The sequence below is a fragment of the Rossellomorea sp. FS2 genome, assembly GCF_047915635.1.
GTDB lineage: Bacteria > Bacillota > Bacilli > Bacillales > Bacillaceae_B > Rossellomorea > Rossellomorea marisflavi_A.
Genome location: NZ_JBLRVS010000004.1, coordinates 55717 through 113387 on the forward strand (window position 1 = coordinate 55717; position 57671 = coordinate 113387).

A 57671-nucleotide genomic window follows, 5' to 3' on the forward strand; every position below is an offset into this window, starting at 1 on the left:
ATGGGCCTTCCTTTCTTCTTATTCATCGTTCGGAAAGGCGGGAAACTATGATCCATCCGAAGCTACTCAAAAAACAGCGGGCGATCTTGATTGCTCTTCTGGTTTTCATCGTGTCTACCGTTTTGATCGGAATCAGCCTGGGGTATTCCTCGGTCTCCATTGACAGGCTGATCCCCACCATCATGGGAAATGGTTCCTTTAAGGATGAATTCATCCTCTTCTCCATCAGGCTTCCGAGGATCGTGATCACCGTGCTTGCCGGTATGGCCCTTGCCCTCTCTGGCTCCATCCTGCAGACGATGACGAAGAATGACCTTGCAGATCCCGGGATCATCGGGATCAACTCCGGTGCCGGAGTCGCCATCACGGTCTTTTTCCTGTTCTTCCCCATCGATGCAGGATCATTCGCCTTTATGCTTCCCCTCGTGGCCTTTGCCGGAGCGATTCTGACTGCGGGTCTCATCTATTTCTTCTCGTCCACACGGGGTAGCGGACTTCAACCCGTCAAGATGATCCTTGTAGGGGTCGGATTCTCCACGGCATTCTCCGGATTGATGATCATCATGATCTCCAGCGCGGAACGGGCAAAAGTCGACTTCATCGCCAACTGGCTTGCCGGTAACATATGGGGAGCTGATTGGCCATTCGTATGGGCGATCCTTCCCTGGCTTGTGGTTTTGATTCCGTTCACTCTCTATAAAGCACGTACACTGAATCTCCTGGCCCTGAGCGACTCTGCTACCATCGGCGTCGGGGTGGCGCTGAAGCGGGAGAGGATCATCCTTCTGTTCACAGCCGTGGCCCTGGCCGCATCGGCCGTCTCCGTGACGGGAGGGATCGCCTTCATCGGTCTGATGGCTCCCCATCTTGCCAAATCCCTTGTGGGACCGCGCCATCAGCTGTACCTTCCGGTAGCCTTGCTGCTCGGGGGATGGCTGCTCCTCGCAGCCGATACGGTCGGCAGAAATGTCCTCGAGCCGGATGGTCTTCCTGCCGGAATCATGGCCGCTTTGATCGGAGCTCCTTATTTCGTTTATCTACTTCTGAAAAAATAGAAGGGCACAAAGCCGGATCTTCCAAGATCCGGCTTTTTTGTGCTCATGAACCTGGACAAATCCCAATATACTGTAGTCAATCATCGAAAGGAGTTGTTCATCATGTTAGCTTCCATTGCCGACAGGTTATCAAGACTTGTCCAGCGATACTTGCCAGATGCTTTCGTCATTGCTGTCCTGCTTACGCTCCTCGTCTTCGGTATCGGGATTTCCCTGAAGCCTGCAGAGCCCCTCAGCCTTGTTAAATCATTCGGGGACGGTTTCTGGGTATATTTGACGTTTACCATGCAAATGGTCCTTTTGCTTTTGACCGGCATGGTCCTTGCATCCGTTCCTTTTGTCAAAAAGGGGCTACAGCAACTGGCCGAATGGGCCGACACCCCGACAAAGGCCTATGTGTATACCTTTTGCCTATCGGGCGCCGCCTATTACATCAACTGGGGGCTTGCCGTGGTGGTCGGTGCCATCCTGGTGAGGGAAATCGGCAGGCGCAATCCAAACGTTCACTTCCCTCTGCTTGTAGCAGCTGCTTATTCCCCCACTGCCCTTTATACAGCAGGCTTATCAAGCTCGATCGGACTTACCGTCGCAACCAACGATCATTTCCTTGTCGATCTCATGGGCGTCATCCCAACTTCTGAAACGATTTTCAGCCCTTCCACCATCATCATATTTCTCGTTCTCTTCGTAACGATGCCCGTCGTCATCTGCCTGATGGCACCAAAGGGGGAGGTGACCCCTTATGAAGAAAAGATCACCCAAAAGAAGGTCAATGTCCAGACCGGCGTGGAAGCGACTCCTGCATCAAGGCTTGAGACGACTCCTATACTCGGGGTCGTGACAGGATTGATCGGTATGATCTATGTGATCCATGAATTCATATTGGGCCGGGACCTTGACCTGAACATCATCAATCTTTTATTTCTTTCCCTCGGCTTGATCTTCCATGGATCCCTGCGTTCATTTGGCGAAGCGTTCAAGGAAGCTGCGGGATCCACCTCCCCCATCATCCTGCAGTTTCCATTTTATGCAGGGATCATCGCTGTTCTGACCAGTTCGGGGTTAGGAGAAAGCATCATTCAGGGGATGACATCGATCGCCAATAAAGAAACCTTCGATATCTTCACGTACTGGACAGCGGGAATCGTCAATCTCCTGGCGCCGTCCGGTGGCGGTCAATGGGCTTTGCAGGGGCCACTCCAAGTACCTGCAGGGATGAATCTGGGAGTGGAGCCTTCCACCATCGCCATGGCCGTCGGATGGGGCGATGCATGGACCAATCTCATCCAGCCTTTCTGGGCCCTCCCGATCCTCAGCATCGTCGGACTGCATATCCGCCACATCATGGGCTACTGTTTCATCCTGGCCGTATGGGTCGGGGTCGTGACCACCGTCCTCATGTTGTTCCTTTATTAATCGAAAAATGGCTGATGGGGATACATCCCCTTCAGCCATTTTTGATTATCCAGCTTTCACCTTCTCTTCCGTTTCATCGACTTTAGCAGGTTTCTTACTCCAATAGGTTGCCAGGATCGGACCTGAAATATTATGCCAGACTGCACCGATCACGCTTGGAAGTGCAGCAAGTGGACCAAAATGGGCGGTGGCAAGTGCCACACCGAGTCCTGAGTTCTGCATGCCGACCTCTATGGAAATCGCCCTTCTATCCCCTTCCTTCAGTTTCATGATGATGGCGGCCACATACCCCAAGGTCAGACCGAGCAGATTATGAAGCATCACGGCAACAAAGATGATTGTTCCGGAAGTACGGATGCTCGGGGCGTTGGCAGAAACGACGGCCGTTACGATCGTCATGATGGCGAGTACCGAGATCAGCGGGATGATATCGAGACTCTTCTCAACCAGTGCAGGCAGAAGCTTTTGGACGATGATACCAAGCGTGATCGGCACAATGATCACCTGGAAGATCGACAGGAACATGGCCACGGGATCCACCGGCATCCACTGTCCAGCCAGTCCAAGCAGGATCAACGGAGTAGCGATAGGGGCAATAAGGGTTGATAGCGACGTCATAGCGACCGACAAGGCAAGGTTCCCACGGGCAAGATAGACCATTACGTTTGAAGCTGTCCCGCCCGGTACCGAGCCTAGAAGGACAAGTCCCGCAGCCAATTGATCTGAGAGGCCGAGAAGGTTGGCAATCAGAAGCGCACCGAGGGGCATGATCAAGAACTGTGCCAGGATCCCGACGATGACCGGAAGCGGCTTCTTCACAACCAACTGAAAATCAACCGGTTTTAGCGTCAGCCCCATCCCGAACATGACCACACCGAGGAGGATCGTAATATACCCGCCAAGGGGAAGGAACGGTGCCGGGATGAAATAGGCCACGACCGCTACAAGGATGACCCAGAAGGCAAAGTACTTACCTGCAGCCTTGCTGATGGTCTCAAGGATCTTCATTGTCCCGCCTCCTTCTGTTTGATCAGCTTGTTGGGATTGAAGATCCCCTTGGGGTCGAGGGCTTCCTTGATCCGCTCCATCACCCGCAGTGAATCACCGTGCTCCATTTCCTGATACTTTTGCTTCCCTACCCCGACGCCGTGCTCACCCGTACAGGTACCCCTGCGCTCGAGGGCATATTCAACGATCTCTTCGTTGAACTGTGCGGCTTTCTCCACTTCCTGAGGATCCTCCATATCGATCATGAGGAGCACATGGTAGTTTCCATCGCCTACATGACCGAGTATGCCACCTGTGAGTCCGAAGGTATCAAGCCTCTGCCTGGCGTCCCTGATGGCCCCGGAAAGCTCGGATATCGGCACGCAGACATCGGTCACCATCATCTTTTTGCCTTTGTTTCCATGAATATAGGCGTATGCAAGATTATGACGGGCATCCCATAATCGATTCCTTGCCCCTTGGTCCGTTTCAAAGTCAATAGACTCACACCCATGATCAGCGACGATTTCCTTTGTGAATTCCACATCCTGTGCGAGACCTGCTTCGTTCCCGTGAAACTCAAGGAAGAGCGTCGGCTTTTCACGATAATCCGTCTCACTGAATAGATTTGCCTGAACCATGGATGTTTCATCGAGAAGCTCGACCCTGGCAATCGGAACACCCGCCTGCAGGATCGATACAACGGCTTCCACTGCATCATCGAGCTCCTGGAATGCGGCTCTTGCCGCCACGATATGCTCTGGTATCCCGTATACTCTCAAGGTCAGTTCCGTTATGCATCCGAGCGTTCCTTCAGACCCTACAAACAAACTGTTGAGATGGTAACCCGAGGAAGATTTCTGTGCAAGGTTCCCGGTATGTATGATACTGCCGTCGGGAGTCACCACCTCCAGATCACGGACCTGGTCACGCATGACCCCATATTTTACTGAAGTTGTCCCGCTGGCATTGGTAGCCGCCATCCCACCAAGGGTTGCATCGGCCCCGGGGTCGACGGAAAAGAACAATCCATGTTTCTTGAGTTCCTTATTGAGCTGGGAGCGTGTCACACCCGGCTGCACGGTAACCAAAAAATCCTTCTCCCTTACTTCCACTATCTCATTCATTCCGGAGAAATCGATCGTGATTCCCCGGTCATACGGAATGACATGTCCTTCCAGACTTGTTCCAAGTCCAAATGGGATCACCGGTACTTCGTGAGCAGCCGCTGTCTTCACGATGGCCCTTACGTCTTCTGCACAAGAGGGGAAGACCACGAAATCAGGATTACTCGGTTCGTGATAGGACTCATCTCTCCCGTGCTGCTCCCTCACTGTTATATTGGTTGATATCTGGTCTTTCCTCAATACATTCTGAAGTTCTTCGTATAATGTTTCTGTACCCATTTCCATATGCTTCTCCTCCTGATGATGGTTATTGTCGAATTATACCTAATAATCAGAATTTTACAATGACCTGAGAGGAACTTTTTTCAAAAACTTCTCACTTAGCGATTATCATACAAAAAAACCGCCCCCAGACTACCTTAGGGGACGGAGCATCCTCAATTATTTTCTTCCTGTTCCATCATCGCTTCATTGACAAAGTCAATGACTTTCGTACCATATTCTGTTTCATTAACAAGGAATCCTTCCGTATGACCTGCTTCCGGGACGATCCACATGTCCTTTTTTCCTCCGGCTGCCTTATAGATTTCCGTTGCCATCTCCGTTGGGACCAGTTCATCTTCAGCTCCGTGAATGATCAGGAGGGGGAGATCATTCTTCTTTACCTGCTCGACAGCAGATGCCTCTTTGAAAGAGTACCCCGCCCGGATCTTGGTGACGATGGAAGTGGCGTCAACAAGGGGGAAGGCTGGCAGATCATAGAGGTATTTCAGCTGATGGGCAAGCTCGTCCTCCAGATTCGTATACGCACTATCGGAAATGATCCCCTTCACTTCCGGCGGCAGATCTTCTCCACTCGTCATCAGGACAGTGGATGCCCCCATGGAGAACCCGTGAAGGAAGATTGCTTCCTCCCCCTTCTCCTTGACGAGGAAATCGATCCATTTCACATAATCGAGCCGGTCTGGCCAGCCATACCCGATATAGTCGCCTTCACTATCCCCGTGTCCCCTCGCATCGGGCTTAAGGATGTTATAGCCTTGGCGATAATAAAACCGTGTCACCTCCGGAAGCTGGTCACTGTTTCCCTTGTATCCGTGGGCAAGAACGACCGTCTTTCCGTTCGGATACTTATTCTTGAGGTACAGGCCTTTCAAGGTCAGACCGTCGTCTGATTGGATGGATACCTGTTCGAATTTTTGCCTGCTCGTCCAACTGCGCAGTTCTTCCAGCCTTTTTTGTTCTTCTTCCAATGCGCTCACAGCTTCCACCGCCTCATCCGTTCCTCCGTAGAGCTGGACAACACCGCTGTTGCGGCTGATGGCAAGATCATATATATAGTTACCCGCAAGCCCCAGGACGATGACAACGAGGGCCAACAATGAACCGATCAACCAAATGATTCGTCTTTTCATCACTCGTTCTCCTTCGATCGTCAGTCATCTCATGGAAGCCTGTCAATGGTAAGTAGGATCACCCGTCAGTTGTGGAAAGGGTATCTTCCGAAGATTTCTGAACTAGATTGTCTCTACCCCTTTTTCCCTTATTCCCTACGCAGTTAAACCCTATTATGTGTTGAAGATGAAGGCACGGGAGAGATGATCATTCCACAAATGGAACATGCCTCCATACCTGTAAGGATTCACTATCACCTGAAAAAAAGCATCCGGTTCACCCGGATGCTTTTTCATCTGTGACGAGCTCTGTATAAACGACCAGGCGCTCGACATAATTATGAATATCGTGGTCAAAATATCCTGTGCATGTAATGATATTAAGACCGATATGATCTCCCGGCCCGAAAATCTTCCGAAGGGGGGCATCATCTTTCAGATAGGCTTGTTTATCCTTCACCTCAAAGACGAGTTCTTCATCATCCTTTCCCTTCAGGATGATCCTGTCCCCCTTCTTGATATTTTTCAGGTCGAAAAAGACCGCAGGCTGCTTTTCGTCATCGACATGCCCTGCCAGGACGGCATTTCCCCGTTCCCCGGGACGTATCCCAGGTGAGAACCAGGCGACATCCTTCCCGTTTTTGGGAAGCTCCATATTCCCTTCCTTATCCAGACCGAATGCTTTCACAGGGGCATCGATATTAAGTGAAGGGATCGTAATCGATTCCGGAGTGATCGATTGTTCATCATCCTGCACGTTGGCTGTTTGAACAGCAGGCTTCACCGCTTGTACCTTTTGGACGGGTTCATCCGCTTCCGGTGCAGTGGAAGGGTCATTGGAGCATGCGGCCAGAAGCAGTGGGATGAACAGGACAACCGCGATCCGCTTCATTAAGAAGAGAATAATTTTTTACGGTTGATGAATAGTAGTGCTCCTCCACCAAGCACTGCAACAGCTGCTACGATCGGAAGCATCGTGTTTTGATCAGCCGCTCCTCCCATACCGGTTTCAGGCATTCCACCTGGCATGAGCGTGTAATCTTTCAATACAAGTACTTCAAGTTTGTCTGCTGTATTGATGGCAAACACACTGTATACGGTATTTTCAGCTAGTTCTGTTCCGGAAAGATCCAATACTTGCTCTCCTTCAGGTGTGCGGATTTCAAGATCATACGTTCCAGGATCCAATTCCTGATAATCCGTGATGGCTTTGAATTCTGCTCCTTCGAACAACGCATCTCCATCCTTCAGTCCAACATCGACTGTTGGTGCATCAGGGGATAAATGGCCGACCCTTACTTTTGTCTTGCCTTCGGTTACGTCCATGGAATCATTGGCTACGACAAGTTCAAGATTCTCAAGGGTATTGGCGGCTGCGACCGTGTAAGCCATACCAGCTTCAACAGTAAGATCTTGTGAAATCACCGGATCTTCCTTTGTTCCAGCTGCAAAGATCTCCACTTTGTGGTCACCTGCAGGAAGCTCCATATAGTCAGTGGCGGCTTTGAATTCTGCTCCCTCAACCACTGCATTACCATCTACATAAACATCGACAGCCGGTGCGTCAGGGGATGCGTGCACGATTCGCACCATGGCATCTCCATCTGCCGCAAAGGCAGCTCCCGATACACCAAACGTCATCAACACTGCGACCAACATTGCAAAAAGCTTTTTCATTCACTCCACTCCTTGTATATGTTTTATGCAAGGTTTGTTCGAACCTTGTACATCTAATGTATAACGGTTACATTTTTCCTGCAACTCTAAACCTGCCGATTGAGCACATTGGATGTGCTGATCCATTCGGAACCCTGAATCCGCCCTTTTCCGGTCCGTTCTTTCCATTTTTCATTGACATTTCTAAAGAGCAGGATATACAATGTTCCTTAAACATTTTAATAGCAGCATGAGTGTTCTCGTATAATATTGGAAATATGGTCCAAAAGTTTCTACCAAACTACCGTAAATGGTTTGACTACGAGGAGACAGGGGCCGTATGCCCTGTCCTTCTCCAACGTCGAACCCTGGGTGAACCCCGGGGCTTTTTGTTTATAAAGGAGAGAAAACGTTGATGAAAAAGACTGATTTGACAAGACGGATACAGGCAGCCGCCGGTACTGCCACGGCTGATATCGTGATAAAGAATGCCCGAATCATAGATGTATTCAACAGGGAGATCGCAGAAGGTGATGTCGCGATCACAGATGGCATCATCGTGGGAATCGGAAACTACCAAGGAAAGGAAACGATTGATGCAGAAGGGAAGTGGCTCTGCCCTTCGTTCATCGATGGTCACGTGCATATCGAATCATCCATGGTACCGCCATCGGAATTTGCAAAAGTGGTCCTCCCCCATGGTGTGACAACGGTCATCACCGACCCGCATGAGATCGGGAATGTCTCAGGAGTCGAAGGCATACAGTTCATGCTCGATGATTCAGAAAACCTTCCCCTTGATGCGTTGACCATGCTGCCATCCTGTGTACCTGCAACACCATTTGAGAATTCGGGAGCGGAACTTGGCGCTGATGACCTTGGCCCACTCTTCGAGCATGATCGCGTCATCGGGCTTGCCGAAGTGATGGATTATCCTTCCCTGCGATCAGCCTCCCCCGGCCTTATAGACAAGATTGCCTTGACCTCTGAGTACAGCCGTCTTGTCGACGGCCATCTGGCCGGTCTTCCCCAGGAAGCCATCAATGTGTACCGTGCAGCAGGCGTATCAACCGACCATGAGTGCAATACAGTGGAAGACGCAAAGGCCAGGCTCCGACGGGGAATGTACCTTCTCATCCGTGAAGGGTCCGTGGCGAAGGATCTGAAAAAATTGCTACCTGTAGTGAATGAGCGGAATGTACGCCGCTGTCTGTTCTGCACGGACGACAAGCATCTTGATGATCTCGTCGAAGAAGGAAGCATCGATCACAATATCCGCCTGGCCATCGGTGAAGGGATGGACCCTCTCATGGCCATTCAAATGGCCACGCTGAATGCAGCGGAATGTTATGGTCTCTACACCAAGGGGGCCATCGCACCTGGATTCGATGCCGATTTCCTCCTTCTTGACGATCTAAATACCTTGCACATCGCTTCTGTCTATAAAGGAGGGCGCCTGGTTGCCCGGGACGGGGAGACCCTTTCCATCAATGGTGCGAATATAACCCCGCCCATGTCATTGGCCGATACCCTCCACTTTCCTGATGTAGCGGCAGAAGACCTTTCAATCCGAATGGATGGCGGCAGCACAGCAAACGTCATTCAGATCATCCCGAATCAGCTTCAAACCATTAAACGGGTCGAGACCGTGGACACAGCCGGAGGTATCTTCTCCGTTTCGATTGAACATGATCAATTGAAGATGGCCGTGGTGGAGAGGCATCACGCAACAGGCAATATCGGGCTCGGCATCGTCAAGGGCTTCGGACTGAAGGCAGGGGCCATTGCTACGACGGTTGCCCATGATTCACATAATCTTGTTGCCGTCGGTACCAATGATTCCGACCTGCTTGCAGCGGTCAGGTCTCTGCGCGACATGAAGGGCGGACTTGTAATGGTGAAGGACGGATCGGTGATTGCATCCCTCTCACTTGAGATTGCGGGATTGATGTCCAGTGCCGGTCATGAAGAAGTACTCAAGGGGCTGGAGGAGCTTAATACGTCCTTGAAGGATATCGGATTCACTGGAGATTTCAATCCTTTCCTCACCCTGTCCTTCCTGACCTTGCCCGTCATCCCGAGCATCAAGCTCACCGACCTCGGCCTATTCGATGTCGATGAGATGAAGCATATCCCGGTCCGTGCAGAAGGTTGAACGTGAGGATGTTCTGAAGCCGTCCGTTCCTTTCCGCTGCAGGCACTTGCTTTCCGCGGGGAGGAAGTCGAGCCTCCTCGGCTGAAGAGCGCCTCCGGGGTCTCGATCATTCCTCCATTTCCGCAGGAGTCAAGCGCCTTCCGCTCCAATCCACTCAGTAATGGCAGGAACATCTGCACGATCCTTCAAGCTTTTCGACCACCAACTTGAAGCCATCCGACACAAAAAATCCGAACGCATTCGATATCTTGGAGACTATCGAATGATCGTTCGGATTTTTTTTGGACAATAGTTGTATGAGATTATTCTTTCGGTTCTTGACTCTCTTCCGTTTCGTCGCTTTCTTTCGCAGCCGCTGCTTCCGCGTGATTCGGCTGGGATGCGACCGGCTGGTTGACTTCGATTTTCTGTGTACGATTGGCGTAGGATTTCAAGAGGTCTCCCACGTCAATCCCCGTCATTTCCTTCAACGGCTCCTGCATGTCAAGCATGGTGCGGGTGATGCTTTTCCCGAAAGACGGGACACCCTGGCCGTTGCCTGAGTCAATGATCTTCACAGAGTCGATATTATTAAGCGGCTGTGCAATCTTCTCGGCGAAGACCGGTAGCATCTCGATGAGTTTCTCGGTGATGATGACATCTCCGTGTTTCTCCATCGCTTCTGCCAATAGCTTACGTGATTCCGCTTCGGCCTTACCGCGCTCCCTGATGACATCTGCTTCTGCGGATCCTTCTTCCCTGCGGATCTTCGCTTTTGCTTCTCCGTCGATTTCAGCTTTGCGTGCTTCGGCTTCCGCTTTACGGGTCGTTTCATAGTACTCGGCATCGGCTTTGGTTTTTCTCACTTTGGATTCTTCGGCCTCGAGTTTTACGGCACGTTCCCTTTCGAGGAATTGAAGAGTCAATTCTTCTTCTTTTACTTCCTTGGCAAGTTTTGCTCTTTCCAGTTCATAGGACTGCTCTGATTTCGCCCGTGCACGTTCTGTTTCTTCCTTGAAGGAGGCATCCTTGATGTCCTTTTCCTTCTTGGATTCTGCAATCGTGATCTGGCGTTTGTATTCTTCCTCTTTTGCCTCTTGATCCGTCTGGGCACGGTGAATCCGTGTTTCACGTTCCGTGTTGGCCTCGGCGATTTCAGCCAGCTTGCGCACTTCGGCAATCCTTGGACGACCCAGATTTTTTAAGTATCCATTTTCCTCATCCGCATCGCGGATGTCTGTCAACCCGAGAGATGTGATTTTGAAGCCCATGAGATCAAGCTGTTGCTGTGCGATTTCCTGCACATCGGCATTGAATTTCTCACGGTTGCTGTTAATGTCTTCAACCGTCATTTTTGATAGGATGGCACGCAGATTGCTTCCCAATACTTCAATGATCTCATCTTCGATTTCCTTTTGATCTTTTCCGAGGAACTGCTCGGCGTAGTTGGCGATCCCGTTCAGTGAATCGGCCACCTTCACCATGGCCACGGCATCTGCCACGATCGGGACGCCTCCGTTCGTATACACACGTGGCGTCGATAGTTTGAGCTGGAATGACGTAAGGTTTACCGGAGTGGACGTCTGGAATCGACGGAGCCTGTATCCTCCACCTCTGATGATTTTCATCGATCGTCCTTCACTATCGGTGAATATATTCGTTTCTTTCTCCGGATCACCCAATCTCGGTCCAGTGATGATAAGTGCCTGATTCGACTTCGCCGTACGATAGCGGAAACGGATCCAGAAATAATAGCCGACCCCTGCGATTGCGGCGATGACCAATAGAGGGATGAGAATGACGAACACCCCTGCCAATGTTAATCCTGCCATGATAAAACCCCTTTCTGTTGATGGTTGATAAATAGATTGGAATATTCCTACACCACTATCTACGGAAGGACCTGCCAAAAAGTTTCAAGATTTGACGAAATGAATTATTTTCCACTATCCATTGTAAAGGATTCACTTGTGATTTCTACTCTCTCTGCCTTTTGATCTCGTACTCTTTTTTTCTTCATGGAAGGAACAATCCCGTCCACCAGACCCCTCTTCAAGGTTGTACTGATGGAATTGACACACAGGATGCTGACGGCGAAGAACAGAAGTGGAATGAGCACGATATGGACCCTGTTGAAGACTTCCTTGATATTGATGGCGATCGTCGCCCCCCACTCATTCGTCTCGGAAAAATAAACGAGGTCCTGGGTCATGACTCCGACGTCCGCTATCTTCAATCCTCCGAGACACATGAGCATGACACCGAGCTGGATGATCAACGCCAGGGCTGCTGCAATCTGTTCTGAGAATAGCACCACGGAATGCCTCATGAACTGCGGGAACAGATGACGTCGCAGCAGATGGAAGCGATTAGCCCCCATGGTTTTTGATGCATCGATAAAGTCATTCTTCAAGAACAACTTCATTTCTTCCCCGAGATAGATTCCAAGAGAAGGAATCGTTACCAGGGCGATGACGGCAATCTGGATGGCAAAGTATTTACTTGATGACAAGACCTCCCCAGAGAAGGCGATTTCTAGGGGAATCAGGAGGATGAAGACGATGATCACGAGTGGAATATACTGAAACGCTTCGGTCACACCCTTCAGGATCCGATTGATCAAGGACGGAAGGAAGGCATATATGCACGCAAAAAGGAAGCCGAAGACCATTCTCAGAAGCGCAATGGCTACAGCAGCCAACAGGGTATACTTCGCTCCTGCCACTAATAGATAAAATAGATTCCTCCCAAGCACGTCCCCTCCGAACGGAGGCATCTCACTGATCGAGTAAGGAGGAGCTGCAATCACCCTGCCCTCATCATTCTGCATATACTTCATCTTTTCATCAAAGTCCGGGTACACATAAGGGAGTAAAAAGCTTGCCAGCACGAGTCCCACCAGGAACAATACAGGCAGTGCGAGTCGTTTCATCATCCATGGCTTCATGCGTGTTCACCCCCAAGCCAACGGTTCAAAATCCATGAACCGAGTTGAAATACAACGAAGAACGGAATGAATATCAGAAGCAGCCCGATAAAAAAGCCTGCAGGTACGGCGATTGCAGCGGTTGAGAGTGTCATCATGAATCCGTTGATGTTGAATAAGATCTCAATAATCAAAAGATTCGATAGCATCAATAGGAAGATCGGCTTCAAATGAAGGAAGAAGTGAATCCATACATTCCTGAAAATATGCCTCCATACCGTATACGACTTCCTGAACCCCTTGGCAAACGAAAATTCGACGTACGGCTTGTTTTCTTCTTCCTTCAGTTGAAAGATGAATTGCTTCACCAGGAAGACGACAGGGAGGAGCGACAGACAGAGAATCGGAAGGAAGTAGATCTTCTCCTCTCCGAATGCGTAAATCTCAAAGACCAGGAGACCCGTCTGCTTGAATAACCAGATGATGAAAAGCTGGAAACCGACGACGATGAATACATCGGGAAGGGCATCAACGGCATTCACAATTTTCATGGTGAAACGATAGCCTCTGCCCGGCAGCATCATGATGGAATAGCTGATGACGATGGCAAACGCCACGGCCACGAAAAACGCGGCAATCAGGATGGAAACTGAATATCCGTATGTTTTCCCGAATACGGTCGTGATGGGATAAACCTTATTGCCCTCTCCCCAAGGCATGGCGATCTGGGAAGGGTGGAGGATCTGATTGAAAATCTCCTTCAATCTTACACCGTAGTCTCCGAAATTGATGACAAGCTCGGTGTCATAGGATAACAGTGCTCCCAGACCGCTCAATAAAAATAAACCGATGATAACTAAAATAAAGTGTAGAGGAGTATATAGTACTCTCTTCATCTCTTCTCCCCTTTTCGTTTCCATATTTATGTAGAATCAAACTAAAAACAATGTTACAATACTGAAATGGAATTGTAAATATTATTCTGAATATACGAATAAGGGTGACACATATGAAATACGTAACGTTGATTTTAGCTGCCACGGCCGCGATGCTCCTTTCAGGCTGCAGGGTTTCATTTACCCCAACAGAGCAAGAAGCGTCCGCAGGGAATGGAATGGCGGCTGCACCGGAAGACACTCAGGTTCCCGAGCGTTCCGAGTTGATTGCGGCCACCATGCAGGTGGATAACCCCAAGGTGATCTTGAGGGCTCAAACCTCTCTTCCGCCGGGAACCGTCCTGAATGTAGAGATGAAGCCGTATGCGAAGGAAGATGCATTCGAGCAGATTGAAGCGGGTCAGGTGGAACCGGATCCCAAACCGGTCCTGACCTCAGAAGCCGTCATCGGTGACAATGGGGAGATGGAGCTTACAGTGCTGAGAAGACCCGATAATGAGAGCAGCTATCGTGTTGATCTCATGCTCATACCGGACAACCAGCCTGAGGAAGTACAAGCGGATGTGGAAGAGGCAATTGCAGAAGAATCGGTTCCCGTCTATTCCAACGGAGAGGAAAGCAGTGGATTGCGATTCTCGGCCATCATTTCGGAAGAGGAAGAATGGTACGGAAATCATTTCACGTCCGATATGCAACCTCCCGCCAACTAAAAAAGAGCCCAAGGGGCTCTTTTTTGATTCGTCTTCAATAATGGCCTTCGGCCCCGTCCTCTTCCGGCATCTGATACTTTGTGAAATAGGCACCGATGAGGAGGAAGGCAACAGACAGACCCCAACTGATCAGACCGATGAAATCAAACAGCAGGGCAAAGATATTCAAGACCCCGACGGATAAAAAACAGATCGGGGTAAGGGCCGATTTGATCCCGGTCATGCCATACGCCTTCCTTTTCCTTATGACGACCCTGATTGTCCAGAAGAAAATCGGGATGAAGAAGATCGCCAGCAGTATGTCGAACATGATAAATGACCTCCTTGCTCCCAGTCTATCACACATGGAAGTGACGGGGGATCATCCATTGAACCATTTCTTTCGGTAAACCTTGAAGGACTCCTCATCCACGTTCCTCTTTTCCATGTTCCCGTCCTTCCATTCCGTCAACGACCCCTCTGTAAGGGTGATGCTGCCCGATTCCGTCCGCTTTGTTAAGAGCGGTGACCGGTTGAAGGGTGATTCCGGATGAACAGACACTGTCTTTTGAACTTCTGCCAGTTCACGCAGATCGGTTACGGGTCTTGTTGTGTCGAATGCATACCCGTTCTGCCACTCGTCGGATTTGTGCGACAGCTTCATTTGGAGGATATAATCACCATGGGGCGTGTGTTCTTTTGCCACCCTGAATCCTCCATTTGCAGACGTTACTACTTCACCTGTGAGGGGGACCGGTTTCAGCGGGATATTCCCCCCGAACCCGCCGTCCACTACCCAACTTTCTCCTCCATGCTCAAGAAGGATCAGGACATGGGTCCGTCCGATATCATGGAAATCCCCTTTCCCCTGATGATAGACGACTCCCCTTACAAGCGTGACACTGAAGTCCGCCTCCTCGAGATAGAGGTATAACAGACCGTTCAAGTCGTAACACAGTCCGCCCTCACCTCGCACCAGGATCTTCTCCTTCAAGGTTTGTTCCGAGAATGGTGTGAGCCGACCTTCTATGATGGCCATATTCTCAAAGGGAACCGCCTTGGCAAATGCCTCTAGAAGGACTGGCATATCTGCAAAAGCGGGTGACCAACTCTCTTCCATACCGATTCTACGATTTACGTATTGCTGTAAATTCTCCATGTTCTTTCCTCCTGCCATAATCGTTCCTATTAGTATGGCAGGATTCCATTCATTTAGCAGTACATATGCTTATCCATACTTTGTCAGGTAGCGGCTGATGGTTACCATCGGCCAGATCCACTGGTAGCTGTGATAATGGATATAGAGATTTCCCGGTAAGCCCGCACCGGTAGGGTAATCATCCTTTTCCTCCAACAGTTCAAGCAGGGTCTGCATGCCTGTATCAATGGCAGGTGTCGGTCCTTCCTCCAATGAGATGAGGGCGTCCAGTGCCCACGCCGTCTGGGAAATGGTTGCTTTATATAGGGGGATATAATGCTTCACTTGGTCGCTGAGACATGATTCTCCCCATCCGCCGTCACGGCGCTGGATTTTTTCAAGCCACTGTTTGGCAAGCGCAAGATGACGGTCATCCCCCGGCACACCGACGGCCCTCATGCCTGTCACGGCCGCCCAGGTCCCATATATATAGCAGACTCCCCATCTCCCGTACCAGGAGCCATCGATCTCCTGTGCTTTCTTCAGCCAACTGATTCCTTTCTTGATTCCCCTGCGGTTCCTCTTCAGTCCCGCATAGTTACCTAGGAACTCAAGCGCCCTTCCTGTAAGATCGGGCGTGGAGGGGTCGATGGCCGCTGCTTCTGCCCCGTTGATGGGAAAGAGCGTGAGGAGCTCATTCGTCTTGTTCGGTTCAAAAGCCGGCCATCCGCCATCGGAATTTTGCATCCCTACCATAAAGTCCACTCCCCGCTGCCAGGAGTCCCGCATGTCAGGCCGGCCGGCTGCTGCTGATGTCAGGGCCCTCAAAGCAGCAGACGTATCATCCACATCAGGGTGCATGGTATTCCCCGCAGTGAATCCCCAGCCCCCCGGGGCTACCGGAGACTCCATTCCCCAATCCCCATATCGGAACTGCTGATGCTTCTGCAAGAATCGTATGGACCGCTCAATGGATTTATCGGCGGCTGACCTTCCTGCAGACTGAAGGGCATAGGACAATAATGCCGTATCCCATATGGAGGAAGGGGAATTCTGCTGATGATAGCCCCTTTCCGTTTTCAGGATCATCGCCTTCAACCCCTCAACGCATTTCTGGATCAACGGATCATCTTGGCGATAACCGACGGACAGGAGAGCATAGATCATGAAGAAGCTTGAGCTGAAGTATTTCATATAGGTCCCATCAGGCTCGATCCTTTCGAGCATATAGTCCCTCGTGAAACGTTCAGCACGCTCCTTGAGGGAAGACGATAGCCCTCCCATGTTCCCAAGAGCCGTGGCAATCTTGTCTAGGAAGTGTCGCTCCCCGTCAGGTATGCGCTCCTCCCCTTCGCGGTACATCGCCTTTAATTCCCCAATGATTCCCTGCGACTCATGTGTGTACCCTCGGCTTTTCAACAGCAGGATCGGAGCCATATGGGCCCTGGCATAGCTTGAGAAGTCCCAGAATCCGACTGGTGAGGATGGAGGAATGAGGACGAACTCAATGGGGACGGGAAGCACTCTTTTCCACTTCACTCCACCGAGTATCGCCAGCATGAAGCGTGTGAGGGAGTGAGCTTTTCCCACACCACCTTCTTCCTGGATGAAACGCTTGGCGCGGGCAATCCGTTCATCACCTTCTTTTATTCCGCTCATTCGCAGTGCGACATACGCTTCGATTGTAGAGGAAAGATTGCCTGTCTCTTCATCCTTGAACAGTTTCCAGGTCCCTTCCCTTGTTTGAAGGAGGAAAAGACGTTCCACCAGTTTATCCACCCACATGTCTTCCCTTTGCCCCAGGCTGCAGAGAAGAATGATCATGAACGCATCGGTCATCGGGCTGTTTTCAAAGCAGAACGTCCAGCTTCCGTCAGGATTTTGACGCTGTTCAAGTTGTTCTGCCATCCGGTCCAACTTGGACCTCATCCGCTTTTCCACAGTGCCAACTCCCTTCACTCGGTCTCATCACATATATATGTCGGGGCAGGGCGGGGTAGAAATAATCAAAAAAGGCCCCCGGCCATCAATCCGGGGACCCTTCATCGGGGGTATACGTTTTAAGAAGATCAGGGTAGTCGAGCATTTCCCTTTTCCCTTTATCCGTAAGCTCATATACGCCTCTTTTGACCCTGTCATACCATCCATAGTAATTCTTCTGGAGGATCAGCGGGGTTTTCTCCCCAGTCCCGAGTTCTTTGAGGGATTTCGGCGAAAGGGGGCCATGGCGATCCAGCAGGATGGCAATGTGAATACAGCTTTCTTTATAAGCTGTCATGATCTTCAGCTTATTGCTTCCCCCCACATTGTAATCGGCGCTCCTTCCTTCGATTTCCCTCACAAGCTGCGCACGCTTTTTCTTTCCATATGTAAGGCTCGCCTTCCGGTCAAACGGTGCCGGATGATGCACGAACTCGATTTTATCCCCCTTGGCATGGGGCGCCACGGTGATCAACCCAAGCTCCAGCCTCCTCACCAGATGACAAGCATCCCTCCACCTTTTGGAACGCGTCCGTTTTGGCCTCGGGACCGCTATGTACACCATATCCGTCAGTCTGAGCCTCTTGGCCGCCTGTACGAGAAGGTCCACTGTAAGGGAAAGCTTCATCTCCACGATGATCAGCTCTTCTCCTTTCATGGCCGTTACATCACAATCCTTGACCTCTCCGTTGACACGGTAACCCAGTGAGTGGAAATGATCGCGTATAGGTGGATACAGATCGGACTCTTTCATATTGATCCTCCTATCAGGCACTGCCTGTTGATTGCAGATTCCTCTATGAATCTAGTGTTAGTGAAAAGTATAGACCATTTTCAGCAAATGAAAAACCTCTTATCACTAAAAACCCCCCGGATCCTGAACGATCCGGAGGGCAGCCAATCATTTTCTTATTTTGTGGATTTCATCCGCGACGAATTGTACGGATGTACCGACGATTACCTGAATGCTATGTTCTCCTACAACATGTATGCCGGGCACACCAGTGCGCCTGATCCTGTTCTGATCCACGACGTCCATATTATCCACTTCGATTCGCAGACGGGTCACACAGTTATCAACGGATGTCACATTTTCGTCTCCACCAAGACCAGCATAGATCTCAGAGGCCATGGCTGAGAACTTATCTTCCTTTGATGTCTCAGGCTGAGCCGTCTCTTGTACGGCCTCTTCCAAGTCATCTTCTCCCCTTCCAGGTGTCTTCAGATTGAACTTCACAATCAAGAAGCGGAATAGGAAGTAGTAAATCAGAGCGAAGACGATTCCCTGCACGAGGAGCATGTAGGGCGCATTGGCGATCGGCAGTCTTGAGCTCAGTAAAAAGTCGATAAGTCCTGCCGAGAAACCGAATCCGGCCGTCCAATGGAAGAACGCTGCTACAGCCAGTGATAAGCCCATAAGCACCGCATGCACAAAGAATAGCGCAGGTGCCGCAAACATGAAGGCAAACTCAAGGGGCTCTGTCACACCAGTGAAGAAAGATGCAAAACCAGCCGCAAGCATGAGGGACCCGATTTGCTTCTTCTTGCCCGGCTTTGCCGTATGGTAGATGGCAAGTGCCGCAGCCGGAAGTCCGAACATCATGATCGGGAAGAATCCGGCCATGTACATGCCCGTAATGCCTTTATCCCCTTTTCCGGACCAGAAGTTCCCGATATCATTGATTCCCGCGACGTCGAACCAGAATACAGCGTTCAACGCGTGATGAAGTCCTGTCGGAATCAGCAGGCGGTTAAAGAACCCATAGAGTCCTGCACCGACATAGCTGAGGGAACTGATGGCCTCCCCGAAGGCGATCAATCCTGAGAATATCAACGGCCACAAGAAAAGCATGATGACGGAAACCACAAGCATGGATACGGCCGTCATAATCGGTACAAGCCGTTTGCCACTGAAGAAGGCGAAGGCATCAGGAAGCTTCACTTCACTGAAGCGGTTGAAGTTCCAAGCCGCTATGATCCCGCAAAGGATCCCGATAAACTGGTTGTTGATCTTTTCAAATGCAATATTGACAGAGCCAACGTCGACACCCTGAAGCATGGCCACGCTATCCGGGGACAAAAGGGTCGTAATGATCAGGAAGGCCACCAGACCGCTGAGTGCCGCCGATCCATCTTTTACTTTTGTCATCCCGAGTGCAATCCCGATGGCAAACAGGAAGCCCATATTGCTAATCAGCGATTCGCCTCCCTTAATCAAGAAGGCAGCAAAGGGATTATTGCCTCCCCAACCGTCAGAATCGATCCCATATCCGATCCCCATGAGAATGGCAGCCGCTGGAAGGACTGCAACCGGCAGCATAAGAGATTTACCGATTCGCTGCAAATAGTTCATCATACACATTTCCCCCTTTTTTCTTTAAGATGCTCAACACATTATAATTTCATAAACCGGGGCAATTCTATAGGAAAATGAACATAATGATAAATTGCCCATGCATCCACCTCTGACGAAGAGACGAACAGGACATAAAATCCTATAGTAGACGATATTCGCAAATTGTGCAATTTAGAAGAAAGGGGAATGGGTGTTTTTTAGGCTCCCATCACAAAAAAAGACCCTCCGGATTCCATCTTCCGAAGAGTCTTTCCATCTCATTAAGGCAGCTGCGTCGTTCCCATCAGGTAGCGGTCACATTCCCTCGCCGCTTCCCTGCCTTCATTGATCGCCCATACGATCAGGCTTTGGCCGCGTCGCATGTCACCGGCGGCAAATACGCCTTCCACGTTGGTCCTGTAGTCGCCATATTCCGCCTTCACGGTTGAATTTTGGTTCGTTTCAAGTTCCATGGCCTTGATGAGATCCTGTTCAGGACCACTGAATCCGATCGCGAGAAGAACAAGGTCAGCAGGCCATGCCTTTTCACTACCTGGGATTTCCTCACGGATTTTGTTGCCTTCTTCATCATAACGAAGCTTCACGTTGACCGTATGGACTTCCTTGATATGCCCGTTCTCGTCACCGACGAATCTTTTCGTCATGACGGCATAAGCCCGGGGGTCGGTACCGAATGTTTCCTCCGCTTCCTTCTGGCCGTATTCGACCCGGTGGATGACAGGATATTGCGGCCAGGGATTGCCCACTTCATCACGCATGGCACCTTTTTTATCGTAAATGTCGAACTGGGTGAGACTCTTGCAGTTGTGCCGAACGGAAGTAGCGAGACAGTCTGTTCCCGTATCCCCGCCTCCGATCACAATGACATTCTTGCCGGCGGCAGAGATATACTCCCCATCACCGTGGTTCGAATCCAACAGGCTCTTCGTATTGGAGTGCAGGAATTCCATGGCATAGTGGACGCCCTTCAGTGCACGCCCTTCCACCTGTACATCGCGATGGACTGCAGCTCCTCCGCACAGGATGACGGCATCGAAGTTTTCACGCAGCTGTTCGACGGTGTAGTCCTTCCCGACTTCTGTATTGGTCACAAAGTCGATCCCTTCTTCCTCAAGGATCTTGACCCTTCGCTCCACAACAGAATAGGGGAGCTTCATTTCAGGGATTCCGTAAGTAAGGAGACCACCCACGCGATCATGCTTCTCAAATACGGTTACAAGATGACCCGCTTTGTTCAGCTGGGCAGCAGACGCAAGCCCGGCAGGACCGGAACCGACGACGGCTACCCGCTTGCCCGTACGGTGCTCCGGCGGCTCAGGGATTACCCACCCTTCCTGGAATCCCTTCTCGATGATGGAACGTTCTACCGTACGGATGGCAACGGGCGGCTCGTTGATGCCTAGCACGCATGCCCCTTCACACGGTGCAGGGCATGCAAATCCCGTGAACTCGGGAAAGTTATTCATTTGGTGCTCTCTCTTCAGTGCTTCCTTCCATTGCCCCTGGTATACCAGATCATTCCATTCAGGGATCAAGTGATACACAGGACAACCCGTAGTGGAGCCATTGATCTCCATTCCCGATTGACAGGTGGGGACGCCGCAGTCCATGCAGCGCGCTCCCTGATTCCTGACTTCCTGTTCCGATAGGGGGAGTGTGTAGTCGTCCCAGTCCTTCGTCCTTTCCCCAGGATGCCTTTCCTTCAATGTTTGTCTACTATATTCCATAAAGCCAGTCGCTTTTCCCATGAGTCCCCCTCCTTTTCTACTTCGCCGTTTCTAGCACTTTCTTTTTCTCTTCCTTCGTTCCTTCTTCAAATGCCGCCATCTCAGCATCGAACTTCTCAAGGCCCTTGCTTTCAAACTCACTGATCCGTTCTTTCATTTTCAGATAGGATTTCGGGATCACCCGTACGAATTTCGATAGATAAGACTCCCAGTTCGCAAGGATCTTCCGTCCGTTATCACTATTGGTATACGAGACATATCGCTCGATCATTTCATATAATTCTTTCGATTCTTCGGGATCAAACAGCGGCTGTACATGGACAAGTTCCTGATTGCAGCGGCTTCGGAACGTTCCGTCGTCATCCAGTACATACGCGACGCCTCCGGACATTCCTGCAGCAAAGTTCCGTCCCGTCATACCCAGGACGACCACCTTTCCACCCGTCATGTATTCACATCCATGATCTCCGACTCCTTCGACCACCACGTCGGCACCGCTGTTACGGACACAGAAACGTTCTCCAGCGATACCATAAATGTAAGCCTCCCCTGAAGAAGCACCATAGAAGGATACGTTCCCGACGATGGTATTGCGCTCGGGGATGAACGTGGCCGTTGGATCAGGATGAACGATGATTTTGCCTCCTGACAGTCCTTTCCCGACAAAGTCATTGGAGTCTCCCACAAGCCTTAACGTAAGGCCTTTCGGTATGAAAGCCCCGAAGCTTTGACCGGCCGACCCCTTGAAGGTCAGGCGGATGGTATCTTCCGGAAGTCCTTCCGCACCGTAGCGCTTCGTGATTTCACTTCCGAGCATCGTGCCCGTAACACGGTGGATATTCCGGATGGCTGTGGTCCATTCCACCTTTTCACCTTTATCGATTGCGTTCCGGCAGCGTGGGATGAGCTCCTGATAATCGAGGGTCTTCGTCAATTCATGATCTTGCTTGCGCGTTGCATACCGAGTCACTTTAGCAGGCACATCAGGCTGATAAAGAAGGGCTGATAGATCGATCCCCTTTCCTTTCCAGTGGTCGATGGCTTCATTCGCTTCAAGGACATCGGTCCTTCCGATCATCTCATTGATCGTCCTGAATCCAAGCTGGGCCATGATCTCCCTTGCTTCCTGAGCCACAAAGCGCATGAAATTCTCAACATGCTCAGGGTCACCCATATATTTCTTCCTCAGTTCAGGATCTTGTGTGGCAATCCCGACCGGACATGTATTCATATGGCACACCCTCATCATTACGCATCCAAGGACCACAAGGGGTGCCGTTGAGAATCCATATTCTTCTGCTCCGAGCAGGGAGGCGATGACCACATCTCTTCCGGTCATCATCTTTCCGTCCGTCTCCACGACGATCCGGTCCCTGAGATGATTGAGGAGCAAAGTCTGGTGGGCTTCTGCGAGACCGATCTCCCACGGGAGGCCCGTGTGCTTCAAGCTCGTTCTCGGAGCGGCACCGGTCCCTCCATCATAACCCGAGATGAGGACCACATCGGCCCTTCCTTTGGCTACCCCTGCGGCAATCGTCCCGACACCGACAGCAGACACGAGCTTTACGCTGATGCGTGCGCGTGGATTGGCATTCTTCAGATTGTAGATGAGCTCTGCAAGGTCTTCAATGGAATAGATATCATGATGGGGCGGAGGTGAGATAAGTTCCACTCCAGGGGTGGACCCCCTTACTTCCGCTACCCAAGGATAGACTTTCTTACCCGGAAGGTGACCGCCTTCTCCCGGCTTCGCCCCTTGGGCAACCTTGATCTGGATCTCATCGGAATTGACCAGATAATGACTGGTGACACCGAATCTCCCTGAAGCTACCTGCTTGATGGAGCTTCTTCGGGAGTCTCCATTTTCATCAACTTGGAAGCGTTCCGGATGTTCTCCGCCTTCTCCCGAGTTGCTTCGACCCCCGATCCGGTTCATGGCGATGGCCAAAGCTTCATGGGCTTCCTGACTGATGGAACCGAATGACATCGCCCCGGTCTTGAAGCGTCGGCAGATACTTTCCACTGATTCCACTTCTTCGATCGGGATGGATTTGGCGTCCTTGAAGGATAGCAGCCCCCTTAACGATTGCAGATGCTGCTTCTCGTCGGTGAGCATGCGCGAATACTTCTTGAAAAGCTCATAATCATTCGTGCGGCAGGCGTGCTGCAGCGTATGGATCGTACTTGGATTGTAAGCGTGGTCCTCCCCCTTGTTCCGGTACTGGAACTCGTCACCTGATTCAAGGGTCCGGTTCGGGTCTTTCCGGTCGGCGTAAGCTTTGTTATGGCGCAGAAGGACTTCCTTCTCGATCAGGTCGATCCCGATTCCCCCGAGCCTCGACGGGGTACGGGTGAAATAGCGATCGATAACATCGTTTTGGATCCCCACGGCTTCAAAGATCTGTGCACCCCTGTAGCTCTGGATGGTCGAAATCCCCATCTTAGAGAGAACCTTGACCACTCCGTCCGTTGCAGCCTTTACGTACTTATCGACGGCTTCGTCGAAGGTCTTGCCGGTGATTTCACCGTTTCCGATCATGCTATGCAGGCTTTCATACGCTAGGTATGGGTAGATCGCTTCGGCACCATAGCCGAGCAGTGTGGCAAAATGGTGCACTTCCCTCGGCTCCCCTGATTCCAGGAGAAGACTTACCCTCGTACGTGTCCCCTTCCGGATCAAATGGTGATGCAGAGCGGATACGGCAAGGAGGGCAGGAATCGCAGCCCGCTTCTCTTCCACTCCGCGATCGGATAGGATCAGGAGAGTTGTTCCATCCTCTACCGCTTGATCTGCTTGTTCGAATAGGCGATCCAGGGTAGGGGTCAGTTGATCTCCTTCTTCAGTCACCTCGAAAAGGATGGACAGCGTGACGGCTTTGAAGCCCTCTTCACGTTGCTGACGCAGTTTTTCAAACTCTGTACCCGTAAGGACCGGTGTCTCGAGGTAGATATGGCGACAGCTAGCGGGTGTCGGTGCAACAAGATTCCCTTCGGCACCGATTGTCGTTCCGACAGAGGTGATGATCTGTTCCCTGATGGCATCGATCGGCGGATTCGTCACCTGGGCAAATAGCTGTTTAAAGTAGTTATAGAGAAGCTGTGGTTTCTTCGAAAGGACGGCGAGCGGTGAATCATACCCCATGGACCCGACGGGATCCTTCCCTTCAAGTACCATCGGTTTGATGAGCTTATTGAGTTCCTCGGTGGTATAACCGAAAGCCTGTTGCTGCACCATTACCTCTTCTTCTGGTATCGTATCCGGCTCCCTTACAGGATCGGGTAGATCTCTCAAATTGAATTTATTCTGATCCAGCCAGTGGCGATAAGGCTGTTCGGACGCAACACGCAGCTTGATTTCCTCATCAGGGATGATCCTTCCCTTTTCAAGGTCCACCAATAGCATTTTCCCAGGCTGCAGGCGGTCTTTATAAACAATATCATCAGCGAAGATATCCAATGCCCCTACCTCGGAGCCAAGAACGATCATGCCGTTCTTCGTCACATAGTATCTGGCAGGGCGCAGGCCGTTCCTGTCAAGACATGCACCGATTTCCTTGCCGTCGGTGAATACAAGGGCAGCAGGTCCATCCCACGGTTCCATGAGACAGCTATGATATTCATAAAAGTCTTTTTTCTTAGGATGAATGGTTTCATCATTTTCCCAAGGCTCCGGTACCATCATCATGGCCGTATGGGCAAGGGATCGTCCCGATAGATGCAGGAACTCGAAACAGTTATCGAACATGGAGGAATCACTGCCTGTCTCATCGATGACAGGAAGGATCTTCTTAAGGTCTTCGTCATTGAATGCGGTGGATTCGCACAGTTTCTCCCTCGCTCTCATCCAATTGACATTTCCGCGCAGGGTATTGAATTCACCGTTGTGGATCGTATAGCGGTTCGGATGCGAACGCTGCCAGCTAGGGAAGGTATTCGTGCTGAAACGGGAATGCACAAGAGCGAGTGCAGACCGGAATTCAGGATGATTGAGGTCAATGTAGAAGGAGTCCAGCTGCTCAGGCACCAGCATCCCTTTATAGACGATAGTGGTCGAAGAAAGACTGCAGATATACACATCTTCCTGTCCAACTGCCTTGGCTGCCTCATTTTCGATCCGTTTCCGGATTACATACAGCTTGCGTTCAAAGTCCATGCGCGTTTTCATATCATCAGACGCACCGATGAAAACCTGGCGTATGAACGGTTTGGACTTCGATGCCACTTTCCCCACGAAGGAATCATTTAACGGCACAGGCCTCCAGCCAAGGACTTCCTGGCCTTCTTCGACGATGATGCGTTCAAAGATCTCTTTGCTTTTCATCCTCTTCTCATATTGTTCAGGGAGGAAGACCATCCCGACCCCGTATTCTCCTTTACGCGGAAGGAAGATGTCCTCTTTCTCGCACTGCTTTTTGAAGAAATGATGGGGGATTTGAGTAAGAATACCAGCACCATCACCGGTACTGGTATCAGCGGACTGTCCTCCGCGGTGCTCTAGGTTACAGAGAATATTGATCGCATTCTGTACGATACTATGTGATTTGCTTCCATCAATGTTGGCAATCATCCCGATCCCGCATGCTTCATGCTCATGAAGGGGGTTATATAATCCTTGTGCCGCCGGAAGATTCGTTTTCATTCAATGTCCTCCTCTACTCACGTGTATAAAAATTGAATAAATACCACCTGATGCATTTAGTTGATTTTCGTTAGTATATCATGAAATTTAGAAAAAACGAAAAATTTAGTCATTAAAAAACCTCCCGCACTTACCATTATAGTTGGAAAAACAGGAAAGTCCGACAGGGTAAAACATATAGATTTCCTTTAATTTTCAGAATCTTTAAAACCTTGATTTGACAACAAAGTAATCGTTTTCATTTTCATCCGGAAAATGCAGGTCCACAGATGAATTTTCATACAAAAAAATCTTTAAAAAAATTTTTTTGTCAGACAGTTTTACAAAGTGATTTCAGGTCCATCCACAAGGATGTTTTGGGGAAAACGGTGACAGATCGGATTTCAGGGAAGGAGATGGTCATTCTTGGATAACCGGATATCCAAATCTATTACCCCTTCTTCAACAAGATAAAACCATAGTGCAAAACAACTAGTATTCACTAGAAGCCATTCACTCTAATGGAACTATATACCACGGAACTACCCACCTCTATAATGTAGGTAGAAATAATATTTCACAGAATTATCAGATATAAGTGAAGTGTTATTTCACTCAGTTATTTGTAAGCGTTTTCTAACCAAAAGAAGAAAGGGAGGAGTTCAATGAAAAAAGGAAAAAAGTCAATTGTCGTCATCCTGCTTCTGGCCCTGCTTGCCCCCATGTGGGCTGGACAAGCTTCTGCATCGGCACAGCCAAAACATGAGATGCGTGCAGCCTGGATTGCCACTGTTCAGAATATCGACATGAAGGCAGGGATGGACAAAGCCGCCTACACGTCATGGGTTCAATCGACTCTGGATGATCTTAAAGAAAGGAAATTCAATACGGTCATCTATCAGGTGAAACCTACAGTCGATGCCCTCTACCCATCAGATCTTGCCCCTTGGTCCAAATACATCACCGGTAAAGCTCAAGGAACCGATCCGGGATATGATCCCCTCGGCATCATGCTTGAAGAAGCCCACAAACGGGGAATCGAGCTACATGCGTGGGTGAATCCCTACCGTGTCACGATGCCCGGCATGACGCTTAACGACCTTGATCCCGGCAATGTGGCAAAGCAACACCCTGACTGGGTGCTGAAGTATGGAAGCCAATACTATCTTGATCCCGGCTTGCCTGAGGTTCAGCAATACCTCATCGAGACTGTGGAAGAGCTGGTAGCCAATTATGATATTGAAGCCGTTCATATGGATGATTATTTCTATCCGTATAAAATTGCCGGACAAGACTTCCCTGACCAAGCTACATATGAAAAATACGGCAAGGACTTTGATTCAATCGAAGACTGGCGGAGAAATAATGTCGATCTCCTCGTCGAAGATATCAATACTTCTATTAAAGATATGAAGGAATGGGTCCAGTTCGGTATCTCTCCGTTCGGCGTCTGGAGGAATATCGCCAAGGATCCGACTGGAAGTGAAACGACGGCAGGTCAGACGAACTACGATGATTTATATGCCGACACCCGTCAGTGGATCAAAGACGGCAGCATTGACTATATCACACCACAGATTTACTGGTCCCGGGACTTTGCCGCTGCAAACTATTCCGTGCTTCTCGACTGGTGGAGCAATGAAGTGACTGAGTACGCCTATGAACACCCCGTTCACCTCTATATCGGGATGGCAGACTACAAGGTCGGTGACAACTTCGACCAGCAATGGTATGACCCGCATGAACTACCGGAACAGATCCTGGATAACCGTGAAAACGGCACGGCAAAAGGACAAATGCATTTCTCCCTTCAGCAGCTTCATAACAACCGCCTTGGATATGCCGATATCCTGAAGGACGAAATCTATATAGATACAGCATTGACGCCGCCTACTCCTTGGAATAACAGGGAACTGCCGAAAAAACCGACCAAAGTAAAAGGGAAATCCAAACATGGCAGTGTCAAACTTGAGATTGAAGATAAGAAACACACTGCAAGAAAGTTTGTCATCTACCGGTTTGACGGTCCTCGTGAAGGCGATTATAATGACCCTGCCAATATCATTGATGTCGTCTACGCAGATGAAGATTCCTATACAGACGTTCCTCCTGATAAGGGAATCTACACCTATGGAGTTACATCTATATCCGATACCGGTCTTGAAAGTCGAGACGCCAAAACCGTGCGTGTGAAATATTGATTCATATGCACAGCAAAGTGCGGACAGCACCGTCCCTAGACGGGTGCTGTCCGCACTTTTTGTGTCCGTTCACTGTTGAGCTGCCAGAACAGTTTCCCTCATCTTCTTCGCTGCTTCCACCATTACGACAAGGGCTTCGATGGTTTCGTCGGTTCCGCGTGTTTTCAGACCACAGTCCGGATTGATCCAGAACAGTTGCGGATCGAGTACACGAATGGCCCGTTCGATGTTCTGAGTCATCTCCTCGAGCGTTGGAACCCTAGGGCTGTGTATATCGTAAACGCCGAGACCGATCCCTTGGGCATAGGTGTTTTCCTCAAAGGAATGAATGAGATTACCATGGCTTCTTGACGTTTCGATGGATATGACGTCCGCATCAAGCGATTTGATGCTCTCGATGATTTCCCCAAACTCCGAATAGCACATATGGGTGTGGATTTGCGTACTGTCTTTCACAGATGACGTTGCAAGTTTGAAAGCATGGACGGCGGCCTCGAGGTAGCCTGCCCTCTTTTCTTTCTGCAGCGGCATCCCCTCCCTGAGGGCCGGTTCATCGACTTGGATCATGCGGATTCCGTTTGCCTCGAGGGCCTCGACTTCCTTTCTCAAAGCCAGGGCAATTTGATTGGCGACATCATAACGCGGAATGTCGGTCCGGACAAATGACCAATTTACAATCGTGATTGGACCAGTCAACATTCCCTTCACAGGTTTTTCAGTCAACGATTGCGCAAAGACCGTTTCATCCACTGTCATCGGTTCTTGGAATCTTACTTCCCCATGAATGATCGGAGGCTTCACACAGCGTGAACCATAGGACTGAACCCAGCCTTGTTTGGTAAAAGCAAATCCACCAAGCTTCTCCCCGAAGTACTCCACCATATCCGTCCGTTCGAATTCACCGTGAACGAGTACGTCCAGGCCGATTCTTTCCTGGATGTCGATCCACTTTCCGATCTCATCCTGGATGAACGTCCGGTAGTCCTGATCGCTCACTTCCCCCCTCCTCCATTTCAGGCGTTCTTTCCGCACCTCTTTGGTCTGCGGAAAGCTTCCAATCGTAGTGGTTGGAAAGAGGGGAAGACCGAGCTCTGCCTCCTGAACGACCCGCCTCTCAGAGAATGGGGCACGATGAAGGAATTCATTTCCGTCCAGTTGCTCACTCTCTCTGAGAGTCCGGGATTGTTTGATATTTTCGAGACCGTCAGAGCTTTCTTCCTCATTGGAGATAGAGGGACGCCCTTCCTTGATTGCCTCTGTAACCGTGACAATTTCCTGCAGCTTTTCATCTGCAAAAGAAAGTGTGCGCGTAAGGCGGTCCCCGAGTCCTTCCTCTCCTTTGACTGTGACGGGCACATGGAGCAGGCTCGATGATGGCTGGATGATCAGACGGTCTCTTGAAACAGCGCTCTCCAACTCCTCAAGCGAGTCGAGGGTCCGATTCAGATTTGCTTTCCATATATTCCTCCCATCAATGATCCCCGCGGCAAGGACCTTGTCTTCAGGGAACCCATGGGTGTTCAGGGCCTGACGATTCCCTCCACCATCGTGTACGAAATCCAATCCGATCCCATGCACCGGAAGCCTGATCACCCTCTCATAGCGACTGACGCGATCAAAGTAGGTTTGAAGGATGACCTTGATTCGAGGCGCTGCCTTGATCAGCGTGTCATAGACCTGCTCAAGGACCGTCCACTCCTCAGCGGTCAGATCGGTACATAACACGGGTTCGTCAATCTGAACCCATCCGGCGCCAGCCTCTTCAAGCTCCTTGAGAATGGACGCATACAACGGGACGAACCCATCGACAGTGCTTGCGAACGCCTCGGGATCATACCCTTTGGACAGCTTTACGAACGTTACCGGGCCGAGGAGCACGGGCTTCCCTATGATGCCAAGCTGTTCCTTCGCTTCCTTGAAGTAGCGAAGCGGGGGATTATCGGCCAAAGAAGGCGTTGCCCCGTCCAGTTCGGGAACGATGTAATGGTAATTGGTGTTGAACCACTTCGTCATCGTGGATGCCACTGCGTCGCCCGTCCCCCTTGCCATACCGTAATACGTCTTCAACGGGACTTTCCCTCCCCCATGACCGAACCGCTTCGGGACCACCCCGAACATGGCGGCTGTATCCAATACATGATCATACAGGCTGAAGTCCCCGACAGGAATCAGGTCAATCCCTGCATCCGACTGCTTTTTAAGATGACGAAGGCGGATCTCATCTGTCTTCGCCACAAATTCTTCTTCCTTTAGCTTTCCTTCCCAAAATTGTTCCAGCGCTTTCTTCCACTCTCGTTTTTCACCGATTCTCGGGTAACCGAGATTTGAACTTTTCACCATATTGCTCACTCCTTCTCATTTTCTCTCCAATAAAAAAATCTCCCTTTCAGAGAAAGAGAGATTTTGCGCGCAATGAATAAACGTTGACAATCCTATGATTCCAACACGCGTTCCTCACTCCCCTCTATGACCCGTAGAGCTCAAGTGCACACAACAGGCAGGTCTCCTGACTCAGGTTCATCACGCCTTATCCCTTCCCATTCCCTCCAGAAACAGTGGATGTGATAAGTTGCTTCCCCATACAGTGGCGGGACCGTACCGGACTTTCACCGGTTTCCCTTTTCAGCCATGCTTCCACACGGCACCTGTCGCATCTTCCTATTCAGTTCTCAACTCAACGAAAAAAGCCTCTCCACGATAGAGAGGCCCTTTAAAGGGATGTCCTCTCTTATTTTCCAAAGCATGATGCTTTGCAGGAATTAGCACCTTTTCAACAAGTGTTGAATGGTTGCCGGGTTTCACAGGGCCAGTCCCTCCACCGCTCTTCATAAGAGTATCGATCATTTATTTGTCCGTTGAATAGGGTAATACTAGCATGCCAGCTTTTACTTTGTCAAAATATTTCTAACATTCGTTCGAAGGTCCTACTGTCGTTGACGGTACCCTTGGTACCAAAAAAAAAGTGCCACATGTGCCATTCAGAGGATGTTCGACTGTGCATGGAACGCAGGAAGAAATTCGCGGTGGACTTCCAGAAGTTCATCCAACAATGGTTTTGCTCTCGAATCACTGGTGACCAGCGGATTGATCGTCATGGCGAGGAGGGCTTTTTCGTAGGAGCCTGACACGGCTGCTTCTGCCGCGATCCGCTCAAAGGATTTGATCTGTTGAACAAGTCCGCTGACGGCTACAGGCAGTTCACCTATATGGATCGGTTTAGGCCCTTCTTTGGTCACGACACAGTTCACTTCCACGGCGGACTCATCAGGGATGCCCGTGATACTGCCGTCATTTCTGACGTTCAGGGTCTGTACGTCCCCTTTATCATTGAAGATCGAAGAAATCACATTGCAGGCGGCATCGCTGTAGTAGGCTCCTCCACGCTCCTGAAGCTGCGGGGGCTTCACATCAAGGTCTTCGTTCTTATACAGCTCGAACAATTCATCTTCCAATCGCTGGACGACCTCGGCACGGGTTGTCCCCGTTTTAAATTCCTCCAGCTGTTTCTCGAGGATCTCACTGGTTTTGTAAAAATACCGGTGATACGGACAAGGTATGACTCCGAGAGCTTTCAGGAAATCAGGATCCCATGGCAGTGGGGCGATATTTTTCATGCTGAGCTGCTTATCCTCATCACCCATCAGTTCCAGTACCTTCCCAAGGACGGACCCCCCATCGACCGTCACATCCAGTCCGTACACCATATGATTCAAGCCGGCAAACCGGATATCGACTGAAGCGACTTCTACGCCAAGAAGCCTGGCAATGGTCATCTTCGTATTGATCGGCAGGTTGCATACGCCCACGACTTTCGAATGCTTGCTGTATCGGAGCAACGCCTCCGTCACCATTCCAGCCGGGTTGGTGAAATTGATCAGCCATGCATCAGGGCAAAGACGCTGCATATCCTCCGCAATCTCAAGAAGAACCGGAATGGTCCGGAGGCCTTTGAATAGTCCACCTGCCCCGTTCGTTTCCTGTCCGATCATCCCGTACTTGATCGGCAGCCTTTCATCCTGAATCCTTGCCTTCAGCTGACCGACCCGCATCTGGGTTGTAACAAAATCAGCATTCTCCAGTGCTTCCTCCCGGTCCAAAGCCAGGTGAATGGTCATGGGAACACCGGCCTTAGACACCATCCTCCGCGCAAGGCTCCCGACAATCTCGAGCTTTTCTTTTCCAGCAGGGATATCCACAAGCCACAGCTCCCGGACAGGCAGCTCATCATAACGATTGATCAACCCTTCCACAAACTCCGGCGTGTAGCTTGAGCCACCGCCGATGGTCACGATTTTTAAGCCTTCTTTCATGAATGCTCCTCCTCCTGTATTACTTCACAACGAATGCCATGACAAAACTGATGGCGATGCTGACAATGATTCCAACCAATAACCTTTTCTTCCTGATTGACGAATTCGTCACCGGCCCTTCGATTTTCAGAAGGACAAGACTCAGGCCCAATGACGTGGAAATGCCAGTCGCAAGGAAGATACTCCACTCCTTGGGCATTCCGGCACTCATGAAAGGCTTTGATAAGAGTAAGAGACCTATGGATACAGTAAGTATCAGAACCAGTACGCTTTTGAATCCTATTCTTCTTGGTATAACAGTTTCAATCATTTTGTTCACGCTCCTTGTGATACATAGTGAAGAAGCGGGATCATGAGATTCCCGCTTCTCGCTTTCGCTTATGCTGCTTGTTGCTCGTTTTCTTCCACTTTGACCATTTTCTTATCATACATCTTGAAGAACGGGAAGTAGATGGCGAACGAGATTGCGATATTGATGAAGACCATCACCACTGCCCTCCAGTCTCCACCGGTTGCCAAGAATGCGCCAATCGGTGCGGGCAGGGTCCACGGAGGCATGATATAGGTCGGTGAAATCATTCCTGTAGCCGTTGCCACATATGCAATGGTTGCCGTAACGAGCGGTGTGATGACGAATGGGATAATCAGGACAGGATTCAGTACAATCGGTGCCCCGAAAATAATAGGCTCATTAATGTTGAACGTGACCGGGACAATACTAGTCCGTCCCAATGCTTTCAAATACTTGGATCTTGAGAAGAATACCATAGCCAGTGCGAGACCGAGTGTGGCACCAGAACCACCGATCCAGATGAACCACTGGTAGAATGTTTCAGGTGCAATATGTGGGATTACTTGACCGTGTGCGACGGCTTCGGCATTGTTCCCAAGGAACATTTCCCAAAGCGGACGGGCGACCGTACCAACGACCGATACCCCATGAATCCCGAATGACCAGAAGAATGTAATTAAGAATACAGGAATCAATACCCCAAAAATGCTGTCCCCTGCCGTTACGAGTGGGGAAACGGCCACACCGATCAAGTGATGGAGGTCAAGACCTGCCCAGACTGTGATGGCGGACATTCCTACGATGACAAACGCAACAGGAATCAGTGCTTCAAAACTCCGTGCCACGGATGGTGGTACTTGTTCAGGCATTTTAATCGTGATATTTCGCTTTTTACAAAACCGAAGGATTTCGACTGCCAGGATCGACACGACCATGGTGACAAATAATCCATGCCCCCCAAGATTGGTCATCGGTAATACCCATCCCTGACCGTCTATCATTTGCGGTGTAACTGTCAATAGAAGTGCCGCTACAGCCATCTGTGCTCCGGATAACGGATCAAGGTCATAGCTTTTTGCAAGATTGTAGCCTATCCCGAAGGCTATATAGAGCGACATGATGAACATAGTCACACGATAGGGAATCAAGATTTCAGTCTGATGATCCAGCGCCCACTGCTTGATGTCCCCGAATACCCCTGCATCAGGCAGCGGCGGAAACGCGAAGATCAGAAAGAATGAGCCTACGATGATGAACGGCAGTGCAGAAATGACCCCATCCCGGATTGCCTGTAGATGCCTTTGCTCCGACAGTCTCGCCATCGGACCAGATAAGTTGTTCTCCAAGAAACTTACAAATTTTCGCATGTTCCTACCCCCTTGTTCTTCCCCTTTAGTTCGTCAATTCCTTGACGGTTTTCAATAATGTGGCCCCACCGAGCGGCGAGTACGCCTGTGGCGGGATCGGGCCGCATGGTACGTTTGCCCCGTCAGCCGCTTTCTTCACCTGATCGAAGCGGTGCCTGATCTGAGGTGCGACCATGCAGACATCCCACCCCTTGGATATCTCATCAGCCACTTCCCCCGTCCCGATTGCAAGGACGTCCATTTCAAGCCCTTCTTTCGCCCCTTCTTTCTTCAATGCATTGACGACGATGGAACTGGACATACCACCTGCACATACAAATAATACTTTCATCAATCTTCCTCCTTCTTCATTCGTTGGACGATATTATGGGTCTCGACGATTTGCCCGAAGACGCCATGTCCTTTTTTCATACATAATGCAACAAACAGGGCGTCTATGATGACGAGTTGCGCAATGCGTGCCGTCATCGTACCGATCCTGATATTGTTCTCTTCTTCCGAGATGGTCAGGACGATATCGGCAAGCTTTCTCGCCTGGGACTTCCCGTGCTGGGTGAGGAGGATGATTTTCGCCCCCTTTTCCTGCGCCACGGTCATGAGCCTCAGGATTTCCTTCGTCTGACCGGATGTTGAAACGACGAACAGTACATCGTTCTTCGTCATATTTGCTGCCATCATCATCTGAACGTGGATATCCCCCGCCTGGAAGGCCAGGTAATTCAGCCTGAGAATCTTCTGGGTGAAGTCCTCCGCCACGACAGCTGATCCCCCGACTCCATATAGATAGACGCGATCAGCGTGGTGCAGTGCTTCAACCGCACGCTCAAGTTCCTCCACCGAGAACAGTTTCTCCGTGTTCTTGATGGCCTGGTACGTGTTCATCGTCACTTTACTGAATACCGTTTCCAGGCTGTCCTCAAAATGTAAAAGTGTGTTCACTTCGGGATTTTGCGGTTCCTCGATCCAGGAGGTTTTGGCGAGTTCTATCTTCAACCCACTGAAGGAGTTGATGCCGATCCGTTTACAGAACCGGATGATCGCCGCTTCGCTGCTCCCACATGATGAAGCAAGCTGTTTTGTCGTCATTTCCACTACTTTATCGGGATATTCCAGTACATATTCTGCTACTGCGCGCTCAGAAGGAGTGAATGCTTCCATCTGACTCTTGATGTGTTTTAATACGTGAAACTCTGTCATGGTCACCTCCAAAAAAATGAGTTGTATTGTAAAGGCTTTCAATTTACTATGATTATATGCGATAATGAAATTAAATTTCAATATATTTTTGAAATTTCTAAACTTTTATTTTACCAAGCTGAATAAAACAGTTCTATAAGAGTACTAGGAGGAATAGGAAGATGACCAAAAATGTAGAAGTAGAAATCTTTGAAATCATTTCAAATGGAGGGAACGCAAAAGCCATCGCCTATGAAGGACTTTCCATGGCGCATGAGGGGAAATTCGATGAAGCCGATCAGCTCTTGAAAGACGCACATGTGGAGCTGAACAAGGCCCACAACACCCAGACATCGCTGATTCAAGCGGAGCTGAACGGAGACAGCTTCGAAAAGTCCCTTCTCATGATCCATGCCCAGGATCACCTCATGACTTCCATCAGTGAGATAACGCTCATCGAGCAGATGATCCCTATGTTGAAACGCATCCACCAATTAGAAACCCGATAAGGAGGAAGAATAGATGAGTAAACGACTCGGAGTATCAATTTATCCCAATCATTCAAAGGTGGAAGATGACAAAGCGTACCTTGAACTGGCTTCTTCCTATGGATTCAAACGAGTATTCACCTGTCTTCTATCAGTAGAGGGGGAAAAAGACGCGATCCTTGCAAACTTCAAGGATACCATCTCTTTTGCAAAAGAGCTCGGCATGGAAGTCATTGCAGACATCTCACCGCGCATCTTCAAGGAGCTGAACATCTCTTATGATGATCTCTCCTTCTTCGCAGATCTGGGAGCCCATGGCATCCGTCTCGATATGGGGTATACCGGGCAGGAGGAGTCCATGATGTCCTTCAATCCGTATGACCTGAAGATTGAACTCAATATGAGCAATGCCACAAAATACATCGACAACATCATGACTTATCAGCCCAACAAGGACGCACTCCTAGGCTGTCATAACTTTTATCCTCACCGCTACTCGGGGTTGTCTTATCCTTTCTTCGTCGAGTGCAGTCAGAAGTTTAAAGATCTCGGTATGAGGACCGCGGCATTCGTCTCTTCGGAAGATGCGACATTCGGACCCTGGCCGGTAGTCGAAGGGCTTCCCACCCTTGAAATGCACCGGGACCTTCCAATCGACGTCCAGGCAAAACACCTTTTTGCAACGGGGCTGATCGATGATGTGATCATCAGTAACGCATATGCTTCCGAACGGGAATTGAAGCTCCTCAGTTCTCTTAATCTTCAAAAAATCACGTTCTCTGTGGATGTGGGGGATACTACTACGGAACTTGAAGAAACCATCCTGTTCGAGGAGCCTCATTTCTACCGCGGGGACGTGTCGGATTATATGATCCGTTCCACCCAGAGCCGGGTGAAGTATCGCGGCCGGGAGTTCGCTCCCCATAACACCCGTGACATCAGACGTGGAGACATCATCATTGAGAATGACCTGTACGCCCAATATGCCGGTGAGCTTCAGATCGCCTTGAAAGACATGAAAAATTCCGGTAAGACGAATGTGGTCGCCCGGATCCGCGAAGAAGAGATCGTCCTCCTCGATTATCTGCAACCATGGGGCAAATTCGCCTTCGAAAAAAGAGGCTGAGAGATGGGGAGAATCATAGGAATAGACGCAGGTGGGACGAAGACACAGGCTCTCGTGATGGATGAGCAACGGAATGTGCTCTTCGAATCGGTTGCCGGTCATGGCAATCCTTCCGTATCATTTCAACAAGCCATGGAACACCTTACATTGATTCTCAATGACTGTCTGCATGACGGAGACGCAGATGCCATCGTCATCGGGATGGCCGGGCTTCAATCGGGGCCGCTTGAGGGACGGGTGAAGGACGTTCTCGCACCCCTGTCTCCCTCCCCCATGTGGATCATCAGTGATGCTGAGCTGGCATTCGACAGTGCGATCGGTGACGGCGACGGGATCCTCACCATTGCGGGAACAGGATCCATTTCCCACGGCCGCCACGGTACGATGACAGGCGTGACCGGAGGGTGGGGCCATCTTCTCGGTGACGAGGGGAGTGCCTATTCCATTGCTATCCAGGCCATTCAGATCATCACTTCTGAAATCGATCGAGATGTCCCCATGTCTCCCCTCTCACATGCAGTGATGAAGGAGATTGGTGCTGTTGACGGGAAGGGGTTGAAAGGATTCATCTACACATCCGATAAGGGGGAAATCGCCTCCTTGTCCAAGATCGTGGATGCATGTGCTCAGGACGGGGATGCTTCTTCCCAGATGATCCTGCAAAAAGCCGGGGCTTCCCTAGGAATGCAGACCGTTCAGCTCGCCCGTAACCTTTCCCTTTCATCGTTGAAGGTGGCCATAAAGGGAAGCGTTTTGGAAGCAAGCAACGCAGTTCAGACATCTTTTAAAAAGGTAGTCTCAGAAACCTACCCAGATGCGACTATCCTTTTGAGTCCAATGTCCCCGGCCTTGGGTGCCGTCACGACTTATTCAAGAATGAGGAGGAAACATTAAATGGTCAAACGTCTAGCCGTAGGGCTCATGTCAGGCACATCCGTCGATGCGGTGGATGCTGCCCTCGTATCCTTGGAAGGGACGGGAAGCAGTGCAGCCTGCACGCTGATCCATTACACCTCCACCCCCTTCCCACAGTCAGTCAAAAAGAAAATCTTCGAGGTCATCAGTGAGGAACACTCATCCACTCCTGCCCTCTCCAGCCTTCACTTCGAGCTTGGCCGCATATACGGGGAGGCCGTCATTGGGCTTTGCACGGAAGCAGGTGTTCCGCTGGAGGATCTCGATGTCATCGGATCCCACGGGCAGACCGTATTTCACCAGCCTTTCCCCACGGCGGATTCTGTCCCTTCCACTCTCCAGATCGGTGAGCCCAGCGTGATCGCATACATGACGAATACTGCCGTTGTATCAAACTTCAGGTCCATGGACGTCGCTGCAGGTGGCGAGGGAGCCCCCCTCGTTCCCTACACGGAATACATCCTCTACCGGTCGCCTGGAGTGGGGCGCCTTCTTCAAAACATCGGTGGAATCGGGAATGTAACCGTCCTGTCCAAGGACGGATCCCTTGAAGACGTGTACGGATTCGATACAGGACCGGGAAATATGATCATCGACGGGCTATGCGAGAGGCTTTACGGCAAGCCATTCGATGAAGACGGGGCCATTGCTTCTACGGGGAATGTGCATGAAAAGATTGTGGAAGAATGGATGGAATGGGAAGCAGGGTTCTTCTCAAGGAAGCCCCCTAAATCAACTGGCAGGGAACAGTTTGGGGATATTTTCATCCACCGCATCATAGAGGAGTTCCCTCACCTTCCGAAAGAAGATCTCATCGCATCGGCGACGTACTTTACGGCCCGCTCTATCGTTGATGCCTATAAGACGTTCATCTTTCCTTTCTATGAGGTGGATGAAATCATCATTGGCGGAGGAGGAAGCTATAACTCAACCCTCATCCGCATGATGAAGGAATTGCTTCCAACCCGCACTCTCCTCACGCAGGAAGAAATAGGCTACTCATCCGATGCCAAAGAGGCCATCGCCTTCGCCCTTCTTGCGCACGAGACGTTGAACGGGCAGCCGGGGAATGTACCGGGTGCGACCGGTGCCGGGAATTATGTGATCCTTGGTTCCATCACCCCTGCCCCGTTTCCCGGAAAGAACTGAATCTACAAGAATATCAGAAAGGCGGGATCACCCATGATCACTTCGTCTATCAAGCAATCATTCATAAGCATTGTAGGAGAAGCTTACTACTATGACAGCCCCGCAGAGAGGCTCGTCTATTCATACGATGCCACCCCTAACTATCAGGCGATGCCTGATGCCATCCTCTCTCCCTCTTCAGCCAAGGAGATTGCAGGGATCGTGAAGGTGTGCGGAGAGCATGGCATACCGATCGTACCGAGGGGGTCAGGTACCAACCTGTGTGCCGGCACCTGCCCTACCGAGGGCGGAATCGTCCTCCTCTTCACACGGATGAACAGCATCCTGGAACTCGATGAGGAGAATCTCACCGTCACCGTCCAGCCCGGTGTGATCACGGGGGAACTCATAGCCTCCGTTGAAGCGAAGGGTCTCTTTTATCCACCGGATCCAAGCTCCATGAAGATCTCCACCATCGGCGGGAATATCAACGAAAATTCCGGTGGCCTCAGGGGCCTCAAATACGGGGTGACACGTGACTACGTCCTGGCCTTGGAAGCTGTACTTCCGAACGGAGACATCATCCGGACGGGCGGAAAGCTCGCCAAGGATGTGGCCGGTTACGATCTGACGAGGCTCCTTGTCGGTTCGGAAGGGACGCTCGGAATCATCACTGAAGCGACACTGAAGCTCGTGCCGCTCCCGGAAACGAAGAAGACGATGCTTGCCACATACGGAGACATGGAGGCTGCGGCCAGGAGTGTTTCCCATATCATCTCCGGCAAGATCATTCCGGCCACCCTGGAATTCCTCGATCAGCCGACCCTCGCTGTCGTCGAGGATTTCGCCAGGATCGGTCTCCCTACAGAAGCGAAGGCCGTCCTCCTCATCGAGCAGGACGGACCCGCTGAACTCGTCACAAGGGATATGGAGAGAATGAAGGAGATCTGTTTGGAGCACGGCGCCGTATCCGTTGAGCTTGCTGCTACACCTGAAGAAGCAGAAGCCCTCAGGACGGCTAGACGATCCGCCCTCTCTGCCCTTGCCCGGTTGAAGCCGACGACCATTCTGGAGGACGCCACCGTGCCTCGTTCTGAGATTGCCACGATGGTCTCGGCCATCAATCGCATCGCCGAAAAATACAAACTCAACATTTGTACGTTCGGGCATGCAGGTGACGGGAACCTCCATCCAACCGTCGCAACCGATGCAAGGGATCACGAAGAGATGGAGCGGGTGGAAGCGGCCTTCGCCGACATTTTCTCTGAAGCGATTTCGTTGGGCGGTACGATCACGGGAGAACATGGTGTGGGGATGATGAAGGCGCCATATCTTGAATGGAAGCTTGGACCCGAGGGGGTGAATGCCATGAAGCTCATCAAACAGGCATTCGATCCAAGTAATATCATGAACCCGAATAAAGTATTTGCCAAAGAATCCAGGAAGCGCGTGGTGATTTCACGATGAGTGAACGAACGAAGATGCAACAGGAGTTCAAGGAACGGATGGATGAGGATGAACTTCTTAATTGCATGCGATGCGGATTTTGCCTCCCTTCCTGCCCGACCTACATCGAATCAGGATTCAAGGAATCACACTCTCCCCGCGGCAGGATCGCCCTGATGAAGGCCGTCGTCGACGGGGTCATCGAACCGGACGAAGATGTGGAACGTTCCCTCGATCTATGTCTGGGCTGCCGCGCCTGCGAGCCCGTCTGTCCTTCAGGGGTGAAGTACGGGCACCTCCTGGAAGAAGCAAGGGATATCATCAACAAGAACAAAAAGCACTCCATTCGAGAGAAGGTCGTAAGAAAGACGGTATTTTCCGGGCTGTTCCCCCACCCTGACAGGATGCGGACCGCCACTTCCCTGCTCGGCTTCTATCAGCGTTCAGGAATCCAGAAAGCCGTGAGGGCATCGGGACTCATGAACATCCTGCCTGATCACTTGGCCACGATGGAAAAGGTCCTGCCCAAGGTGCCAAGACGCGGTGATATGACCGATCGTCCGCGTCACCTGGAGCCTGCAGGAACCAAAAAGAAAAAAGTCGCCTTCTTCAGCGGTTGTCTCATGGATACGCTGTTTCTCAGCACCAACAACGCAACGACGACCCTCCTCCAACAGGCCGGGTGTGAAATTGTCATTCCACAAGCCCAAACATGCTGCGGGGCCCTTCATGGTCACAGCGGTGAGAAGGACGGAGCGAAAAAGCTTGCCAAAGAAAACATCGCCGCGTTTGAACGTTGCGGTGCCGATTACATCATCACCAATGCAGGGGGATGCGGTGCCTTCCTTGTGGACTATGATCATCTATTGAAAGAAGATCCGGAATGGAATGCTCGGGCAGAGCGTTTCACTGCTAAAATCAAGGACATTTCATCCATCCTTGTCGAACTTGGATTCCACGGAAAAGATTTGAAGGTAGCACCTCAGATCATCACGTATCAGGATTCCTGTCACCTCAGGAACGTACAGAAGACGTTCCTCGAGCCACGCATGCTCCTTCAGGCAGTCGGTGGTGCCGAGTACCACGAGATGAAGCAGGCAGACCACTGCTGCGGTTCTGCCGGCATTTATAATATCGTCGAGTCCGACATGTCGATGAAGATCCTGGATACGAAAATGAAGCACGCCAAGGACACAGGGGCCATGACCATCGTCACCTCGAATCCCGGCTGCCTCCTTCAGATGAAACTCGGAATCGAACGTGAAGGGCTGTCTGACACCGTGCGGGCCGTCCATATCGTTGACTTTCTCCTTGAAGCCGTCCTCTATAAAGAAGAAGGATGATCCTCCATGCAGGATCATCCTTCTTCTTTTCTCCAACCTACTGCTTCTTTGACTTCGGGAACATGAAATAAACCAGAAAGAAGAAAACGAGACCATATCCCGAGAGAAGCAGAATGGCAGACTCCGCTCCTTTTGTCACCCAAAGACCAATGGTCACCAAGATCACAATCAAAAAGCTCGCCCACACCCATTTGTACATGTCCCATCCTCCTTATGAAAGCGTCCGCTTTCTACTCCTATGTACGCATGGCGCGATGAAAGGTTTCATAAAAAAGGAAACCTATTCCTCTAGCCAACTCCATACATGATCTTCAAAATTCGGTTCCTTCCATGCTAGGATTGCCTTCTCCTCCCCTTGTTCCTTCACCTGATGTTGAAAAAAAGCATCCCCTAGGTAATACCCAAGTCTGTTGAACCCAAAGCGCCTACCGCCTCTGATGGAAAACCACTCGCCAAACACTTCAACTGGGGAATGGGTGGAAACGTCTTCAATAAAAGCTTGTTTCATCTCTGATGTGTGGGCTTCAGCGAAGGATAACCAATCCGTTCCTTCTTCATTGAAATGGAAGTAAACTGAGGGAGGCAGCCCCCTCACCACACGCCTTGAGAAGTGGGTCGCTGCTCCCTCTTGATTCATCCAAACAAGGGGGCTGTTCCAGTTCAATCTATTCCACACCATCCCTGCTCGATCAGAAAGAATATTTTGAGCGGCATGTCCAAATTCATGGGCTACAATGGTTTTCAAGTGCCGAGAGACAGGTGATAACCTTTCCAGAGCAAAAGTAATATCGGGTATGATTTCCCTATGGGTGTAGGCATTCGATCCGAATCCCCCTACAATTAAATTCACGTTAATCGGAAATTCAAGTCCGAAAAGCCGTTCGTACTCACCCACACATTCATGAATAATGGGAGAAATACGCTTATGTGTGAGGCGAATGTCGGCAAGGCAAGAAGGATACTGATTGAGGGCAGAGATAAGTCTTTCTTCCGAATCCTTACAGTGATAGGCAAAATACTCTATGAAGCTCCCGGAGTACTCATTGTGATATCTCCTCAAGGTATCAATCTCTCCATCCATCTTTTCAAGAAAGTACGGGACTGTGTCAAGAATGTTCAAAGAGATTCCTCCTATTGACTGACATACATCCCCTTAAGTTTACCATAAAAAGGGATATACTGAAGTACCCTCACCCCTTATTTACATAAAAAAGCTCATAAACCCTAAACTTCTCATATGGATTCTCCGCAAATCGACCGGTAAGGTCCACTTCTGCTTTCAAGCGAAATAGAGGATGATCTTCCATATAGTGAATATAATCATCAGGGCTGTAATACAGGATAATGTCCACGTCTCTTGGGTGCCCTTCTACGGAATGAAGAATGTTATTGATGACGCTCATGAAGATCTGGACAGAAAACGGGTTGAAAAAATAAAAGCGGTTATCCCGGGGGTGAATGGCATAGTCCTCTGCCAGGCACTCCTTGAAGTGGACGTTATTTTTCCGGATTCCGGCATGCCGGAGATAATGATCCAAGTTCACCATGGCGTCCCGGTAGAAGTCCCTGTTCATTTCAACACCGATTGTTGTACATTTGAACCGGTGGTGAAGATAAAAGTTCAAGCGTCCCTTCCCGCATCCAAAGTCCACAACCCGGTCTGATCTGGAGAATGGATACTGCTCGCAAAACTCATCCAGCGCCTCATACGGCGTCGGTTCATATCGATGATAGTGAAAAGACCGGTGGAAGCCCATTTGCCGTTTATCTGTCTCGATGTGAAGCAGGCGGTCGTAATCTGTTTTCATAAGAATCTCCCTAACAGGCTCTAAGCCCTTTGAATTACGTCCATTATACATGAATCACTTCAAAAGAATGGAATCCTGCACCTCCGCCATACTAAATACATGCACTTCCCTCCCGCATGTGGTAGGGTGAATGTGTTCTCATCAAATGGATAGGAGTGATCGCAGTGCAAAACAAAGAACAGCGCAAACAAGAAATACTCGCTGCCCATCTGGACAGGCATGCAACGAAGGAATTCGATCCTGAGAAAAAGGTTTCCGATGATGATTTCCGATTCATCATGGAAGTCGGGCGTCTTTCTCCCTCTTCATTCGGCTTCGAGCCGTGGCGTTTCCTCGTGATCCAGAGCGAAGAGCTCCGTCAAAAGATCAAGGATGCGGCATGGGGAGCCTACGGGAAACTCCCTGAAGCGAGCCACTTCGTGATCCTGCTCGCCAGGACGAAAAAAGATACACGCTACGATGCGGACTATCTTCAGCAGCACTTCAAAGAAGTGAAACATATGCCCGATGAGCATCTTCAAAAATACTTGAGCAGAATCGAAGAATTCCAGAAAGAAGACTTCAACCTTCTTGATGGTGACCGCCCGCTTTACGACTGGGCAGGCAAACAAACCTATCTCGCACTAGGCAATATGATGACGGCTGCAGCCGAAATCGGAGTGGATTCCTGTCCGATTGAAGGCTTCCACATTGAAAAGATGAACAAGCTCCTTGAGGAAGAAGGACTTCTTGAAGATGGCAGCTTCAGCATCTCTGTCATGGTGGCATTCGGATATCGCGTGAAGGATCCGGCAGAAAAAACCCGCCGTCCGTTTGATGATATCGTGAAATTTGTATAGAGTGAATGAATAAAAGCCGGCATCCGCCGGCTTTCTTCATGTAATTCCAGGATTCAATTCGATATAAATGGTCGTTCCTTTATTTGGTTCGCTTTTCACAGTGATATTCCCTTTCATGGCTTGAACGATAATATGGGCCGCCATGACCCCGAGGCCCGTCGACTCATCTTTGATGGTGAAAAAGGGTTCCCCGAATCGTCTGATTTGATCCTTCGTCATGCCTACTCCCGTGTCGCAGATCGAAATGAGTACTTTCTCCTTCTTTTCCACCTTTACCGTCAGTTTACCTCCGGCAGGCATGGAATCGATGGAATTCCGCATCATATTCATCATGCACTGACTAAAGCTGCGGCGTTGCCCTCGTATGAATACCCCTTCCTCCAGCTCAAGATACACCCTTATTTTCCGCTCCGACGAAAAAGACTCCAATTCGTTTGCTACTTCCGTGATGGCCAAACGGACATCGATCAGTATAGCCTCATCCGGTACAGCATCCGTGAACGTCAGATAGTCTTCGATCACACCTGTTGCCTGTTCAATGCCCACCAGGGACAGCTCGATGAACTGCCGCTGCAGCTCCACATCCTTCTCTTCCCTGATCAGTTGAAGGAATCCTTTAGAAGAAGTCAGGGGATTCCGGACCTCATGGGAAATACTCGCTGCCAGCTGCCCCACCATGTTCAGCTTCTCGAGTTTCTGTTCCTTTCGCTTCAAGGTGATGAGATTACGGATCATCTCGGCACAAAGAATGGCAATGACAGACGCTGCAACAGGAACAATCAGCAGGAGCATGTATTCCTCAGCTTTTGTCTTCGGATCATACAGCTCGCCGAAAGACAGATTGAATAGTGACATATATGTACACAGGATGATCATGATCCCCAGTTTCCACTTCAATGAATAGTAAGAGAACCTCTTACTGATTGGGACAATGACCAGAAACGCCAAAAGATAATTGAAGATCACCAGATGGATCAGTTCAGGACCGATGAGAATGAATCGGAACACGACGATGACCGCGACTAGGATAATCGAAACGAGGGGACCGAAGTAAAGGCTTGCCAAGAAGAAGGGGATCCTCCTCAAATCTGCATAAACGCCTTCAGTGATCTCATAGCTGAACAGCATGCATAAGAGGATAACAGGAATCGCCACCATGAGGGCACAGACCTTCGAGGGGAATTTCTTCTTTAAGTCATAATACAGTGCAAAGAAGAGCAATCCGGTAATGATAAATAGAAAATCCAGCAATAGTAATGTCAAGGCTTCCGGATACATCGTATCCCCCCATCCTGATCTTCTGTCATGAATGAACCTTCGGCAAAATGCACACCGGTAATCGAATGGCTGCCGTGCTCCCTCCGATCAGGACTCCCCTGGCGTTGAATAATGGATGACAGGTCACATCATAGGACGCGTCACCATCGGAAAGGGTAAAGGTGATCTTCTTACTCATGGTCATGCGGCAGCTGATCACTTCCTGCTTCATTTGCATCAGCTGTTCAGACCCGCTGCCTTTATCCATCTCCACGTCGGTCCTTCCGACCGCAAGGACAGGATCAAAATCTGCGTGAGGATTAAAGAGCCACGTGTAGCGCAGATTCAGGTCGAAATGTGCCAATACCACTTTCGAATGCCTCAAAGCAAAAAAGAACGGACTCTTTTCCATACCGAATACAGAATAGTGGAATCCAAGCAGGTCGGCGAGGTCCTCTGCTAGCTTTTCACTGGGAGCTCTCAAGCCATTCTCGATCTTCGAATAATAAGATCTGTCAATATGTACGAGTTTGGCGACTTCATCCTGGCTTAAGCCCTTAACCTTCCGCATCCTGCCAAGCCAAGTTCTTTTTTTGTGCTCCATCTGCATCCCTCCGAGTTGTTCCTAGTTATATTATACTGAGAAGGGATTTAAAAGCTATGTGCCTATTTTGTCACTCTTGCTAAATTCCGTAAATTTGTTAAAAGGAACTAAAGAAAAGGTAATATCAGAAAATGAAAATAGGTCTTACGGACGTATTTTTTTGAATTTTCCTCCTTCTAAGGAGTTTTATACAAAAGGCAATATGATGGAAAAAGCCCGCCTAAATACCCAGGCGGGCTTTGCTTTTCATCGTTTAAACCAATCCGCCCCTTCATCTATATGAAGGAACGGAATATCTGTGTCCACTTCCCCTTCGATTCTCTCTTTCCCGATCTCTTTTCCATGCAGCCATTCGGTAAAATCGAATTCAACCGGTTCTCGATCTCCGCCGAGGGCGAACCATGCTTTTCCTTCTTTAGGGAAATAGGCGGATGTATGGATGGTCCCCGCCCAGCTTCCATAAAGCTCGGAGAAGACTCCTTTATCACGGTCATTCATTAGCCTGAAGGCTTCCCCGGCTTCCAGTCCCGGGTGCTCTTTCAGGATGGAAAGCCTCCTCATGGAATCTCCAAGATGATTTCGATTCTCCCCTACTTGGATGTCGAAGTGATTCGTGCACGCGTGATCTTCCCTTACCTCGATTCCACGTGGAGAGGCCTCCACGATCTTCGTCCTCCCCTCTGCATCATGGAGCACATAGCTGAAGGAATTGCGATGGGGGATTTCCTTCAACATGTCGACTGCTTCTGGCACATTCCTGCATGACTCAAGCAACAGACGTCCAATCATGCAGCAGATGAAACCCGGCCCCGGGTTCTTGCGGTGCATGAAATTATAGCCGATGGCCAGCCCGTGTTCATTCATGCCATCCATACGGCCCGTCGTACGCTGGCTCGGACCAATCATGGCATATCCCCCATCAGTAGGCTGGAAGAGCATATACCGGCCTTCGTAGGTTTTTGGGTGATAGTCATAGTTCCGTATGAGATAGCCGTTTCCAGTCATGATGGAGCAGCCTGATTTTCCATAAGGGACCCGATACCCGCCGAATTCCCTCAGCACCGATTCCATCGGCCACCCAAGGGCTTCCTGAAGGCCTAGAATTTCTTCCCACACATAGGGGGCGAACCGCTTGATGGCCGTCTCCGCTTCTTCCTGATCAATGTCAAATCTCGGTCTTCTCACTTTCCATTGATTCTCTCGGTTCCGTACCGTCAAGGAACCCTTCAACTTATCTCCCTGCATCTTCCCGAATTCGAAGTGAGTACCCCTGAACTGAATGATATCACTATGGATTTTCTTCATACTATAAACCCTCTTTTTCTCTATTTTCCCTCATCATAAAGGATGGAACCAGAGAATGAAAGCAAACCTCCTTCAATTCAAAAACCCTTCTGATACCAGAAGGGCCCCACTCTTATTTTTTGACGATATGATCAATGATCCCGTATTCCAGCGCTTCCTCCGCCGTCATGAAGTAATCCCGGTCGGTATCGACTTCGACTTGTTCCAGGGGCTTTCCCGTCCTTTCCGCGATGATTTCATTGAGATGCTTACGAAGTTTGACGATCCGTTTCGCGGAGATCTCGAGGTCAGTCGCCTGCCCACGTGCCCCCCCGAGAGGCTGGTGAATCATGATTTCACTATTCGGAAGGGCCATCCGCTTCCCCTTGGTGCCGGCAAGGAGGAGCATGGCACCGAAGGACGCGGCCATCCCTGTACAGATCGTCCTCACCTCCGGAGTAATATACTCCATCGTATCGAAAATGGCAAAACCGGCGGAAGTCGAACCACCGGGACTATTGATGTAAAGGGAGATATCTTTGTCAGGCGCATCTGCCGCCAGGAACAGGAGCTGGGCGACGATACTGTTGGCCATGGCATCGTTGATTTCATCGCTTACCATGATGATCCGGTCCTTCAGCAGTCTTGAATAGATATCGTAGGAGCGCTCCCCGTTACTCGATTGTTCAATCACATACGGTATGGCATTCATCTTGTATCCTCCTCCATTATGCTGCGCTGGAGAGGTTGAGGGAGGAGTGGACATGCAGACGTTCACCGCTGACCGTCGACTGACGGGCTAACAGCGTCGGGATAAACTGAAGAAGAAGGGCAGGATCCTGTGCACGAAGGGTACGGAGCAGGATGGCATCCAGTTGTTTTTGAATGTCGGAAGGTTCCTCCATGCCAGGCTCATCCTGCAGATTTTTCAGTCTGTTCCTTGCACGACTCAATAGCGCCTTGATCCCGGTTTCACTCATGTTTAATATGGAAGCAATCTCTGCAATGCGGAACTGAAATGCTTCTTTCAGAACGAAGGTGACCATCTACTTCGGGGTAAGGTGACGGAGAAGGTGGGCGCAATCAAAACCAGACAATTGATACGACTGCTCTTGACGTGGAGCTTCCACCGTTTCCCATCTCCGCTTACGCGTTACATCAATCCACACAGAATAAGCGATACGCTTCAGCAGTGCTTGGGTCCACTCCTCATGTCGGTTATGTTCCAATGCCCTGGCAAGAGACTCTTGTGCAATCTCGTCGGCATCCCACTGATTTTTCGTCAGAAAGCGGCAGTATCGTAGGAGACTGTCCCTTTGTTCCTTCATGCCGCCTGGGTGAGGCGACTTTTCTACAGGTTCCATATCCTTCACTCCTTATCATCCTCTCACACTACTAACGGATGGGAAGCCGAAAAAGATACGGGTCACACCAATAATTCTTTCAGGCGGTTTGGATCATCCACCCTGATGGCCACTTCACGCACCATGACCTTCCTACCCATGAATAGTGTGGCTTCTGCTTCTTCCTTCAATGTGATGACAACCTGGGGCTCCACTTCTTCAAAATCTTTATACATGAGGAGAAGACCGTCTTCAGCTGGTTTTCCACCCCACTCCATGTGTTCAATATTTTCTATAGGAAAGACAATCCTCTTTTGAAGTCCCTGGCCGATATAGATCATCCCGTCCTTCACTTCAAGGGGATGCAGGCGGGCGATCTGAATCTCAGCAAGGAACAGGATGACCCCGTATACATTGAGTATGAGGAGCACCATGGACAGGACCGGTTGAATATCATGGAGCCACCAATGCAACCCCACTGATTCCAGGACGATGGCGTGGATCAACATGAGATTCATGGCTGTGTGGCTGGTGGTTTGATGCATGGTCACCACTCCGCGATGGACGGGTGCCTTGCGCTTCCAGCTCATTAGACCGTAGTAGATTGTGAGGATTTCAGAGGTGATCAACCTGACGATAAAATGATCCTTTACATTCCGTATGGCTGCGGGGAGAAGTGAAAACAGGGGTCCGTTTCCAGACTCCCTCATATAGCCCTTTATGTCCGGTATCTTTTTCACCAGGAGGAAGACCAGTGCAAGTTCTCCCATGACAACGATCACTTCGACCGCCAGTCCGGCATACAGCAGAATCGTGTACTGAGCAAAGTATGCTTCGGGGAGTATGAATCTTGCGAGGACGAGACCGAATACCACGATACCTGCAAGCTGTTTTTTGGAAAGTCTGAATGCTGCATACATCAAAGCCGGCAGGACGACCACCAGGTCAAGGAGGCTGCCGAACACCACTTCTTTGCTGATATGAATATCTAGGTAGAGTTGTACTGAAGATTGATACAGTAGAATATTGCATAGTAAGATGACGGGCACGAGCATGAGCGCCCATTTTGACATACGTGTCCTTCGGAAAACCATCGATTCACTCCCAATCCACATATCCTTTTTCTTACATTATAACAAGAAGGTCCAGTTTTAGGAGGAATGAATAAGAACATTCTTGAAAATCAAAAAAAGGCAACACGACGTTGCCTTGCTTCAACATGATATTAACGATTCTTAACGGGCACCCATACCTCACAGCGAAAGTCTTCTGCCCCTGCGTCTTCCATCGGGTACAGTTCGAACTCAGGACCACCGCTGTGCTCAAATCCCGTGGACGGGAACCATTCTGTGAAGATCCTCTCCCATACGCGCTGTATGGCCAGAGGCATCGGACCCACCACCTCAAATACCGCCCAAGTGGCAGCAGGCATCGTATGCGTTTCATAGGCTACCGTAGCCACCGTATTTTCAGCCCCGATGAAATACGTGAATTCATCCTTGGTGCGATCTTCGTGCAGGCACACGCCCATAATCGAATCGGCATTGGCAGCCCTGCAAATCTCCCGGTCAATCCCATCCCTGTTCACCTGCTCCCAGAACTTAGGGATCTCCCTTAGGTTTTCTCCATCCTGCGTGCTCATTCTCCTGCCGATCCCCGCCACTTCGAACGCTTCTTTTTCAACCATGCGATAATTCATCTCGTTCACCCCTGTTATCTGAAGTTTAAAACCCAATCTCGGGTACGCCCTGACAGACGCTGAACGTATCCTCGAAGGCGGCACTCCATGAAGCTTCCGGAATGCTTTCGAGAACGACTCTGGCGTTTCATATCCATACTTCAGGGCAACATCGATCACTTTTGCCTCTGTCACCATGAGTTCCTGGGCCGCTACGGTGAGCCTCCTCTTCCGGATATACTCCGCAAGCGGGCACCCGGAGATGACGGAAAACATCTTCTGGAAATGATGATGGGAATACATGGAGATCGCAGATAGCTCATCCGGATCGATTACTCCGTCCAGATTCTTCTCAATATAGTCGATGCACTGATTCAACCGCTCCAGCATTTCCATTTGATTCCCCCCTTATGTAGAATACATTGAAACTAGGAAGCCTTCCTGTCTTTCTCGGCTTTCTGAGGACAGATGCTGCTTCAACGCCCTCGTAGTATAGCCCCATTTAGATATTGGTGGTTTAACAGAGTATGTATCCTACATCACCATAGCAGACTATTAACTATTTCTCACTCAAATTGCAAAAAAATTAAAAACAATCCTTGTATGGCAGGACAATGCAGATGGCTTCTTTCATATAAGAAATTGACATCTGCAGGAAAATGAAACCCCAAACCATTACATCCGTATATAAAGGAATCAATCATTTAAGGACGTGTTCAATATGATCCAAGACCAGATCGATCAGTATGAATTCATCTATACCACCTTGAAAAAGCGTCTCCGCTGGCAGGTTTCCGATCAACGGGCACTCATGCTGACCGCCTCCATTTACTGTACGAATGATCATGCTTTTGACGTGGAGCGCTTCATGGAGATAAGCGAAATGATCAAAAAAGAAACCGGTATGTTTTCTCACTTGAAAACGCAGTTGCGCTTTTCATTCGCTGCCCTTCTCGATGTGAAATCTGAAGACCCACGCCTACAATTTGAACGCCTCCAAGCTCTTTATGACCGCCTCATTGAAGCAGGTTTCAAGAGGGGAATCTTCACCCATCTTGCTGCCCTTGCCGTCCTTGGTGAGGAAGAAACGGATTCAAGCCTGCCTGAACGGGCACTTGCCCTATATAAGCGTATGGCGAAGGAACATTTATTTCTGACCGGCCATAGCGACTATCCTTTTGCCGTACTTCTCGCTACAAAGGAACAGGAGAATATTGTGAGCTATATCGAGTCCTTTTACGACCAGCTGAACCATGAAGGCTTCCGAAAAGGGAATGATCTCCAGACGATGAGCCATATCCTTTCCCTTCAGGAGGAAGAAGGACCGGAAGCCCTGATATCAAGGGTTCTAGGGGTATATGATGCCCTCCGCTCGGAAGGAATCCGCATGAAACCGGCTTACTATCCGCAGGTCGCCCTGCTGTCATTCGTCAAAGATGCGGACTGCGGCAGGGTCCGTTCCGTATGGGACAACCTGAACAGGATCAAAGCATTCAGATGGCATAAAGATGTGAATTTCATGATGGCCGTGAACTTCTATGTGAGCAATCACTTGGAGGATTCTTCCCTCGCCACGACGAGCTTGTCGACGACGATCGAGACACTGATCCAAGCACAGCAGACTGCCATGATCGCCACCATGTCTGCAAGCGCCGTAGCCACAAGCTCGTCCAACGATTCATGATGGAGCTGCTGGCATTCGCCCTGCTCCCCCTCTCTGTGACATTGCTCCTCATCATCGCAGGGATAAAATCATTCAAAAAGAAACGGTCTCCTTCGCTCTTCTATACGCCATTTGACGGGATCACCGGGCAGACAGAAGTGGAATTCCATGAAGAACAGGAAATCCCGGCGGTAGATGAAGAGACTGGAGACGAACCGGAAAGGAACCATCCATGATCAGCAAAAAACAGTACATCATCATGTTCAGCTTCGCTATTATTTTAGGTATTACAGGTGGTTTTTTTGATCTTCCTTTTGGTGCAGTCGTAACGGTGATCACAGCCTCTGTCCTTCTCATTGCCATGATTCCCTATATGTATTATATGTACCATGCAACAGATTCACACAAAGTTGAACAGTTTCTATCTGCACGCACGAGGCAGCCGATACTGGGCTTTTATTGGGCGCTCGGCCAAGGTGATCCTGTCCTGGTGAAGGATCAGCTCAACAAGGTCCTGCGAAAGTACAAATCTCCCGCACACCAAGCGATTTTCCTTCTTGCAGAGGCTGTACAGCGAAAGGATGTACGAAGCGCCGCTTCCCATCTTCTTCAAGTTAAACAGTCGCAGGTAAGGGAGTATTACAAGGTTCATTTATTGCTAGAGGAAGGAAGGCTTGAAGAAGCCGCAGAAAGGGCCGATTCCATGTCAAAAGAATGGATGAAAGAAAGTATCCTCGGCCGACTCCACTCCCTGAGCGGGGATGTAGAAGCAAGCAGGAGGCATTACAGGGGGGCCGCTCAGTGCTGTAAAGGGGTTCAACGATATCTTCTGGAGGGGTTGTTTGAATCAGAGCATACAATAAAAGGCATTCACACCCCCAATAGTAGGTAGAAAAGTACAAAACCATTTTGAGACTCCCATAAAAAATATAAAATCCGGGCGTTTCCCTTCCGTTCAGGAAGTGAGCACACCCGGATTTTCACTGGTTCTGTTTCTACTTCACTTTGATGATGATCTTCCCTTTTGCATGATGAGTTTCACTTAGGGCATGGGCATCCTTCAAGCCTTGTTCACTGAGGTCGAAGGTTTCTCCTATGATCGGTTTCAGCTCTCCCTTCTCATAAAGGTCCGCCAGCTTCTTCAGCTGTTCGCCGTTCGGCTCCAACCACAGGAATTTCGTTGTGAAGTCGGCCGCATAGTCTTCAGAAGGCTGTTCGGCGATGGAGACGAGCTTGCCACCTTTTTTCAATACCTTGAAGCTGTCCTCCTGAACCTTTCCTCCCATCGTATCGACGACAAGATCATAGTCTGATAAGAGCTCGCTGAAATCCTGCTCCCGGTAGTTGATGAATTCATCTGCCCCCAAGGACCGGACAAACTGCTCGTTCTTCCCGCTCGCAGTGGTGGCGACATGGGCCCCGAAGCTCTTAGCAATCTGGATGGCATAACTTCCGACTCCCCCTGATCCTGCATGGATCAATACGTTATCGCCTTTCTTGATTTCACCAAAATCCACCAGGCACTGCCAGGCCGTCAATCCAGCAAGTGGGATTGCTGCTGCTTCTTCATAGCTCATGGAATCCGGCATGGGTGCTAGCAGATGGGCATCCACCGGCACATACTCCGCATAGGTTCCCTGATTCGTCGTTTCCGGACGGGCGAATACCCGATCGCCGATGGAATAGCCGCTGACGTTCTTACCCATTTCAGAAATGGTGCCTGCTACATCCCATCCAAGTATGATCGGGAATTCAAAATCAAGCATCTGCTTCAGGTATCCCTCTCTCAGCTTCCAGTCGATCGGATTGATTGAAGTTGCATGGTTCTCTACCAGCACCTGATCATCACCGATTGCCGGCTTCTCTACTTGCTTTTCTTCCAAAACATCCTTGCTTCCATATTGATTGATCACAATTGCTTTCACAGTGGATTCCTCCTTGGTAATCTAAGTTCATACGGTATATGTTCCCTCAACCTGAATAAGAATAAACACAGGAACTTCGAGGTTCATTTGTTGGCGTCACTGCAACATTTGAGGTAACGTTTAAGCTACATATAGAGAGGGAAAACTCTCACTATCTCATCAACCAATTAATTCAGGAGGTTCATTTAATGGAAAAGTATGCGCTATTGATCAATGGTCAACAAACCGGTCAGGGTCTCGACACGATCGAGGTCGTCAACCCCGCCACATCAGATGTGATCGCCACCGTTCCGAACGGAAGCACGAAGGAAGCAAAGGACGCTGTCGATGCTGCTTCTGAAGCGTTTAAAAGCTGGAGTAAACACTCAGCCTACGAGCGGAGCGAACTGGTCCGTAAATGGCATGATCTCATTCATGATAATCGCGAAGACCTCGCCCGTACGATGACATTGGAACAAGGAAAGCCGCTTAAAGAGGCCCTTGGGGAAATCGACTATGCCAACGGCTACATTTCCTGGTTTGCTGAAGAAGGAAAGCGTGTGTATGGAGAGCAGATTCCGGCAACGCAACGCGACAAAAGGATGTTCGTGACGAAGCAGCCAGTCGGTGTCGTCGCCGTCATCACGCCGTGGAACTTCCCCGCTGCGATGATCACACGGAAGGTCGCGCCTGCATTAGCGGCAGGATGCACCGTCGTCATCAAACCGGCTGAGCTCACACCGCTGACAGCCTTCAAACTTGCCCATCTGGCAGAAGAAGCAGGTATACCGAAAGGCGTCATCAATGTTGTGAGCGGAGACTCCAAGACGATCGGGGAAGCGTGGACGGATGATACGCGCGTCCGCAAGCTCACGTTCACAGGCTCAACTCCTGTCGGTAAAATCCTCATGAAGAACTCTGCGGATACGATGAAGAAGATCTCCCTTGAGCTTGGCGGTCACGCTCCTTCCATTGTGACCCAGGATGCGGACATCGATAAGGCCGTCAAAGGAGTGGTAGCTTCCAAATATCGCAATGCCGGTCAAACCTGTGTATGTACCAACCGCATTTATGTTCACGAATCCATCGTTGATGAATTCACCGAAAAATATGTAGCAGAGGTCAAAAAGCTGAAGGTCGGCAACGGACTGGATGAAGGCATTGACATCGGACCTCTCATTGATGACCGTGCCGTGGATAAAGTGAAAAAACATATCGATGACGCCGTTGAAAAGGGCGCTGAAATTGCAACGGGAGGCAGCGTGAAAGAAGGGCTGTTCTTTGAACCCACCGTACTCACCGGCGTAACAGACGATATGCTCTGCATGAGCGAAGAAACATTCGGCCCCCTTGCCCCGATCACCACGTTCAAAACGGAAGAAGAAGCCGTTGAACGTGCCAATGATTCGATCTATGGACTGGCCGCGTATGTCTTCACAGAAAACATCTCCCGAGGAATTGCCATTTGTGAGCAGTTGGAATACGGGATTGTCGGGTTGAATGACGGAGGGCCATCCGCTCCTCAGGCACCATTTGGAGGATTCAAGCAGAGCGGACTTGGCCGGGAAGGCGGCCATCAAGGAATGGACGAATACCTGGAAGTGAAATATATTTCTGTCGGATTATAATCCTTTTCGAGTGGCTGAGACAAACGTGTTTTAGTCATAGTACAACCCGGATTCATCTGCCTGCGATCAGGCAAATGAATTCGGGTTTTTATTTTGTTATATGGTTTCCAGCAGCGGTTGATTGGAGTGCAAGACGAAGACTCCCGCGGAAAGCGAAGTCTTGCACAGAAATCATGAGCGGTATAAAGAGCCTATACTGATCGTGTTCGTCATTCAATGGTCCTTTTTAGTATTGTCCCACCCTCTTTTTTTTTGTTGACCTTTACGTAGCGTCATGGATTACAGTGAAGGATATCAACAGAAAGGAGTGACAGAATGGAAGCATATCCGATGCCCATGTTTGTGAAAATGGAAGTGAGAGATATCGAGCGTTCCGTGAAATGGTACAAGGATGTCTTGGAATTCAACGAGGTGTACAGTCTTAGGGGGGAGGAAAACAAGATGGTGATGGCCCATATCCGCGGTGAAAGATACCAGGATCTAATGCTGATCCCTGCTGGATCAATCGTTCATCCACAGGGAATCACCATCAATCTGCAGTGGCATGACGTACACCTTACTGCTGGGAGAGCTCCGGACTCAAGCATTGTGGAAGGGCCAGTCGATCGACCGTGGAATGCACGGGAAGTCGTCCTGATCGATCCTGATGGCTATAGAGTGACTTTATCAGAAATGCTTCATTCCTCCTTATCGTTCGATGAAGTTAGACAGGGATTCTAAGCGTTTACAGGTTCCTCCCTTATATGTCAGAATAAATACTATATTTAAAAAACAAATTGACGAATGAATTCCTTCTGTGCTAGATTACTACTATAGTAAATGTCAACGACGGGAAAGAGTAGATTGGGACACTGTTGCAAAGAGAGCCGGCATTTGGTGGGAGCAGGCGAACGGTACCCTATTGAAAATCATCCCTGAGACGCAGTGCCGAACGGAGTAAGCACTGCCGGTTTTCCACCGTTAACAGGAAGACGTATGTTGGTACGTTCAAGTGTCGCTTGCTTCTTTGGCAGGCGGAATTCGGGTGGTAACGCGGGTATAAGCTCGTCCCTTTTTATTTAAGGGGCGGGCTTTTTTGTTTTTCAGGATAGAATCAGGAGGTTCAACATTATGAATAAAAAACATATTATCGTAGCTGGATTCATGCTCTTTTCCCTTTTCTTCGGGGCCGGGAATCTGATTTTCCCTCCTACCCTTGGGATGGAATCAGGTCATGCATTCATACCTGCCATCACTGGCTTCATTCTCTCAGCTGTATTCCTTCCCTTCTTCACGATCATCACTGTGTCTCTTTCGAAGAATGGGCTTTTATCAATCGGTGAACGGGTTCATCCCCTTTTCGGGATGATCTTCTCCATCATCGTATACTTATCCATCGGCGCCTTCTACGGTATTCCAAGGGCCGCCAATGTGGCATTCGAGCTCGGGTTCGAACAGATTCTTCCCGTCCAGGGGCATATGCCGCTTCTCCTATTCTCGATTATCTTCTTCGGAGTGACGTTCTTGATCTGCCTGAATCCGAAGAAAGCCATCGACCTTGTGGGACAGTGGCTGACTCCAGCACTTCTCATCGTATTGGCTATTCTATTCATTAAGGCCTTTTTCACCTATTCGTACGGGGATGCACCGACAACAGACAAGTTCCAACACTCCCCGTTCCTTACGGGATTCATTGAAGGCTATTATACTATGGATGCCATCGCAGCCCTTGCTTTCGGCATCGTCATCATAAATGGGTTCCGCTCCAAAGGAATGAGCAAACGGAGTGAGCT

Annotated in this window: 52 protein-coding genes, 3 riboswitches and 1 other annotated feature (2 of these 56 only partly in view); of the genes, 19 read left to right on the forward strand and 33 right to left on the reverse strand. The window is 49.9% G+C overall.

Going from position 1 to position 57671, the window contains the following annotated elements:
• From ACNA6I_RS10940 to ACNA6I_RS10950, 3 genes are all read left to right on the forward strand, one after another.
• Positions 1-51: the 3' end of a FecCD family ABC transporter permease gene (locus ACNA6I_RS10940; protein WP_187427102.1), read on the forward strand. It extends 951 nt beyond the left edge of the window; 51 of the gene's 1002 nt are visible here — the last part of the coding sequence; its start codon lies beyond the left edge, outside the window; it ends in the stop codon at positions 49-51.
• Positions 48-1055, forward strand: coding sequence for a FecCD family ABC transporter permease (locus ACNA6I_RS10945; RefSeq protein ID WP_048005007.1), 1008 nt, complete (start codon positions 48-50; stop codon positions 1053-1055). Before ACNA6I_RS10940 ends, ACNA6I_RS10945 begins: the two co-directional genes overlap by 4 nt.
• 102 nt (positions 1056-1157) lie before the next feature.
• On the forward strand, positions 1158-2471 hold the full coding sequence (locus ACNA6I_RS10950; RefSeq protein WP_048012532.1) for a short-chain fatty acid transporter: 1314 nt from the start codon (positions 1158-1160) through the stop codon (positions 2469-2471).
• A 45-nt stretch (positions 2472-2516) separates the two neighbouring features.
• Here ACNA6I_RS10950 and ACNA6I_RS10955 read toward each other — a convergent pair whose 3' ends face one another.
• From ACNA6I_RS10955 to ACNA6I_RS10975, 5 genes are all read right to left on the reverse strand, one after another.
• Entirely contained in the window at positions 2517-3479 is a 963-nt protein-coding gene (locus ACNA6I_RS10955) for a bile acid:sodium symporter family protein (protein WP_048012533.1), read from the reverse strand.
• The gene (locus ACNA6I_RS10960; protein ID WP_048012534.1) at positions 3476-4870 is read right to left on the reverse strand and encodes an FAD-binding oxidoreductase; all 1395 of its coding nucleotides are present in this window, start codon (positions 4868-4870) and stop codon (positions 3476-3478) included. Before ACNA6I_RS10960 ends, ACNA6I_RS10955 begins: the two co-directional genes overlap by 4 nt.
• Positions 4871-5022: 152 nt before the next feature.
• A complete protein-coding gene (locus ACNA6I_RS10965; RefSeq protein ID WP_197082219.1) occupies positions 5023-6000 on the reverse strand; it encodes an alpha/beta hydrolase in 978 nt (325 codons plus the stop codon).
• Positions 6001-6256: 256 nt separating this feature from the next.
• On the reverse strand, positions 6257-6871 hold the full coding sequence (locus tag ACNA6I_RS10970; protein ID WP_048012536.1) for a class F sortase: 615 nt from the start codon (positions 6869-6871) through the stop codon (positions 6257-6259).
• Entirely contained in the window at positions 6871-7656 is a 786-nt protein-coding gene (locus tag ACNA6I_RS10975; RefSeq protein ID WP_048005013.1) for a DUF4397 domain-containing protein, read from the reverse strand. The genes ACNA6I_RS10970 and ACNA6I_RS10975 overlap by 1 nt, the downstream gene beginning before the upstream one ends.
• Positions 7657-7875: 219 nt before the next feature.
• A riboswitch (purine riboswitch) is annotated at positions 7876-7977 on the forward strand.
• 73 nt (positions 7978-8050) lie between these two features.
• On the opposite strand from ACNA6I_RS10975, the gene ade reads away from it, so the two are divergent.
• Entirely contained in the window at positions 8051-9790 is a 1740-nt protein-coding gene (gene ade / locus ACNA6I_RS10980; protein WP_048012588.1) for an adenine deaminase, read from the forward strand.
• A 302-nt stretch (positions 9791-10092) separates the two neighbouring features.
• On the opposite strand, the gene ACNA6I_RS10985 is transcribed toward ade, so the two are convergent.
• The 3 genes from ACNA6I_RS10985 to ACNA6I_RS10995 form a co-directional block, all read right to left on the reverse strand.
• Entirely contained in the window at positions 10093-11601 is a 1509-nt protein-coding gene (locus ACNA6I_RS10985) for a flotillin family protein (RefSeq protein ID WP_048005014.1), read from the reverse strand.
• A 104-nt stretch (positions 11602-11705) separates the two neighbouring features.
• Positions 11706-12716 (reverse strand): ABC transporter permease subunit, encoded by a 1011-nt coding sequence (locus ACNA6I_RS10990; RefSeq protein ID WP_063191315.1) that lies wholly within the window; start codon positions 12714-12716, stop codon positions 11706-11708.
• Entirely contained in the window at positions 12713-13591 is an 879-nt protein-coding gene (locus ACNA6I_RS10995; protein ID WP_048012538.1) for an ABC transporter permease subunit, read from the reverse strand. Before ACNA6I_RS10995 ends, ACNA6I_RS10990 begins: the two co-directional genes overlap by 4 nt.
• Positions 13592-13704: 113 nt before the next feature.
• On the opposite strand from ACNA6I_RS10995, the gene ACNA6I_RS11000 reads away from it, so the two are divergent.
• Positions 13705-14301: a hypothetical protein gene (locus ACNA6I_RS11000; RefSeq protein WP_048005017.1), complete on the forward strand. Its 597-nt coding sequence runs from the start codon at positions 13705-13707 to the stop codon at positions 14299-14301.
• Positions 14302-14335: 34 nt separating this feature from the next.
• Here the strand turns inward: ACNA6I_RS11000 and ACNA6I_RS11005 are convergent, their stop codons facing one another.
• From ACNA6I_RS11005 to gltB, 7 genes are all read right to left on the reverse strand, one after another.
• Positions 14336-14611, reverse strand: coding sequence for a hypothetical protein (locus ACNA6I_RS11005; protein WP_048005018.1), 276 nt, complete (start codon positions 14609-14611; stop codon positions 14336-14338).
• Between the two features lie 51 nt (positions 14612-14662).
• Positions 14663-15439, reverse strand: a complete 777-nt coding sequence (locus ACNA6I_RS11010) for an arylamine N-acetyltransferase family protein (RefSeq protein ID WP_416313290.1) — start codon at positions 15437-15439, stop codon at positions 14663-14665.
• A 69-nt stretch (positions 15440-15508) separates the two neighbouring features.
• A complete protein-coding gene (locus ACNA6I_RS11015) occupies positions 15509-17326 on the reverse strand; it encodes a prenyltransferase/squalene oxidase repeat-containing protein (RefSeq protein ID WP_416313291.1) in 1818 nt (605 codons plus the stop codon).
• 118 nt (positions 17327-17444) lie between these two features.
• Positions 17445-18152 (reverse strand): DUF2161 domain-containing phosphodiesterase, encoded by a 708-nt coding sequence (locus tag ACNA6I_RS11020; protein ID WP_048005021.1) that lies wholly within the window; start codon positions 18150-18152, stop codon positions 17445-17447.
• 147 nt (positions 18153-18299) lie between these two features.
• A complete protein-coding gene (gene nagE, locus ACNA6I_RS11025) occupies positions 18300-19754 on the reverse strand; it encodes an N-acetylglucosamine-specific PTS transporter subunit IIBC (RefSeq protein WP_416313292.1) in 1455 nt (484 codons plus the stop codon).
• A 260-nt stretch (positions 19755-20014) separates the two neighbouring features.
• Positions 20015-21502 (reverse strand): glutamate synthase subunit beta, encoded by a 1488-nt coding sequence (locus tag ACNA6I_RS11030; RefSeq protein WP_048005023.1) that lies wholly within the window; start codon positions 21500-21502, stop codon positions 20015-20017.
• Between the two features lie 16 nt (positions 21503-21518).
• On the reverse strand, positions 21519-26120 hold the full coding sequence (gene gltB, locus ACNA6I_RS11035; protein ID WP_048005024.1) for a glutamate synthase large subunit: 4602 nt from the start codon (positions 26118-26120) through the stop codon (positions 21519-21521).
• A gap of 644 nt (positions 26121-26764) precedes the next feature.
• Here gltB and ACNA6I_RS11040 point away from each other — a divergent pair.
• Positions 26765-28300: a glycoside hydrolase family 10 protein gene (locus ACNA6I_RS11040; RefSeq protein WP_416313293.1), complete on the forward strand. Its 1536-nt coding sequence runs from the start codon at positions 26765-26767 to the stop codon at positions 28298-28300.
• 69 nt (positions 28301-28369) lie between these two features.
• On the opposite strand, the gene metE is transcribed toward ACNA6I_RS11040, so the two are convergent.
• From metE to ACNA6I_RS11070, 6 genes are all read right to left on the reverse strand, one after another.
• Positions 28370-30640 (reverse strand): 5-methyltetrahydropteroyltriglutamate--homocysteine S-methyltransferase, encoded by a 2271-nt coding sequence (metE, locus tag ACNA6I_RS11045; protein WP_367259378.1) that lies wholly within the window; start codon positions 30638-30640, stop codon positions 28370-28372.
• A gap of 138 nt (positions 30641-30778) precedes the next feature.
• Positions 30779-30964: riboswitch (cobalamin riboswitch) on the reverse strand.
• Positions 30965-31025: 61 nt separating this feature from the next.
• Positions 31026-31134, reverse strand: a riboswitch (SAM riboswitch).
• A 144-nt stretch (positions 31135-31278) separates the two neighbouring features.
• Positions 31279-32610, reverse strand: a complete 1332-nt coding sequence (locus tag ACNA6I_RS11050) for a 6-phospho-beta-glucosidase (RefSeq protein WP_252266298.1) — start codon at positions 32608-32610, stop codon at positions 31279-31281.
• Positions 32611-32629: 19 nt separating this feature from the next.
• Complete coding sequence (locus ACNA6I_RS11055; RefSeq protein ID WP_156183437.1) at positions 32630-32920, reverse strand: hypothetical protein; 291 nt, start codon at positions 32918-32920, stop codon at positions 32630-32632.
• A 68-nt stretch (positions 32921-32988) separates the two neighbouring features.
• A complete protein-coding gene (locus tag ACNA6I_RS11060; protein WP_416313294.1) occupies positions 32989-34269 on the reverse strand; it encodes a PTS sugar transporter subunit IIC in 1281 nt (426 codons plus the stop codon).
• Positions 34270-34294: 25 nt separating this feature from the next.
• Positions 34295-34600 (reverse strand): PTS sugar transporter subunit IIB, encoded by a 306-nt coding sequence (locus tag ACNA6I_RS11065; protein WP_048005030.1) that lies wholly within the window; start codon positions 34598-34600, stop codon positions 34295-34297.
• A complete protein-coding gene (locus ACNA6I_RS11070) occupies positions 34600-35466 on the reverse strand; it encodes a MurR/RpiR family transcriptional regulator (protein ID WP_048005031.1) in 867 nt (288 codons plus the stop codon). The genes ACNA6I_RS11065 and ACNA6I_RS11070 overlap by 1 nt, the downstream gene beginning before the upstream one ends.
• Positions 35467-35627: 161 nt before the next feature.
• Here ACNA6I_RS11070 and ACNA6I_RS11075 point away from each other — a divergent pair, with 161 nt between their 5' ends.
• From ACNA6I_RS11075 to ACNA6I_RS11100, 6 genes are read left to right on the forward strand one after another with little or no spacing between them, the layout of a single operon-like run.
• Positions 35628-35954, forward strand: coding sequence for a PTS lactose/cellobiose transporter subunit IIA (locus ACNA6I_RS11075; protein ID WP_048005032.1), 327 nt, complete (start codon positions 35628-35630; stop codon positions 35952-35954).
• Between the two features lie 13 nt (positions 35955-35967).
• On the forward strand, positions 35968-37059 hold the full coding sequence (locus ACNA6I_RS11080) for a DUF871 domain-containing protein (protein ID WP_148795846.1): 1092 nt from the start codon (positions 35968-35970) through the stop codon (positions 37057-37059).
• A gap of 3 nt (positions 37060-37062) precedes the next feature.
• Positions 37063-37953 carry a BadF/BadG/BcrA/BcrD ATPase family protein gene (locus ACNA6I_RS11085; RefSeq protein ID WP_416313295.1) on the forward strand — a complete coding sequence of 297 codons (891 nt, stop codon included), beginning with the start codon at positions 37063-37065 and terminating at the stop codon, positions 37951-37953.
• Positions 37954-39123 (forward strand): anhydro-N-acetylmuramic acid kinase AnmK, encoded by a 1170-nt coding sequence (gene anmK, locus ACNA6I_RS11090; RefSeq protein ID WP_416313296.1) that lies wholly within the window; start codon positions 37954-37956, stop codon positions 39121-39123. It abuts the gene before it with no gap.
• Between the two features lie 33 nt (positions 39124-39156).
• Entirely contained in the window at positions 39157-40569 is a 1413-nt protein-coding gene (glcD, locus tag ACNA6I_RS11095) for a glycolate oxidase subunit GlcD (RefSeq protein WP_416313297.1), read from the forward strand.
• Positions 40566-41891 carry a (Fe-S)-binding protein gene (locus ACNA6I_RS11100; RefSeq protein ID WP_251527569.1) on the forward strand — a complete coding sequence of 442 codons (1326 nt, stop codon included), beginning with the start codon at positions 40566-40568 and terminating at the stop codon, positions 41889-41891. The genes glcD and ACNA6I_RS11100 overlap by 4 nt, the downstream gene beginning before the upstream one ends.
• A gap of 37 nt (positions 41892-41928) precedes the next feature.
• Here ACNA6I_RS11100 and ACNA6I_RS11105 read toward each other — a convergent pair whose 3' ends face one another.
• The 3 genes from ACNA6I_RS11105 to ACNA6I_RS11115 all read right to left on the reverse strand — a co-directional run bounded on the left by ACNA6I_RS11105 (position 41929) and on the right by ACNA6I_RS11115 (position 43699).
• A complete protein-coding gene (locus ACNA6I_RS11105) occupies positions 41929-42090 on the reverse strand; it encodes a hypothetical protein (protein ID WP_156183439.1) in 162 nt (53 codons plus the stop codon).
• A gap of 81 nt (positions 42091-42171) precedes the next feature.
• On the reverse strand, positions 42172-43011 hold the full coding sequence (locus ACNA6I_RS11110; protein ID WP_048016229.1) for a hypothetical protein: 840 nt from the start codon (positions 43009-43011) through the stop codon (positions 42172-42174).
• 70 nt (positions 43012-43081) lie between these two features.
• The gene (locus ACNA6I_RS11115; protein ID WP_416313298.1) at positions 43082-43699 is read right to left on the reverse strand and encodes an SAM-dependent methyltransferase; all 618 of its coding nucleotides are present in this window, start codon (positions 43697-43699) and stop codon (positions 43082-43084) included.
• Between the two features lie 164 nt (positions 43700-43863).
• On the opposite strand from ACNA6I_RS11115, the gene ACNA6I_RS11120 reads away from it, so the two are divergent.
• A complete protein-coding gene (locus tag ACNA6I_RS11120; RefSeq protein WP_048005039.1) occupies positions 43864-44538 on the forward strand; it encodes an NAD(P)H-dependent oxidoreductase in 675 nt (224 codons plus the stop codon).
• Between the two features lie 36 nt (positions 44539-44574).
• Here the strand turns inward: ACNA6I_RS11120 and ACNA6I_RS11125 are convergent, their stop codons facing one another.
• From ACNA6I_RS11125 to ACNA6I_RS11160, 8 genes are all read right to left on the reverse strand, one after another.
• Complete coding sequence (locus ACNA6I_RS11125; RefSeq protein ID WP_416313299.1) at positions 44575-45801, reverse strand: ATP-binding protein; 1227 nt, start codon at positions 45799-45801, stop codon at positions 44575-44577.
• Between the two features lie 40 nt (positions 45802-45841).
• Positions 45842-46399, reverse strand: a complete 558-nt coding sequence (locus ACNA6I_RS11130) for a helix-turn-helix transcriptional regulator (RefSeq protein WP_053072217.1) — start codon at positions 46397-46399, stop codon at positions 45842-45844.
• Between the two features lie 246 nt (positions 46400-46645).
• Complete coding sequence (locus ACNA6I_RS11135; protein WP_048016231.1) at positions 46646-47704, reverse strand: C45 family autoproteolytic acyltransferase/hydolase; 1059 nt, start codon at positions 47702-47704, stop codon at positions 46646-46648.
• Between the two features lie 112 nt (positions 47705-47816).
• Entirely contained in the window at positions 47817-48395 is a 579-nt protein-coding gene (gene clpP, locus ACNA6I_RS11140) for an ATP-dependent Clp endopeptidase proteolytic subunit ClpP (protein ID WP_048005042.1), read from the reverse strand.
• 16 nt (positions 48396-48411) lie between these two features.
• The gene (locus ACNA6I_RS11145) at positions 48412-48729 is read right to left on the reverse strand and encodes a sigma factor-like helix-turn-helix DNA-binding protein (protein WP_416313300.1); all 318 of its coding nucleotides are present in this window, start codon (positions 48727-48729) and stop codon (positions 48412-48414) included.
• On the reverse strand, positions 48730-49047 hold the full coding sequence (locus ACNA6I_RS11150) for a hypothetical protein (RefSeq protein ID WP_416313301.1): 318 nt from the start codon (positions 49045-49047) through the stop codon (positions 48730-48732).
• A 62-nt stretch (positions 49048-49109) separates the two neighbouring features.
• The gene (locus tag ACNA6I_RS11155) at positions 49110-50099 is read right to left on the reverse strand and encodes a hypothetical protein (protein ID WP_148795854.1); all 990 of its coding nucleotides are present in this window, start codon (positions 50097-50099) and stop codon (positions 49110-49112) included.
• 152 nt (positions 50100-50251) lie between these two features.
• On the reverse strand, positions 50252-51100 hold the full coding sequence (locus tag ACNA6I_RS11160) for an AraC family transcriptional regulator (protein WP_063191331.1): 849 nt from the start codon (positions 51098-51100) through the stop codon (positions 50252-50254).
• 325 nt (positions 51101-51425) lie between these two features.
• On the opposite strand from ACNA6I_RS11160, the gene ACNA6I_RS11165 reads away from it, so the two are divergent.
• The 3 genes from ACNA6I_RS11165 to ACNA6I_RS11175 are packed head-to-tail and all read left to right on the forward strand — an operon-like array spanning position 51426 to position 53259.
• On the forward strand, positions 51426-52388 hold the full coding sequence (locus ACNA6I_RS11165) for a DUF4003 family protein (protein ID WP_048005046.1): 963 nt from the start codon (positions 51426-51428) through the stop codon (positions 52386-52388).
• The gene (locus ACNA6I_RS11170; protein WP_048005047.1) at positions 52388-52603 is read left to right on the forward strand and encodes a DUF3951 domain-containing protein; all 216 of its coding nucleotides are present in this window, start codon (positions 52388-52390) and stop codon (positions 52601-52603) included. Before ACNA6I_RS11165 ends, ACNA6I_RS11170 begins: the two co-directional genes overlap by 1 nt.
• A complete protein-coding gene (locus ACNA6I_RS11175; RefSeq protein WP_416313302.1) occupies positions 52600-53259 on the forward strand; it encodes a hypothetical protein in 660 nt (219 codons plus the stop codon). Before ACNA6I_RS11170 ends, ACNA6I_RS11175 begins: the two co-directional genes overlap by 4 nt.
• A gap of 103 nt (positions 53260-53362) precedes the next feature.
• On the opposite strand, the gene ACNA6I_RS11180 is transcribed toward ACNA6I_RS11175, so the two are convergent.
• Positions 53363-54292 (reverse strand): NADP-dependent oxidoreductase, encoded by a 930-nt coding sequence (locus ACNA6I_RS11180; RefSeq protein WP_416313303.1) that lies wholly within the window; start codon positions 54290-54292, stop codon positions 53363-53365.
• A 188-nt stretch (positions 54293-54480) separates the two neighbouring features.
• Here ACNA6I_RS11180 and ACNA6I_RS11185 point away from each other — a divergent pair, with 188 nt between their 5' ends.
• The 3 genes from ACNA6I_RS11185 to brnQ all read left to right on the forward strand — a co-directional run.
• Entirely contained in the window at positions 54481-55899 is a 1419-nt protein-coding gene (locus ACNA6I_RS11185) for an NAD-dependent succinate-semialdehyde dehydrogenase (protein ID WP_416313304.1), read from the forward strand.
• Positions 55900-56214: 315 nt separating this feature from the next.
• A complete protein-coding gene (locus ACNA6I_RS11190) occupies positions 56215-56619 on the forward strand; it encodes a VOC family protein (protein ID WP_048016236.1) in 405 nt (134 codons plus the stop codon).
• 96 nt (positions 56620-56715) lie between these two features.
• Positions 56716-56954, forward strand: a binding site (T-box leader).
• Between the two features lie 55 nt (positions 56955-57009).
• Positions 57010-57671 carry the 5' portion of a branched-chain amino acid transport system II carrier protein gene (gene brnQ / locus ACNA6I_RS11195; RefSeq protein WP_416313305.1) on the forward strand. It continues 658 nt past the right edge of the window, so only the first 662 of its 1320 coding nucleotides appear in the window; its start codon is at positions 57010-57012; the stop codon falls past the right edge of the window.

Coding starts and splice junctions, on each gene's coding strand:
- ACNA6I_RS10945 (WP_048005007.1), top strand. CDS start 48: ATGATCCATCCGAAGCTACTCAAAAAACAGCGGGCGATCTTGATTGCT.
- ACNA6I_RS10950 (WP_048012532.1), top strand. CDS start 1,158: ATGTTAGCTTCCATTGCCGACAGGTTATCAAGACTTGTCCAGCGATAC.
- ACNA6I_RS10955 (WP_048012533.1), bottom strand. CDS start 3,479: ATGAAGATCCTTGAGACCATCAGCAAGGCTGCAGGTAAGTACTTTGCC.
- ACNA6I_RS10960 (WP_048012534.1), bottom strand. CDS start 4,870: ATGGAAATGGGTACAGAAACATTATACGAAGAACTTCAGAATGTATTG.
- ACNA6I_RS10965 (WP_197082219.1), bottom strand. CDS start 6,000: ATGAAAAGACGAATCATTTGGTTGATCGGTTCATTGTTGGCCCTCGTT.
- ACNA6I_RS10970 (WP_048012536.1), bottom strand. CDS start 6,871: ATGAAGCGGATCGCGGTTGTCCTGTTCATCCCACTGCTTCTGGCCGCA.
- ACNA6I_RS10975 (WP_048005013.1), bottom strand. CDS start 7,656: ATGAAAAAGCTTTTTGCAATGTTGGTCGCAGTGTTGATGACGTTTGGT.
- ade (WP_048012588.1), top strand. CDS start 8,051: ATGAAAAAGACTGATTTGACAAGACGGATACAGGCAGCCGCCGGTACT.
- ACNA6I_RS10985 (WP_048005014.1), bottom strand. CDS start 11,601: ATGGCAGGATTAACATTGGCAGGGGTGTTCGTCATTCTCATCCCTCTA.
- ACNA6I_RS10990 (WP_063191315.1), bottom strand. CDS start 12,716: ATGAAGCCATGGATGATGAAACGACTCGCACTGCCTGTATTGTTCCTG.
- ACNA6I_RS10995 (WP_048012538.1), bottom strand. CDS start 13,591: ATGAAGAGAGTACTATATACTCCTCTACACTTTATTTTAGTTATCATC.
- ACNA6I_RS11000 (WP_048005017.1), top strand. CDS start 13,705: ATGAAATACGTAACGTTGATTTTAGCTGCCACGGCCGCGATGCTCCTT.
- ACNA6I_RS11005 (WP_048005018.1), bottom strand. CDS start 14,611: ATGTTCGACATACTGCTGGCGATCTTCTTCATCCCGATTTTCTTCTGG.
- ACNA6I_RS11010 (WP_416313290.1), bottom strand. CDS start 15,439: ATGGAGAATTTACAGCAATACGTAAATCGTAGAATCGGTATGGAAGAG.
- ACNA6I_RS11015 (WP_416313291.1), bottom strand. CDS start 17,326: ATGGCAGAACAACTTGAACAGCGTCAAAATCCTGACGGAAGCTGGACG.
- ACNA6I_RS11020 (WP_048005021.1), bottom strand. CDS start 18,152: ATGAAAGAGTCCGATCTGTATCCACCTATACGCGATCATTTCCACTCA.
- nagE (WP_416313292.1), bottom strand. CDS start 19,754: ATGATGAACTATTTGCAGCGAATCGGTAAATCTCTTATGCTGCCGGTT.
- ACNA6I_RS11030 (WP_048005023.1), bottom strand. CDS start 21,502: ATGGGAAAAGCGACTGGCTTTATGGAATATAGTAGACAAACATTGAAG.
- gltB (WP_048005024.1), bottom strand. CDS start 26,120: ATGAAAACGAATCTTCCGGCGGCACAAGGATTATATAACCCCCTTCAT.
- ACNA6I_RS11040 (WP_416313293.1), top strand. CDS start 26,765: ATGAAAAAAGGAAAAAAGTCAATTGTCGTCATCCTGCTTCTGGCCCTG.
- metE (WP_367259378.1), bottom strand. CDS start 30,640: ATGGTGAAAAGTTCAAATCTCGGTTACCCGAGAATCGGTGAAAAACGA.
- ACNA6I_RS11050 (WP_252266298.1), bottom strand. CDS start 32,610: ATGAAAGAAGGCTTAAAAATCGTGACCATCGGCGGTGGCTCAAGCTAC.
- ACNA6I_RS11055 (WP_156183437.1), bottom strand. CDS start 32,920: ATGATTGAAACTGTTATACCAAGAAGAATAGGATTCAAAAGCGTACTG.
- ACNA6I_RS11060 (WP_416313294.1), bottom strand. CDS start 34,269: ATGCGAAAATTTGTAAGTTTCTTGGAGAACAACTTATCTGGTCCGATG.
- ACNA6I_RS11065 (WP_048005030.1), bottom strand. CDS start 34,600: ATGAAAGTATTATTTGTATGTGCAGGTGGTATGTCCAGTTCCATCGTC.
- ACNA6I_RS11070 (WP_048005031.1), bottom strand. CDS start 35,466: ATGACAGAGTTTCACGTATTAAAACACATCAAGAGTCAGATGGAAGCA.
- ACNA6I_RS11075 (WP_048005032.1), top strand. CDS start 35,628: ATGACCAAAAATGTAGAAGTAGAAATCTTTGAAATCATTTCAAATGGA.
- ACNA6I_RS11080 (WP_148795846.1), top strand. CDS start 35,968: ATGAGTAAACGACTCGGAGTATCAATTTATCCCAATCATTCAAAGGTG.
- ACNA6I_RS11085 (WP_416313295.1), top strand. CDS start 37,063: ATGGGGAGAATCATAGGAATAGACGCAGGTGGGACGAAGACACAGGCT.
- anmK (WP_416313296.1), top strand. CDS start 37,954: ATGGTCAAACGTCTAGCCGTAGGGCTCATGTCAGGCACATCCGTCGAT.
- glcD (WP_416313297.1), top strand. CDS start 39,157: ATGATCACTTCGTCTATCAAGCAATCATTCATAAGCATTGTAGGAGAA.
- ACNA6I_RS11100 (WP_251527569.1), top strand. CDS start 40,566: ATGAGTGAACGAACGAAGATGCAACAGGAGTTCAAGGAACGGATGGAT.
- ACNA6I_RS11105 (WP_156183439.1), bottom strand. CDS start 42,090: ATGTACAAATGGGTGTGGGCGAGCTTTTTGATTGTGATCTTGGTGACC.
- ACNA6I_RS11115 (WP_416313298.1), bottom strand. CDS start 43,699: ATGAAAACAGATTACGACCGCCTGCTTCACATCGAGACAGATAAACGG.
- ACNA6I_RS11130 (WP_053072217.1), bottom strand. CDS start 46,399: ATGGAGCACAAAAAAAGAACTTGGCTTGGCAGGATGCGGAAGGTTAAG.
- ACNA6I_RS11135 (WP_048016231.1), bottom strand. CDS start 47,704: ATGAAGAAAATCCATAGTGATATCATTCAGTTCAGGGGTACTCACTTC.
- clpP (WP_048005042.1), bottom strand. CDS start 48,395: ATGAATGCCATACCGTATGTGATTGAACAATCGAGTAACGGGGAGCGC.
- ACNA6I_RS11145 (WP_416313300.1), bottom strand. CDS start 48,729: ATGGTCACCTTCGTTCTGAAAGAAGCATTTCAGTTCCGCATTGCAGAG.
- ACNA6I_RS11150 (WP_416313301.1), bottom strand. CDS start 49,047: ATGGAACCTGTAGAAAAGTCGCCTCACCCAGGCGGCATGAAGGAACAA.
- ACNA6I_RS11155 (WP_148795854.1), bottom strand. CDS start 50,099: ATGTCAAAATGGGCGCTCATGCTCGTGCCCGTCATCTTACTATGCAAT.
- ACNA6I_RS11160 (WP_063191331.1), bottom strand. CDS start 51,100: ATGGAAATGCTGGAGCGGTTGAATCAGTGCATCGACTATATTGAGAAG.
- ACNA6I_RS11165 (WP_048005046.1), top strand. CDS start 51,426: ATGATCCAAGACCAGATCGATCAGTATGAATTCATCTATACCACCTTG.
- ACNA6I_RS11170 (WP_048005047.1), top strand. CDS start 52,388: ATGGAGCTGCTGGCATTCGCCCTGCTCCCCCTCTCTGTGACATTGCTC.
- ACNA6I_RS11175 (WP_416313302.1), top strand. CDS start 52,600: ATGATCAGCAAAAAACAGTACATCATCATGTTCAGCTTCGCTATTATT.
- ACNA6I_RS11185 (WP_416313304.1), top strand. CDS start 54,481: ATGGAAAAGTATGCGCTATTGATCAATGGTCAACAAACCGGTCAGGGT.
- ACNA6I_RS11190 (WP_048016236.1), top strand. CDS start 56,215: ATGGAAGCATATCCGATGCCCATGTTTGTGAAAATGGAAGTGAGAGAT.